Source organism: Pluralibacter gergoviae ATCC 33028 = NBRC 105706, from assembly GCF_001598855.1.
GTDB lineage: Bacteria > Pseudomonadota > Gammaproteobacteria > Enterobacterales > Enterobacteriaceae > Pluralibacter > Pluralibacter gergoviae.
Genome location: NZ_BCZS01000011.1, coordinates 112644 through 158415, shown reverse-complemented (window position 1 = coordinate 158415; position 45772 = coordinate 112644). Strand labels below are relative to the sequence as shown.

The 45772-nt window shown below is 59.0% G+C and carries 40 protein-coding genes and 7 tRNA genes (1 of these 47 running past the window's edge); 35 read left to right on the top strand and 12 right to left on the bottom strand.

The window, feature by feature from the left end:
• Nucleotides 1-92 precede the first annotated feature (92 nt).
• The 12 genes from kdpF (at nt 93) to rarD (ending at nt 13699) form a co-directional block, all read left to right on the top strand.
• Nucleotides 93-182, top strand: a complete 90-nt coding sequence (kdpF, locus tag ENGE1_RS28030) for a K(+)-transporting ATPase subunit F (protein WP_071198741.1) — start codon at nt 93-95, stop codon at nt 180-182.
• Nucleotides 182-1876, top strand: coding sequence for a potassium-transporting ATPase subunit KdpA (kdpA, locus tag ENGE1_RS13260; protein ID WP_048253044.1), 1695 nt, complete (start codon nt 182-184; stop codon nt 1874-1876). The genes kdpF and kdpA overlap by 1 nt, the downstream gene beginning before the upstream one ends.
• Nucleotides 1873-3921 (top strand): potassium-transporting ATPase subunit KdpB, encoded by a 2049-nt coding sequence (kdpB, locus tag ENGE1_RS13255; RefSeq protein WP_048273003.1) that lies wholly within the window; start codon nt 1873-1875, stop codon nt 3919-3921. The genes kdpA and kdpB overlap by 4 nt, the downstream gene beginning before the upstream one ends.
• A gap of 12 nt (nt 3922-3933) precedes the next feature.
• Entirely contained in the window at nt 3934-4509 is a 576-nt protein-coding gene (kdpC, locus tag ENGE1_RS13250; RefSeq protein WP_048253042.1) for a potassium-transporting ATPase subunit KdpC, read from the top strand.
• Between the two features lie 9 nt (nt 4510-4518).
• A complete protein-coding gene (kdpD, locus tag ENGE1_RS13245; RefSeq protein WP_048253041.1) occupies nt 4519-7200 on the top strand; it encodes a two-component system sensor histidine kinase KdpD in 2682 nt (893 codons plus the stop codon).
• Nucleotides 7197-7874 (top strand): two-component system response regulator KdpE, encoded by a 678-nt coding sequence (gene kdpE / locus ENGE1_RS13240; RefSeq protein ID WP_064360632.1) that lies wholly within the window; start codon nt 7197-7199, stop codon nt 7872-7874. Before kdpD ends, kdpE begins: the two co-directional genes overlap by 4 nt.
• 260 nt (nt 7875-8134) lie before the next feature.
• Entirely contained in the window at nt 8135-8239 is a 105-nt protein-coding gene (speFL, locus tag ENGE1_RS28450; RefSeq protein ID WP_106912822.1) for a leader peptide SpeFL, read from the top strand.
• A 252-nt stretch (nt 8240-8491) separates the two neighbouring features.
• Nucleotides 8492-10690 (top strand): ornithine decarboxylase SpeF, encoded by a 2199-nt coding sequence (gene speF, locus ENGE1_RS13235; protein WP_048253040.1) that lies wholly within the window; start codon nt 8492-8494, stop codon nt 10688-10690.
• The gene (gene potE, locus ENGE1_RS13230) at nt 10687-12003 is read left to right on the top strand and encodes a putrescine-ornithine antiporter (protein ID WP_048253039.1); all 1317 of its coding nucleotides are present in this window, start codon (nt 10687-10689) and stop codon (nt 12001-12003) included. Before speF ends, potE begins: the two co-directional genes overlap by 4 nt.
• 83 nt (nt 12004-12086) lie before the next feature.
• Entirely contained in the window at nt 12087-12260 is a 174-nt protein-coding gene (locus ENGE1_RS26955) for a GhoT/OrtT family toxin (RefSeq protein ID WP_071883418.1), read from the top strand.
• 22 nt (nt 12261-12282) lie between these two features.
• Nucleotides 12283-12585: a type V toxin-antitoxin system endoribonuclease antitoxin GhoS gene (ghoS, locus tag ENGE1_RS13225; protein WP_043085200.1), complete on the top strand. Its 303-nt coding sequence runs from the start codon at nt 12283-12285 to the stop codon at nt 12583-12585.
• Between the two features lie 229 nt (nt 12586-12814).
• Nucleotides 12815-13699, top strand: a complete 885-nt coding sequence (gene rarD / locus ENGE1_RS13220) for an EamA family transporter RarD (protein ID WP_043085201.1) — start codon at nt 12815-12817, stop codon at nt 13697-13699.
• Here the strand turns inward: rarD and ENGE1_RS13215 are convergent.
• The 4 genes from ENGE1_RS13215 to ENGE1_RS13200 are packed head-to-tail and all read right to left on the bottom strand — an operon-like array spanning nt 13669 to nt 16357.
• Nucleotides 13669-14574 carry an alpha/beta hydrolase gene (locus tag ENGE1_RS13215; RefSeq protein ID WP_048253038.1) on the bottom strand — a complete coding sequence of 302 codons (906 nt, stop codon included), beginning with the start codon at nt 14572-14574 and terminating at the stop codon, nt 13669-13671. The two genes, rarD and ENGE1_RS13215, sit on opposite strands and share 31 nt — an antisense overlap.
• Before the next feature lie 23 nt (nt 14575-14597).
• Nucleotides 14598-15056, bottom strand: coding sequence for an RES family NAD+ phosphorylase (locus tag ENGE1_RS13210; RefSeq protein ID WP_048253037.1), 459 nt, complete (start codon nt 15054-15056; stop codon nt 14598-14600).
• The gene (gene parS, locus ENGE1_RS13205) at nt 15053-15496 is read right to left on the bottom strand and encodes a type II RES/Xre toxin-antitoxin system antitoxin (protein WP_045288665.1); all 444 of its coding nucleotides are present in this window, start codon (nt 15494-15496) and stop codon (nt 15053-15055) included. Before parS ends, ENGE1_RS13210 begins: the two co-directional genes overlap by 4 nt.
• A gap of 54 nt (nt 15497-15550) precedes the next feature.
• A complete protein-coding gene (locus ENGE1_RS13200; protein WP_048253036.1) occupies nt 15551-16357 on the bottom strand; it encodes a helix-turn-helix transcriptional regulator in 807 nt (268 codons plus the stop codon).
• Nucleotides 16358-16456: 99 nt separating this feature from the next.
• On the opposite strand from ENGE1_RS13200, the gene ENGE1_RS13195 reads away from it, so the two are divergent.
• Complete coding sequence (locus tag ENGE1_RS13195) at nt 16457-17908, top strand: MFS transporter (RefSeq protein WP_048253035.1); 1452 nt, start codon at nt 16457-16459, stop codon at nt 17906-17908.
• Nucleotides 17909-17976: 68 nt separating this feature from the next.
• Here ENGE1_RS13195 and pgm read toward each other — a convergent pair whose 3' ends face one another.
• Both pgm and seqA read right to left on the bottom strand, forming a co-directional pair.
• Nucleotides 17977-19617, bottom strand: a complete 1641-nt coding sequence (gene pgm / locus ENGE1_RS13190) for a phosphoglucomutase (alpha-D-glucose-1,6-bisphosphate-dependent) (protein ID WP_043085209.1) — start codon at nt 19615-19617, stop codon at nt 17977-17979.
• A gap of 28 nt (nt 19618-19645) precedes the next feature.
• Nucleotides 19646-20197, bottom strand: coding sequence for a replication initiation negative regulator SeqA (gene seqA / locus ENGE1_RS13185; RefSeq protein ID WP_043085211.1), 552 nt, complete (start codon nt 20195-20197; stop codon nt 19646-19648).
• A 181-nt stretch (nt 20198-20378) separates the two neighbouring features.
• Between seqA and ybfF the strand changes: the two genes are divergently transcribed.
• From ybfF to tcuC, 8 genes are all read left to right on the top strand, one after another.
• Nucleotides 20379-21143, top strand: a complete 765-nt coding sequence (gene ybfF, locus ENGE1_RS13180) for an esterase (protein ID WP_048253034.1) — start codon at nt 20379-20381, stop codon at nt 21141-21143.
• Between the two features lie 132 nt (nt 21144-21275).
• Complete coding sequence (ybfE, locus tag ENGE1_RS13175; protein WP_048253033.1) at nt 21276-21569, top strand: LexA regulated protein; 294 nt, start codon at nt 21276-21278, stop codon at nt 21567-21569.
• 150 nt (nt 21570-21719) lie between these two features.
• Nucleotides 21720-22250: a flavodoxin FldA gene (gene fldA / locus ENGE1_RS13170; RefSeq protein WP_043085215.1), complete on the top strand. Its 531-nt coding sequence runs from the start codon at nt 21720-21722 to the stop codon at nt 22248-22250.
• Nucleotides 22251-22561: 311 nt separating this feature from the next.
• A complete protein-coding gene (fur, locus tag ENGE1_RS13165) occupies nt 22562-23020 on the top strand; it encodes a ferric iron uptake transcriptional regulator (RefSeq protein WP_043085216.1) in 459 nt (152 codons plus the stop codon).
• 60 nt (nt 23021-23080) lie between these two features.
• On the top strand, nt 23081-24007 hold the full coding sequence (tcuR, locus tag ENGE1_RS13160) for a tricarballylate utilization LysR family transcriptional regulator TcuR (protein ID WP_048253032.1): 927 nt from the start codon (nt 23081-23083) through the stop codon (nt 24005-24007).
• Between the two features lie 96 nt (nt 24008-24103).
• Nucleotides 24104-25507 carry an FAD-dependent tricarballylate dehydrogenase TcuA gene (gene tcuA / locus ENGE1_RS13155; protein WP_048253031.1) on the top strand — a complete coding sequence of 468 codons (1404 nt, stop codon included), beginning with the start codon at nt 24104-24106 and terminating at the stop codon, nt 25505-25507.
• A complete protein-coding gene (gene tcuB / locus ENGE1_RS13150) occupies nt 25494-26633 on the top strand; it encodes a tricarballylate utilization 4Fe-4S protein TcuB (protein WP_048253030.1) in 1140 nt (379 codons plus the stop codon). The genes tcuA and tcuB overlap by 14 nt, the downstream gene beginning before the upstream one ends.
• Nucleotides 26634-26681: 48 nt before the next feature.
• Complete coding sequence (tcuC, locus tag ENGE1_RS13145; protein ID WP_048273001.1) at nt 26682-27977, top strand: MFS transporter; 1296 nt, start codon at nt 26682-26684, stop codon at nt 27975-27977.
• Between the two features lie 40 nt (nt 27978-28017).
• On the opposite strand, the gene chiQ is transcribed toward tcuC, so the two are convergent.
• The 3 genes from chiQ to ENGE1_RS13130 form a co-directional block, all read right to left on the bottom strand.
• Nucleotides 28018-28350: a ChiQ/YbfN family lipoprotein gene (gene chiQ / locus ENGE1_RS13140; protein WP_048253028.1), complete on the bottom strand. Its 333-nt coding sequence runs from the start codon at nt 28348-28350 to the stop codon at nt 28018-28020.
• A gap of 100 nt (nt 28351-28450) precedes the next feature.
• On the bottom strand, nt 28451-29806 hold the full coding sequence (gene chiP / locus ENGE1_RS13135) for a chitoporin ChiP (RefSeq protein ID WP_064360633.1): 1356 nt from the start codon (nt 29804-29806) through the stop codon (nt 28451-28453).
• Nucleotides 29807-30183: 377 nt separating this feature from the next.
• Nucleotides 30184-31527, bottom strand: coding sequence for a carbohydrate porin (locus ENGE1_RS13130; RefSeq protein ID WP_045288677.1), 1344 nt, complete (start codon nt 31525-31527; stop codon nt 30184-30186).
• Nucleotides 31528-31746: 219 nt separating this feature from the next.
• On the opposite strand from ENGE1_RS13130, the gene ENGE1_RS13125 reads away from it, so the two are divergent.
• Nucleotides 31747-32481, top strand: coding sequence for an SDR family NAD(P)-dependent oxidoreductase (locus ENGE1_RS13125; RefSeq protein WP_043085224.1), 735 nt, complete (start codon nt 31747-31749; stop codon nt 32479-32481).
• 51 nt (nt 32482-32532) lie between these two features.
• Here ENGE1_RS13125 and glnS read toward each other — a convergent pair whose 3' ends face one another.
• Both glnS and nagE read right to left on the bottom strand, forming a co-directional pair.
• Entirely contained in the window at nt 32533-34200 is a 1668-nt protein-coding gene (gene glnS, locus ENGE1_RS13120; RefSeq protein WP_045288678.1) for a glutamine--tRNA ligase, read from the bottom strand.
• Nucleotides 34201-34367: 167 nt separating this feature from the next.
• Nucleotides 34368-36395 carry an N-acetylglucosamine-specific PTS transporter subunit IIBC gene (gene nagE, locus ENGE1_RS13115; protein ID WP_073971315.1) on the bottom strand — a complete coding sequence of 676 codons (2028 nt, stop codon included), beginning with the start codon at nt 36393-36395 and terminating at the stop codon, nt 34368-34370.
• Nucleotides 36396-36717: 322 nt separating this feature from the next.
• Between nagE and nagB the strand changes: the two genes are divergently transcribed.
• The 12 genes from nagB to ENGE1_RS13055 all read left to right on the top strand — a co-directional run bounded on the left by nagB (nt 36718) and on the right by ENGE1_RS13055 (nt 43587).
• Nucleotides 36718-37518: a glucosamine-6-phosphate deaminase gene (nagB, locus tag ENGE1_RS13110; RefSeq protein ID WP_048253026.1), complete on the top strand. Its 801-nt coding sequence runs from the start codon at nt 36718-36720 to the stop codon at nt 37516-37518.
• 58 nt (nt 37519-37576) lie between these two features.
• Nucleotides 37577-38731, top strand: a complete 1155-nt coding sequence (nagA, locus tag ENGE1_RS13105) for an N-acetylglucosamine-6-phosphate deacetylase (protein WP_043085231.1) — start codon at nt 37577-37579, stop codon at nt 38729-38731.
• Nucleotides 38732-38735: 4 nt separating this feature from the next.
• Nucleotides 38736-39956: a DNA-binding transcriptional regulator NagC gene (nagC, locus tag ENGE1_RS13100; RefSeq protein WP_064360630.1), complete on the top strand. Its 1221-nt coding sequence runs from the start codon at nt 38736-38738 to the stop codon at nt 39954-39956.
• Nucleotides 39957-40007: 51 nt separating this feature from the next.
• Nucleotides 40008-40760, top strand: coding sequence for an HAD-IIA family hydrolase (locus ENGE1_RS13095; protein WP_043085233.1), 753 nt, complete (start codon nt 40008-40010; stop codon nt 40758-40760).
• A 253-nt stretch (nt 40761-41013) separates the two neighbouring features.
• The gene (asnB, locus tag ENGE1_RS13090) at nt 41014-42678 is read left to right on the top strand and encodes an asparagine synthase B (RefSeq protein ID WP_048253024.1); all 1665 of its coding nucleotides are present in this window, start codon (nt 41014-41016) and stop codon (nt 42676-42678) included.
• 207 nt (nt 42679-42885) lie between these two features.
• A tRNA-Met gene (locus ENGE1_RS13085) sits at nt 42886-42962 on the top strand.
• Nucleotides 42963-42970: 8 nt separating this feature from the next.
• Nucleotides 42971-43055, top strand: a tRNA-Leu gene (locus ENGE1_RS13080).
• A 23-nt stretch (nt 43056-43078) separates the two neighbouring features.
• Nucleotides 43079-43153 (top strand) — tRNA-Gln (locus ENGE1_RS13075).
• A gap of 47 nt (nt 43154-43200) precedes the next feature.
• Nucleotides 43201-43277 (top strand) — tRNA-Met (locus tag ENGE1_RS13070).
• An 18-nt stretch (nt 43278-43295) separates the two neighbouring features.
• Nucleotides 43296-43370 (top strand) — tRNA-Gln (locus tag ENGE1_RS13065).
• A 33-nt stretch (nt 43371-43403) separates the two neighbouring features.
• Nucleotides 43404-43478: transfer RNA gene (locus ENGE1_RS13060), tRNA-Gln, on the top strand.
• 34 nt (nt 43479-43512) lie between these two features.
• Nucleotides 43513-43587, top strand: a tRNA-Gln gene (locus tag ENGE1_RS13055).
• Nucleotides 43588-43741: 154 nt separating this feature from the next.
• On the opposite strand, the gene ubiF is transcribed toward ENGE1_RS13055, so the two are convergent.
• Nucleotides 43742-44917: a 3-demethoxyubiquinol 3-hydroxylase gene (gene ubiF, locus ENGE1_RS13050; RefSeq protein ID WP_045288682.1), complete on the bottom strand. Its 1176-nt coding sequence runs from the start codon at nt 44915-44917 to the stop codon at nt 43742-43744.
• Nucleotides 44918-45055: 138 nt separating this feature from the next.
• On the opposite strand from ubiF, the gene miaB reads away from it, so the two are divergent.
• Nucleotides 45056-45772, top strand: the 5' portion of a protein-coding gene (miaB, locus tag ENGE1_RS13045; RefSeq protein ID WP_048253023.1) for a tRNA (N6-isopentenyl adenosine(37)-C2)-methylthiotransferase MiaB. The gene runs 708 nt beyond the window's last position; 717 of the gene's 1425 nt are visible here — the first part of the coding sequence; it begins with the start codon at nt 45056-45058; its stop codon lies off the right edge, out of view.

Genomic DNA, 45772 nt, shown 5'->3' with positions numbered 1-45772 from the left:
CTTTTTTTACATCCCTGCCCGCCTTTTTTGCGAAATCTTTGCACGGAAAAACCTACCTTTTGCGTATCTCATTACACACCGGGAGGTGGACTGTGACCGCAGGCGTAATAACCGGCATCGCGCTGGTGTTCCTGTTACTGGGCTATCTGGTTTATGCCCTGATCAATGCGGAGGCCTTCTGATGGCGGCCCAGGCATTTTTACTGATCGGCAGCTTTCTGCTGCTGCTGTTTATTGCCGCGCGACCGCTGGGCGGCGTGCTGGCGAAGATGATCGCCAATCAACCGCTGCCCGGCACCGCAGGCATCGAGCGCGGTCTGTGGCGGCTGCTCGGCGTCGGTCAGCAGGAGATGGGCTGGCGGCGCTATCTGCTGGCGATCCTCGCCCTCAACGCGGCGGGGATCGTCCTGCTGTTTGCCCTGCTGATGCTCCAGCACCTGCTGCCGCTCAACCCGCAGCGGCTGCCCGGCCTGTCGTGGGACCTGGCGCTCAATACCGCCATCAGCTTTGTCACCAATACCAACTGGCAGGCCTACGCCGGGGAGAGCACCCTCAGCTGTTTCAGCCAGATGGTCGGCCTGACGGTACAGAACTTTCTCTCTGCCGCCACCGGCATTGCGGTAGCCTTCGCGCTGATCCGCGGCTTCTGCCGCCGCGGCGCTGACACCCTCGGCAACGCGTGGGTGGATCTGGTGCGCGTTACCCTGTGGCTGCTGCTGCCGCTGGCGCTGATTATCGCCCTGGTGATGGTGCAGCAGGGCACCCTGCAGAACCTGCTTCCTTACCAGCACTTTATCTCCCTGGAAGGGGCAAAAGGCGTGCTGCCGATGGGCCCGGTCGCCTCACAGGAGGCTATCAAGATGCTCGGCACCAACGGCGGCGGCTTCTTTAACGCCAACTCCGCGCATCCGTTTGAAAACCCCACCGCGCTGACCAACTTCCTGCAGATGTTGGCCATTTTCCTGATCCCGGCGGCGCTGTGCTTCGCCTTCGGCGAGGCGGTGAAAGAGGCGCGCCAGGGGCGCACCCTGCTGTGGGCAATGTCGGTGATCTTCGTGGTCTGCGCGGCGGCGGTGATGTGGGCGGAGCTGCGCGGCAATCCGCACTTTCTGCAGCTGGGCGCCGACAGCAGCGCCAATATGGAGGGCAAAGAGAGCCGCTTTGGCATCCTCGCCAGCAGTCTGTTTGCGGTAGTGACTACCGCCGCCTCCTGCGGCGCGGTCAACGCCATGCACGACTCCTTCACCGCGCTGGGCGGCATGGTGCCGATGTGGCTGATGCAGATTGGCGAGGTGGTGTTCGGCGGCGTCGGCTCCGGGCTGTACGGCATGCTGCTGTTCGTCCTGCTGGCGGTGTTTATTGCCGGACTGATGGTCGGGCGCACCCCGGAGTATCTCGGTAAAAAGATCGACGTGCGCGAGATGAAAATGACCGCGCTGGCGATCCTCGTCACCCCGGCGCTGGTGCTTCTCGGCACCGCTCTGGCAATGATGACCGATGCCGGGCGCGCGGGGATCTTCAATCCCGGCATCCACGGCTTCAGCGAAGTGCTCTACGCCGTGTCGTCGGCGGCCAATAACAACGGCAGCGCCTTTGCCGGCCTCGGCGCCAGCACGCCGTTCTGGAACTGTCTGCTGGCGGTCTGCATGCTGCTGGGGCGCTTCGCGGTAATTGTCCCGGTGATGGCGATTGCCGGTTCGCTGGTGGTGAAAAAGCGCCAGCCCGCGGGGCCCGGCACCCTGCCGACCAGCGGACCGCTATTCGTCGGCCTGCTTATCGGCACCGTCCTGCTGGTGGGCGCCCTCACCTTTATTCCCGCCCTGGCGCTGGGGCCAGTCGCGGAGCACCTTTCTCTGCTTCAGGAGCAGCATTTATGAGTCGTCATCAATCGGCGCTTTTTGAGCCAGCCCTGGTGCGCCAGGCCCTGCTGGACGCGGTGAAAAAGCTCAGCCCGCAGGTGCAGTGGCGCAACCCGGTGATGTTTATCGTCTGGCTGGGCAGCGTGCTGACCACCTTGCTGGCCGCGGCGATGGCCGCCGGCCAGCTTTCCGGCAGCGCCGGCTTTACGGCGGCCATCAGCCTGTGGCTGTGGTTCACCGTGCTGTTCGCCAATGTCGCCGAAGCGCTGGCGGAGGGCCGCAGCAAGGCCCAGGCCAGCAGCCTGAAGGGCGTTAAAAAAACCGTCTTTGCCCGCAAGCTGCGCGCGCCGCAGCACGACGCCGCCGTCGATCGCGTCCCCAGCGAGGAACTGCGCAAGGACGATATTGTGCTGGTCGAGGCCGGAGACATTATCCCCTGCGACGGCGAAGTGATTGAGGGCGGCGCCTCGGTCGATGAGAGCGCCATTACCGGCGAGTCCGCGCCGGTGATCCGCGAATCGGGCGGCGACTTCGCCTCCGTCACCGGCGGTACCCGCATTCTCTCCGACTGGCTGGTCATTCGCTGCAGCGTCAATCCGGGCGAAACCTTCCTCGACCGGATGATTGCGATGGTGGAAGGCGCGCAGCGCCGCAAAACGCCCAACGAGATCGCGCTGACCATCCTGCTGGTGGCGCTGACCCTCGTCTTCCTGCTGGCCACCGCCACCCTCTGGCCCTTCTCGGCCTACGGCGGTACGCCGGTCAGCGTCACGGTGCTGGTCGCTCTGCTGGTGTGCCTGATCCCGACCACTATCGGCGGCCTGCTCTCCGCCATCGGCGTTGCCGGGATGAGCCGGATGCTGGGGGCCAACGTCATCGCCACCAGCGGACGCGCGGTGGAGGCGGCGGGCGACGTGGACGTGCTGCTGCTGGATAAAACCGGCACCATCACTCTCGGTAACCGCCAGGCGTCGGCCTTCCTGCCCGCCCCCGGCGTCGAGGAGCGGGCGCTGGCCGACGCCGCCCAGCTTGCCTCGCTGGCGGACGAAACGCCGGAGGGCCGCAGCATCGTGGTGCTGGCGAAGCAGCGCTTTAACCTGCGCGAGCGCGATCTGCAGGGGCTGCAGGCCACCTTCGTGCCCTTTACCGCCCAGACCCGCATGAGCGGCATCAACGTCCAGGCGAGGATGATCCGCAAGGGCTCGGCGGATGCCATTCGCCGCCACGTCGACGCCAACGGCGGCCGCTTTCCGCCGCAGGTGGATAAGCTGGTGGAAAGCGTCGCCCGGGAAGGCGGTACGCCGCTGGTGGTGGTTGACGGCAGCGCCGTGCTCGGCGTTATCGCCCTCAAGGATATCGTCAAGGGCGGCATTAAAGAGCGCTTCGCCCAGCTGCGCAAAATGGGCATCAAGACGGTGATGATCACCGGCGATAACCGCCTGACCGCCGCCGCCATTGCCGCCGAAGCGGGCGTGGATGACTTTCTCGCCGAGGCGACGCCGGAGGCCAAGCTGGCGCTGATTCGCCAGTACCAGAATGAGGGCCGGCTGGTAGCGATGACCGGCGACGGCACCAACGACGCCCCGGCGCTGGCGCAGGCGGACGTGGCGGTGGCGATGAACTCCGGCACCCAGGCCGCCAAAGAGGCGGGTAATATGGTGGATCTCGACTCCAACCCCACCAAACTGATTGAGGTGGTGCATATCGGCAAGCAGATGCTGATGACCCGCGGCTCGCTGACCACCTTCAGCATCGCCAACGACGTAGCGAAGTATTTCGCCATTATTCCGGCGGCCTTCGCGGCGACTTATCCGCAGCTCAACGCGCTGAACGTGATGCATCTGCACTCCCCGGCGTCGGCTATTCTCAGCGCGGTTATCTTCAACGCGCTGATCATCATTTTCCTGATCCCGCTGGCGCTGCGCGGCGTGAGCTACAGGCCGCTGTCGGCGGCGGCAATGCTGCGCCGCAATCTGTGGATCTACGGTCTCGGCGGCCTGCTGGTGCCCTTTATCGGCATCAAGCTTATCGACCTGATCCTGACTCTGTTGCGCCTGGTTTAAGAGGATATCCCCATGGCTATACTGCGCCCCGCCCTGTCTGTTTTACTGTTTCTGACCCTGATGACCGGCGGCGTTTACCCGCTGATCACCACCCTGGTTGCCCGCTCGGCGTTTCCGGACCAGGCGAACGGCTCTCTTATCATCAGCAGCGGCGAACTTCGCGGCTCCCGGCTGATCGGCCAGCAGTTTACCGCGGCCGGATATTTTCACGGCCGCCCTTCCGCTACCGCCGATAGCCCCTATAATCCACTGGCGTCAGGCGGCAGTAATCTGGCCGCCAGCAATCCGGCGCTGAATACGCTGCTGGCGGCGCGAATAGCCGACCTGCGAAAAGAGAACCCGCAGGCGCAGGGCGCCGTGCCGGTGGAGCTGATTACCGCCTCCGCCAGCGGGCTGGACTATGGCATTACGCCGCCGGCCGCGCGCTGGCAAATTCCGCGCGTGGCGGCGGCGCGCCATCTCAGCCCGCAGGCCGTGGCGGCGCTGGTGGCTAGCCACACCCAGACGCCGCTGGTCGGATTTATCGGCCAGCCGGTAGTGAATATTGTTGAGCTGAACCAGGCGCTGGACGGCCTGAAGCAACCCTAAGGACCGAGCATGACCGACGATCCCCTTCGTCCCGATCCCGATCGCCTGCTGGCCGACGCCGGACGCCGCCACCGGGGAAAACTGAAAGTCTTTTTCGGCGCCTGCGCGGGCGTCGGTAAGACCTACGCCATGCTCAGCGAGGCGCAGCGCCTGCGGGCGCAGGGGCTCGATATTGTGGTGGGCGTGGTGGAAACCCACGGCCGCCGGGAAACGGCGGCGCTGCTCGACGGCCTGGCGACGCTGCCGCCCCGGCGCCAGCATCACCGCGGGCGAAAGGTGACGGAGTTTGCCCTCGACGCCGCCCTCGCCCGCCGCCCGGCGCTGATCCTGATGGACGAGCTGGCGCACACCAACGCCGCCGGTTCGCGCCATCCCAAACGCTGGCAGGACGTGGAAGAGCTGCTGGAGGCGGGCATCGACGTTTTCACTACGGTTAACGTCCAGCATCTGGAAAGCCTCAACGATGTGGTGAGCGGCGTGACCGGCATTCGGGTGCGCGAAACCGTGCCCGATCCCTTCTTCGATGCCGCCGACGACGTGGTGCTGGTGGACCTGCCGGCGGACGATCTGCGCCAGCGCCTGCGCGAAGGGAAAGTCTATATCGGCGGCCAGGCCGAGCGCGCCATCGAACACTTTTTCCGCAAGGGCAACCTGATCGCCCTGCGCGAGCTGGCCCTGCGCCGCACCGCCGACCGGGTGGACTCGCAGATGCGCGACTGGCGCGACCGGCAGGGCGAAGAGAAGGTCTGGCACACCCGCGACGCCATCCTGCTCTGCGTCGGCCACGGCGGCGGCAGCGAGAAGCTGGTGCGCACCGCCGCCCGGCTGGCGGCAAAGCTCGGCAGCGCCTGGCACGCGGTCTATGTGGAAACGCCCGATCTGCACCGCCTGCCGGAGCACCAGCGGCGCAGCATTCTCGCCGCCCTGCGCCTCGCCCAGGAGCTGGGCGCGGAAACCGCGACCCTCGCCGATCCGCAGGAAGACAGGGCCATTCTGCGCTATGCCCGGGAGCACAACCTCGGCAAAATCATTATTGGCCGCCGCCCGCAGCGCGGGTGGCGGCGGGCCTCTTTTGCCGACCGGCTGGCGCGGCTGGGGCCGGATCTGGATTTGGTGATTGTCGCTCTCGAAGAGCGCCCGCCCTATCCCGGCCGCAGTAGCGATATGCGCCCCTGGCACGACCGCTGGCGCGCCCAGCTGCGCGGCTGCGGCGTCGCCCTCGCCCTGTGCGCCCTGATAACCCTCGTCGCCAGCCAGTTCCTCACCGCCTTCGATGCCGCCAACCTGGTGATGCTCTATCTGCTGGGGGTGGTGATTGTCGCCCTGCGCTACGGCCGCTGGCCGTCGGTGCTGGCGACGGTGGTTAACGTGGTCAGCTTCGATCTGTTCTTTATCGCCCCGCGCGGCACCCTCGCCGTCTCCGACGTGCAGTACGTGCTGACCTTCGGCGTGATGCTGACCGTGGGGCTAACGATCGGCAATCTGACGGCGGGCGTGCGCTACCAGGCGCGGGTGGCGCGCTACCGCGAGCAGCGCACCCGCCACCTGTATGAGATGTCAAAAGCGCTGGCGCGCGGGCGCAGCGCCCGGGATATCGCCGCCACCAGCGAAGCCTTTATCCAGTCGACGTTTCACGCCCGCAGCCTGCTGCTGCTGCCCGACGGCGAGGATCGGCTGGCGCCGCTGACCGAGGGCGCTGCGGTCGCCGGCTGGGATGAGGCGATCGCCCGCTGGAGCTTCGACAAAGGCCAGCCTGCGGGGGCCGGAACCGATACGCTGCCCGGCGTTCCCTGGCTCAGTCTGCCGCTGAAAACGGCGGAAAAAATCCACGGCGTGCTGATCGTCGAACCGGGCAACCGCCGCCAGCTAATGATCCCCGAGCAGCAGCGGCTGCTGGAGACCTGCACCCTGCTGGTGGCCAGCGCCCTGGAGCGCCTGGCGCTGACCAGCAGCGAAGAGCAGGCCCGGCTGGCGAGCGAGCGGGAGAGCGTGCGTAACGCCCTGCTGGCCGCCCTCTCCCACGATCTGCGCACGCCGCTGACCGTGCTGTTCGGCCAGGCCGAGATCCTCACCCTCGATCTGGCGGCGGCGGGTTCGCCGCACGCCGCCCAGGCCAGCGAAATTCGCCAGCACGTGCTCAATACCGCCCGGCTGGTGAATAACCTGCTGGATATGGCGCGGATCCAGTCCGGCGGCTTTAATTTACGCAAGGAGTGGCTGACCCTTGAAGAGGTGGTAGGCAGCGCTATCCGCACCCTCGAGCCGGGGCTCGGCGGGCGGCACATCGCCCTCAGCCTCGGCGATCCGCTGACCCTGATTCACGTTGACGGTCCGCTGTTTGAACGGGTCCTGATCAACCTGCTGGAAAACGCGGTCAAGTACGCCGGGCCCGACGCGCAGCTCGGCATTCGCGCCGCTGGCCAGCCTGAACAGCTGCGTATTGAAGTGTGGGACAGCGGTCCCGGCATTCCGGCTGGTCAGGAGCAGGCGATTTTTGCTAAATTTGCCCGGGGCCATAAAGAGTCCGCTATCCCCGGCGTGGGGCTGGGGCTGGCGATTTGCCAGGCGATTGTTGAGGTCCACGGCGGCACGCTGAGCGCCCATAACCGGCCCGCAGGCGGGGCCAGCTTTGTGGTCACCCTGCCGCCGGAGATCCCGCCGGCGCTGGACGACTTTACCGAGGACGCGTGATAAACGTACTGATAATTGAAGACGAGCAGGCGATTCGCCGCTTCCTGCGCAGCGCGCTGGAGGGGGACGGCCTGCGGGTGTTTGAGGCAGAAACGCTGCAGCGCGGACTGCTGGAGGCGGCCACCCGCAAGCCGGACCTGGTGATCCTCGATCTCGGCCTGCTGGACGGCGACGGCGTTGAGTTCATCCGCGATTTCCGCCAGTGGAGCCAGGTGCCGGTGATCGTGCTCTCCGCACGCGCGGAAGAAGCGGATAAAATTACCGCCCTCGACGCCGGGGCCGACGACTATCTCAGCAAGCCCTTCGGCATCGGCGAGCTGCAGGCCCGCCTGCGGGTCGCCCTGCGCCGCCGGGGCGGCAGTGAACAGAGTCAGCCGCAGTACAGCTTCTCCGGTATTGAGGTTGATATTGCCAGCCGCCGCATTTCGCGCGACGGGGAGGCGATCCACCTGACGCCTATCGAATTTCGCCTGCTGGCGGTGCTGCTTAATAATCATGGCAAGGTGCTCACCCAGCGCCAGCTGCTGAGCCAGGTGTGGGGCCCCAATGCGGTCGAACATAGTCACTATTTGCGCATATATATGGGACATCTTCGGCAGAAGCTGGAAATAGATCCGGCGCGCCCCCGGCATTTATTAACTGAAACCGGTATCGGTTATCGTTTTATGCTATGAATAATTATTCATTATTTATTTTATCGCCCTTTCTCTGCCCCACAATATGTATAAATTATAGCCTCTTGTTGCGCCATTAAATTTCAAAATAACACTCATTTAACATATCAAAAACATTCACTCAAATAATCCATAGCTATTGGAATATTTACATCAATTATTTATATTAGGCGCTACTTATCGGATCTGGATCACGTTTCATGATTTATCGCGCGTTAAAATAGCCTCGCTTTCAAAAATAAGTGATGAAGGTAAATATTATGGAAAATAACAGCCGAAGAATGCCTCATATCAGGCGAACAACGCATCTTATGATGTTCTCTCACCGCAACAGCTTTGATTTTCACTTCTTTAACGCCCGATAGTCTTTCTGACTACGGGTGCCTCAGCGTACAGGTCGTTCCTATACTTCATACAGGTTGTTACCTGTAGACTCGCGCACTCGTCTCTATAAATCCTGTTATTAATCAGTCACCGGGCTGAGCGGATTTATTACACCTGAAAAGTAATATCCTGATTTTATTATCAGCGACTGAGTATTGCTTTTTATCCGGAATAGTCAATTTCCCCTGATGGAAATTGAGGGCCTGCTATTACCTGAATTAAAGAGATGAAAAATGTCAGAATTAAAAATAGCCGTTAGCCGCAATTGTCCAAATTGCTTTATGACTCAGCGAAGCACGGTGCATACCGATGCCACGCAGTTTATTGATATCGCCGCTGCCGTCCTCTCAATTGAAGACGTAGAGTGCGGCAAGCTCGATGAAATAGACGCCACCGGCTACGACCTGCCGGTATTTATCGCCATTAATAAAGATCAGGTGGTGCCTGACCATTATCTGCCGCGCATTCAGGGCGTTTTCGAGCACGACGAAACCCGCAATGACTTTTACGGCCGCCAGCTTGAAGCCGCCGCTCACAAATATGAAACCCAGATGCGGCCGCCGTTTTTCAGCGCGCTGGTAGATTACGTGAATAAAGGCTACAGCGCCTTTGACTGCCCCGGCCACCAGGGCGGTGAATTCTTCCGCCGCCACCCGGCCGGCAACCAGTTTGTCGAATACTTCGGCGAGACGCTGTTCCGCTCCGACCTGTGCAACGCCGACGTGGCGATGGGCGATCTGCTGATCCACGAAGGCGCGCCGTGCAGCGCCCAGCAGCACGCGGCTAAAGTGTTTAACGCCGATAAAACCTACTTCGTGCTCAACGGCACTTCATCGTCAAACAAAGTGGTGCTCAACGCGCTGCTGACGCCGGGCGACCTGGTGCTGTTTGACCGCAATAACCACAAATCTAACCATCACGGCGCGCTGCTGATGGCGGGCGCGACGCCGGTCTATCTTGAAACTGCCCGTAACCCCTACGGCTTTATCGGCGGCATCGACGCCCACTGCTTTGAAGAACCCTACCTGCGTAAGCTCATCGCCGAGGCTGCGCCGCAGCGCGCCAACGAGGCGCGGCCGTTCCGCCTGGCGGTCATCCAGCTCGGCACCTATGACGGCACCATTTACAACGCCCGCCAGGTTGTCGATAAGATAGGCCACCTCTGCGACTACATCCTGTTCGACTCCGCCTGGGTCGGCTACGAGCAGTTTATTCCGATGATGGCCGACTGCTCGCCCCTGCTGCTTGAGCTGAACGAAAACGATCCGGGTATCCTGGTGACCCAGTCGGTGCATAAACAGCAGGCCGGTTTCTCTCAGACCTCGCAGATCCATAAAAAAGACCGTCATATCAAGGGCCAGAGCCGCTACGTGCCGCACAAGCGCCTCAACAACGCCTTTATGATGCACGCCTCCACCAGCCCGTTCTACCCGCTGTTCGCCGCGCTGGACGTCAATGCCAAAATGCACGAGGGCGCGGCGGGCCGCAATATGTGGATGTCCTGCGTCGAGAATACGATCGAGGCAAGAAAAATCATCCTCAACAACTGCCGCCACATTCGCCCGTTCGTGCCCGAGCAGGTTGACGGCAAACCGTGGCAGGCCTGGGAGACAAAAACGATTGCCCGCGACCTGCGCTTCTTCCACTTCGTGCCGGGCGAAAAATGGCACGGCTTCGAGGGCTACGCCGAGCATCAGTACTTCGTCGATCCCTGCAAGCTGCTGCTGACCACGCCGGGGATCAATGCCGCTACCGGCGAGTATGAGAAATTTGGCGTGCCGGCAACGATCCTCGCCAACTTCCTGCGCGAAAACGGCGTGGTGCCGGAAAAATGCGACCTCAACTCGATCCTGTTCCTGATGACCCCGGCGGAAGATATGGCAAAACTGCAGCAGCTGGTGGCCCTGCTGGTGCGTTTCGAAAAACTGCTGGAGGCCGATGCCCCGCTCAGCGACGTGCTGCCGTCGGTCTATCACCAGTATGAAGCGCGCTATGCCGGCTACACCCTGCGCCAGATCTGCCAGGAGATGCACGATATCTACGCCCGCCACAACGTGAAGCAGCTGCAGAAAGAGATGTTCCGCAAGGCGCACTTCCCGCGCGTGGCGATGAATCCGCAGGAGGCCAACTATGCCTATCTGCGCGGCCAGTGTGAACTTGTCGCCCTGCCGCAGGCCGAAGGCCGCATTGCGGCGGAAGGCGCCCTGCCTTACCCGCCGGGCGTGCTGTGCGTTGTCCCGGGTGAGATCTGGGGCGGCTCGGTGCTGCACTACTTCGCCGCACTTGAGGACAGCATCAACCAGCTGCCGGGGTTTGCGCCTGAACTGCAGGGGGTTTACCTCCAGGAGCACGACGGCCGTAAACAGGTCTGGTGCAACGTGATTAAACCGCAGGCCGCCGGACCGGCCTTACGCCATGAGGGAACACTATGAGCAAGTCATCCAACAAAATGGGCGTCGTCCAGCTCACCATTCTGACCATGGTCAATATGATGGGCTCGGGGATCATCATGCTGCCCACCAAACTCGCGGAGGTGGGGACAATCTCCATCATCTCCTGGCTGGTCACCGCCGTCGGTTCGATGGCGCTGGCGTGGGCCTTCGCCAAGTGCGGGATGTTCAGTAAGAAATCCGGCGGTATGGGCGGCTACGCGGAGTATGCCTTCGGCAAGTCCGGCAATTTTATGGCCAACTACACCTACGGCGTTTCGCTGCTGATCGCCAACGTCGCCATTGCCATCTCCGCAGTAGGCTACGGCACCGAACTGTTCGGCGCCGCGCTGAGTCCGGTGCAGATTGGTATCGCCACTATCGGCGTGCTGTGGCTGTGCACCATCGCCAACTTTGGCGGGGCGCGCATTACCGGTCAGATAAGCAGCGTCACCGTGTGGGGCGTGATTATTCCGGTCGTGGGCCTGTGCGTTATTGGCTGGTTCTGGTTCAGCCCGTCAATGTACGCCGCGTCCTGGAACCCGCACCACGTACCGTTCTTCAGCGCGGTGGGCTCCTCTATCGCCATGACGCTGTGGGCCTTCCTCGGTCTGGAGTCCGCCTGCGCCAATACCGACGTGGTGGAAAATCCGGAGCGTAACGTCCCCATCGCGGTGCTGGGCGGGACGCTGGGAGCGGCGGTTATTTACATCGTCTCCACCAACGTCATTGCCGGGATCGTACCGAACATGAATCTGGCGAACTCGACGGCGCCGTTTGGCCTCGCCTTCGCCCAGATGTTCACCCCGGCCGTCGGGAAAGTGATTATGGCCCTGATGGTGATGTCCTGCTGCGGCTCCCTGCTCGGCTGGCAGTTCACTATCGCCCAGGTGTTCAAGTCGTCGTCCGACGAGGGCTACTTCCCGAAAGTGTTCTCCCGGGTAAGCGGCTCCGGCGCGCCGATTCAGGGGATGCTGGTGATTGTGATTATCCAGACCGGATTGTCGCTGATGACCATTAGCCCGTCGCTGAACAGTCAGTTTAACGTACTGGTTAACCTGGCCGTGGTGACTAACATCATTCCGTACATTCTTTCGATGGCGGCGCTGGCGATTATCCAGCGTATGGCAAACGTGCCGCAGGGTAAAGCCCGCTCGGCAAACGTCGTGGCCTTTATCGGCGCGATGTACAGCTTCTACGCACTCTACTCCTCCGGGGAAGAGGCGATGCTCTACGGGGCTATCGTCACCTTCCTGGGCTGGACGCTGTACGGACTTATCTCCCCGCGTTTCGAATTGAAGAATAAACACAGTTAAGCACTGGCCCGGCGGCAGGCATACGCTGCCGGGCACTTTTACCGCAATGATTACACACTATTTTACCGACGGGTATGACACCGATGACGAGCTGGCATATCATCGTTAATATCTATCTGGCGCTGGCACTTATATGCGGCCTGATCACCTGGTTTCTCACCCGCGATAAAAAAAGCGTGCGTCTGCTGGCGAGCATATTTATCGGCCTGACCTGGCCGCTGAGCTTTCCTGTTGTGTTATTGTTCGCCATTTTTTAATAAAACGTTTCTGAGGAATATTATGCGGCATAAACATCTTGGCGTATTTATCATCACCTTCGCCTATTCCGAGGCCTTAAATGAGGTTCATGACAAGCTAACTCCTCTGCTGCTGCAGTATCATTTTGCTACCGTCGTTGCCGACGGGCACGGCGTCGCCAGGCCCCTGCCAAAGGATACCTGGGCTATCGCCAGCTTTATGTCACTCAGCGAACTCACGGTTTTTATTAAAAAAATAATCACTATCATCCCAAACTTTCAGCCCGAGATCCGGGTAATGACGCGCGATGACTATTTTTCCCAGGCTTTCTCCTCGCAGGCATAAATAATGTGCGGAAATAATCACACAGAGTGTATAAATTGAACGATAGCGATGTTGGTATAATCGCTTCTGACAGCTACTTTAAGAACAGGAAGGTTCGTAAAAGTAAGCAGTAAGTACTCGTCAAGCAACACAATGTCTTATTTTTCACCCTGCTGAACCTTTCATCGTCGCCACAATAATTTCTTAACGATGTGTGTTCGGATAATATGTATACCTGGATGTGAATTATATGTTAACCAACATGCGCAGTGGGCCAGCCACAATTGTGCTGGCCTTTGTTTTATGGGGTATTACCCCGCTGTTTTATCAGTACCTCTCCGGCGGCGATTTAGCGCAAATTCTGATCTACCGGGTAGTCTGGTCGCTCCCGCTGCTGCTGCTGGCGCGTCTGCTGCTGCGTCACAGAACGCCGATTCGCGATCTGTGGCGGGACCGGCGCTCGTTCTTCTGCTGCATGCTGGCCGGCCTGCTGATGATAATCTCCTGGTCGTCATTTATTTATGCCCTGACCCGCCACCAGGTGCTGGACGCCAGCCTCGGCTACTTCATTAACCCGCTGTTTGTTATTACGCTCGGCTGTCTTTTCCTGCGGGAAAGGCTGTCGGCCTTTCAGAAGGCGGCGGTCTTTTTAGGCGCCTGCGGGTTGGCCTTTCAGATCCTCTCTCTTGGCCACCTGCCGCTGCTGCCGCTGATGATGGGCTTCTCCTTCGCCCTGTACGGGCTGGTGCGCAAGTTTATCCGCTACGACGTACTGACCTCCATCACCCTGGAAACCCTGTGGGCCCTGCCGGTGGTGGCGATTATCTTTTGCGTCAGCGGCGCCGGGAGCAGCTTTTCGCCCGATGCGCCGCATCTGCTGTATATCCTGACGGCGCCGGTCACGGTCATTCCGCTGATCCTGTTTGCTATCGCCCTCAACAAAACGTCGCTGGTGGTCACCGGGCTGGCGCAGTATATCGAGCCGACCCTGCAGTTCGTGATTGCGATAGTGATTTTCGGCGAGCAGATTAACTACCCGGAACTTATCTGCTTCGGCGCGGTGTGGCTGGGGCTGATGCTCTGCGTGTCGGAGTCTTTCGTCGCTCACCGCCGCCTGCACAGCCACGCTTCGTAGGCTGCGGGCCACGCCGCTGTCGGCGTGCCCGGTCGGCCCATGCCGAAGCCGTGGCCGCCTGTGCGGTAGCGGTGCATTCCAACCGGGACGCCTTCGCGCCGGCAGGCGGCGGCGAGGATCAGCGTGTTTTGCGGATTTGAAACGGGGTCATCCTCCGCCTGCGCCAGAAACAGCGGCGGCGACTGCGGCGTCACGTAAGTCTGCAGCGACCAGCGCGCCTCCTCGCCCGCCGCGGGATGATTACCCACCAGCAGTTTGTGGGTGGACGTATGGTTATACGGCGCTTCCAGCGTCACCACCGGATAGATAAGCGCGGCGCCGTCCGCCGAGGCGGGCCTGCGGTCAAGCGCATCACGCGGCGGATAGCTGGCAAAATCGGGGCGCAGCGCCGCCATCCCCAGCAGATGTCCTCCTGCCGAAAAACCGAGAACGCTGACCTCCCCGTGGCGCTGGCGTACGACGCGCAGCGCGCGCTGGGCGTCCTGCAGGGCGACCAGATTGCCATCATGCCATCCTTCTCCCGGCAGGCGATAGCACAACACGTAAGGCGCATAGCCGCGCTGCGCCAGCCACTGCGCGGCGGGCCACGCCTCTTTCGCCATCGCTATGCGCTTATAGCCGCCCCCTGCGGCAATCAGCACCGCGCGGCCATTAGGCTTTACCGGCCGCAGCGCGCTCAGGGTCGGGACGGCTACGTGACTCACCGCGCCGCGCGCTGAGATGCTGCGTTCGCCCTTTGGGCCGCCGCCGCCGGGCGGCGTCCCTTCCCACAGCGGAATAATGGAGGTCGCGCTCCCGGCTGCCAGAGACTCAGAGAGGGCCGCTCTCAGACATAGCGCGGCGGCAAACGTCGTCAGAAACTGGCGACGATCCATGATTACCTCATTATTTAACGGTGTTATTTAAGGCGCGTATCAAACCGGAAAGGAATTCTCTTCACGCCGGCCATCATGTCGAAGAGTGCAGGATGCTGAGGATTGAGTAAACAGTTGTCTTCTACCGGTGAGAGCGCGCTGGGCACCCGCAGCGCCAGCGATACGCCGCTGGCTATCCACGCATCGCCGATCAGGGCCAGCTGGGCTGGCGCCTCTTCGCCGGACCAGGTTTCGGGCAGCCGCTGCCTGTCGAGGGTCTGGATCTGTTCGTCCGGGATCTCAATGCTGAGCAGCGTGAAGGCGTCCAGCAGCTGCGGGGCCTGGAGGTGCACCAGCGTCTCCAGCATCGTCAGCGACGCCATCTGCGACAGGTAGACCATCGCCGTGCCGACGCTGTTCCAGCGCCCTCCGGCTTCGCGGGCGCCCTGCCCCGACCAGGCGCTCATCAGATAGCGCGTCTTGGTCAGCCGGTAGAAGATCACGAGTAGACTCCGTGCTCCAGCCGGGTTATCAGGCGCATCACCTCCAGCGCGCCGGTTTCAGAGAAGACGACCTCTGCGGGCGCTTTCCAGCCCAGCGCGCGGTTTGGCTCGCTCATCCACTTCTGCGCGGCGCGCTTATCGCCTTCAAACAGATCTACCGCGCGCTCCAGCACGCGCACAATGCGCACCAGCCGCTCGCTCTGTTCGGCGGTAAAGCGGGCCTTAATGCTGCGGTTGAAAGTGGTATTGGGAATGCCGGACATCCTGCGCAGCTCCGCCGGGGTGATATCTGCCCACTCGGAGATGCGCCGTGCGACATCGCCCTCCAGGCCGAGGCTTATCTGCCCCATTAATTCAATACCGTCGCCGGTACCGAGGCCTACGGCGCGCCACGGGTCGTGAGATTTGTCGGCGGTAACGGTGGGTGAGTAGAGTTTCATGATATGCCCTCCCATTTGGTTTTTTTATTTTACCATATGGGATGAAATGAGCAATTATTCACCGGTCGGATCGCACATATTGTGCTGGCGAGCGTAGACAACTAATCTTAAATGCCTGTCCTCATCGATGGTAAGCGAGGTTTGTTCAAAAGGCACGGATACGCCGTCAATGACGAGCTTACGCACTCCGCTCTGTTCTCTTTCAATGTTGTACTGCCGCCACCACGTTTTAAATTCAGGCGAAATTTTTTCCAGTTCATTAACGAGTTCAACGATATCAGCTTCTTGTACGGCGCGAGCAAAATCGCGACGAAAGCTCGACAACATCAAAGGAGCCTGCTCGTTCCAGCTATCCAGGCGCTGATAGAGTGTCGGATCAGTAAACAGCATTCTCAACAAGTTTCGCCGCCCGGGGCTCTGAGAGCTAAAACCAAAAAGCGCATCCGCAGAGGCATTAAACCCCAATATGTCCCAGCGTAAGTTAAGGACAAAAGCAGGATGCGGGAGATCGTGCATCAGACGTCTGATAATCGGCGGGAGGACGCACCAGGTTTTACCCGGCTCTGCCGGTGGTCGCTCATGTGCCAGTAGAAAAAGGTGCCTTCTTTCAGCGGCATCAAGTTTTAACACGCGTGCCAGATTGTCGAGAAAGTCTGCCGAAACGCCAATATCGCGCCCCTGCTCCAGCCAGGTATACCAGGTCAACCCCACGCCAGCGAGGGCCGCGATCTCTTCTCTTCTGAGTCCCGGAGTGCGCCGCCGACGCCCTGACGGCAGACCCACGTCGGCAGGCGAGAGCTGCTCGCGGTGCTGCCTTAAGAAATCAGCCAGATCGGTACGGGTTCTTTTCAAAGTGCGCATTCACTACCTCATTACTTCTGGTAATAGAATAAATGGTTAAATTGTAACCCTTTAATAAAAATTTGAGAATGATTCTCTCTTTTACAATGGGCAAGCAAAATGAATGCAAAAGTAAGTTCCACCTCACAGCTGAACGACGCGATAAGCCCTCCTCCATGGATCGGATTAGGCGTTCTGCTACTGGCCGGTTTCGTAACTATTTTCGATCTCTTTGTTGTAAATATTGCCATCCCTTCGATACAGAGAGATCTGCACGTAAATATGGCTCAAATAGGTTTTATCATCGCTGGCTATGAACTCGCCTTCGGCACGTTTTTAATTACCGGTGGTCGGCTTGGCGATATATTTGGTCGCCGCAGGCTCTTCATCGTAGGCATGGCAGGGTTTACCCTTGCATCGGTGCTTTGTGGTCAGGCGCAAGGTGCCGCTTTTATTATCGGTGCGCGGGTACTGCAGGGTATGGCAGCGGCCCTGCTTTTCCCACAGGTTTACGCGTCAATTCGCGCTACCTTCAGCGCCGTGCGCGCCCGCCGCGCCTTTGCTCTGCTAGGGATGACGCTCGGACTGGCGGCTATAGCAGGTCAGGTGCTGGGCGGTTGGCTGGTCTCAGCCGATCTGTTTAGCCTTGGCTGGAGAAATATCTTTTTCGTCAATATTCCTGTTGGAATATTTGCCATCTTTACTGCACGCTATATTCCCGAATCCCGCATGCCTGAACATACCGAACTGGACTGGGCTGGAGTGATGCTGATCAGCACCGGATTAGCTCTACTGCTTGTTTCGATTATTGAAGGCCCTTTAAGAGGCTGGCCCGCATGGTGCTGGTGGTCACTAGGTAGCGCAGCTCTGCTGCTCACGCTGTTTTATCGACAACAAGAATATCGTCGCAAAGCTGGCGGAATACCAATGGTAGATATGCAGTTATTGACGCAGCGGCGCTTTACCCTGAGCGCAATATTAGTGCTGCTCATTTACTCAACATCCAGTTCGTTCTTTCTCTGTTTCGCCCTGCTGGCGCAAAACGGATTGGATTTGGATCCTTTTACTGCCGGTAGTATTTTTGCCCCTTGCAGCATCGGTTTTATTCTGGCATCGCTCGCGTCACCTCGAATGACGGCCCGCTGGGGCACGATGGCTATCGCGTTTGGTGCGCATATATACGCTCTTTCTACGGCTTTGCTGATTGCTCAGGTCTGGCTTACGGGTTCCACGCTGCTACCTGTTCACCTTATCCCGATACTGATTGCAGTTGGCGCGGGCCAGGGACTTATTATGACCCCGCTACTGAACGTTGTTCTTGGATTTGTTGAAAGGGAACAGGCAGGTATGGCGTCTGGCGTGATCTCGACGCTTCAACAGATCGGTGCCGCACTCGGCGTGGCAATTGTAGGCGGGTTGTTCGGTTCAGTTTTAAGAGAAGGAAAGACGCTTACGCTTGCCGAACAGTACAGCTCGGCTTTCGTTACGGGAATGCTCTATAACCTCTTATCATGCATAGTTATTTGTGGGCTATTATTTGTTCTTGCTAAACATTATGGCGATCATAATTAGTTTTTAGCTATAACAACATCGTGCTGACGGTGAGAATAATTAAGGCGCCTTTCGGCGCCTCTTGTGCATCATGCGTTCTTCAGCACTTCGCTGACGATGTCCACCGCCTCTTTCTCAATCTGCTTGCGGTGCGCTTCGCCGAGGAAGCTTTCGCAGTAGATCTTATAGGCGTCTTCGGTGCCGGACGGACGGGCGGCGAACCAGCCGTTGTCGGTCATCACCTTCAGGCCGCCGATAGCGGCGCCGTTGCCCGGCGCTGCGGTCAGGCGGGCGGTGATCGGGTCACCGGCCAGGGTGCTGGCGCTGACCATTTCCGGCGACAGCTTAGAGAGCGCCGCTTTCTGCGCGGAAGTGGCGGATGCCTGGATACGGTTGTAGCTCGGCGCGCCGAAGCGTTCAGCCAGTTCGTCGTAGTGCTGCTGCGGGTTCTTGCCGGTCACGGCGGTAATTTCAGCCGCCAGCAGGCACATGATGATGCCGTCTTTGTCGGTAGACCACGGCGTGCCGTCGAAGCGCAGGAAGGAGGCGCCCGCGCTCTCTTCGCCGCCGAAGCCGAAGCTGCCGTCGAACAGACCGTCAACGAACCACTTGAAGCCGACCGGGACTTCCACCAGCTTGCGGCCCAGATCATTCACCACGCGGTCAATCATCGCCGAGGAGACCAGGGTCTTGCCGACGGCCACGTCTTTGCCCCACTGCGGGCGGTGCTGGAACAGATAGTTGATAGCCACGGCCAGATAGTGGTTCGGGTTCATCAGCCCTGCCGGGGTCACGATACCGTGACGGTCATAGTCCGGGTCGTTGGCGAAGGCCAGGTCGAACTTGTCGCGCAGCGCCAGCAGACCCGCCATCGCGCACTCGGAGGAGCAGTCCATGCGGATCGCGCCATCTTTGTCGAGGTGCATAAAGCGGAAGGTCTGATCGACGTGGTCGTTAACGATAGTCAGGTCGAGCTTGTAGAACTCAGCGATACGCTTCCAGTATTCGATGCCGGAGCCGCCGAGCGGATCGACGCCGAGCTTGAGGCCCGCTTTCTGAATCGCTTTGATATCGACGATATCCGCCAGCCCTTCGATAAACGGCTGGATCAGATCCTGCTCTTTAATGTGCCCGGAAGCCCAGGCCTCATCGAGGGTCATGCGCTTGACGCCCTTCAGGCCGTCGGCCAGCAGCGCGTTGGCGCGATCTTCCACCACTTTGGTGACGTTGGTGTCCGCCGGGCCGCCGTTAGGCGGATTGTATTTGATACCGCCGTCGTCCGGCGGGTTATGGGACGGCGTAATAACGATACCGTCGGCCTGCGCCCCGCCCTGCTTATTGTGGACCAGGATAGCGTTGGAAATGGCCGGCGTCGGCGTGTAGCCGTTGTTTTCCTGCACGATCACGTCAACGCCGTTGGCCGCCAGCACTTCCAGCACCGAAATAATTGCCGGTTCGGACAGCGCGTGGGTATCTTTACCCACATAGCAGGGACCGGTAACGCCGTTTTTCGCACGCTCTTCGGCGATGGCCTGGGCAATCGCCAGAATGTGCGGCTCGTTAAAGCTGTGGCGCGCCGCGCTGCCGCGGTGCCCGGAGGTGCCGAACTTAACGGCATGTTCGGCATTACCGACTTCCGGTTTGAGGACGTAGTACTGCGACGTCAGCTGGGCGACGTTAATCAAATCACTCTGCTGCGCGGGCTGACCCGCACGTGGATGAGTTGCCATTGCCTGGTCCTTCTTATGCAAGGGTTAATTAAAGAGTGCCGCAAACCTTCTCAATCAGTTCCGCCGGGAACTGCATCGACTGCATGATGTGCTCGATCATGCTGCATTTACGGCCGGTATTGGTGTTGGTGATGACCCAGTAAGGCGTCTCTGGCACCTGCTTCGGCTTGGTCTGGTTGCCGTTTTTCAACAGCGTCGCTTCGCTGGAGGCGAAGTAAACGCGGGTGCGGCCGTGCAGCGACTCGGTGGCCTCGGCAAATGCCTTATTGTCCAGGGCGTAAAGTGTCGTCAGGATCAGCAGGAAGCGGTTAACGGCTTTTTTCTGTTCGGCGTACTCATCGGAGAGCAGCAGCTCGCGCATGGCGCGGACGTTGTCTTTTGGCGAAGCCGCTTTTTTAACCGGCAGCGCGGCCGCGGCCGGAACCTGGGCGGGCGCCTCTTTGGCGACGGGCGCTGCGGCCTGGGAGGCGGCGGAAAACTTCAGCATGCGCCGCAAAATATCGGATGCACTCTCACCAATGCGCTGGGTGTGGCTGGCAATATAGCGATAGAGTTCGTCATCAACTTCGATCGTTTTCATCTTAATCCGGTGCGATTTTTTTCTGAATATAAGTCGTTGGGATTATAGGTTCAAAACCCAACAGCGGATAGCGTCAAACCTGAGTGGCCGCAATTTCAGGACAATTTCCCATAGTTGCAACCGGGCGGCAGAATGGTCAACATGATACCCTAACACGACGACGCTAAATAAGAACTTTGCCATGAAATTAAACAGCCGAGCGCAATCTGCACAGAACCTGCACAATAATTCCCCCATCCTCCTCGTTCACGGCCTTTTTGGCAGTCTCGACAACCTCGGGATCCTGGCCAGAGACTTGGTTCAGGACCACGATATTCTGCAAGTCGATATGCGTAACCACGGCCTGTCGCCGCGCGCGCCGGAGATGAACTATCCGGCCATGGCGCAGGATCTGCTGGATACCCTCGACGCCAGCGGCATCGATAAAATCATTCTCATCGGGCATTCGATGGGCGGCAAAGCGGTGATGGCCTTTACCGCCCTCGCCCCCGAGCGCGTTGAGAAGCTGGTCGCCATTGACATTGCGCCGGTGGATTATCCGGTGCGCCGCCACGATGAGATCTTTGCCGCCGTCAACGCCGTGACTAAGGCGGGCTGCGCCAGCCGTCACCAGGCCGCCGAGGTGATGCGCCAGCATCTCAAAGAAGAGAGCGTGATCCAGTTCCTGCTCAAATCCTTTGTCGACGGCGAATGGCGCTTCAACGTCCCGGTGCTGTGGGATCAGTATCCGCATATCGTCGGCTGGGAAACGATCCCGGCGTGGGACCATCCGGCGCTGTTTATTCCCGGCGGCAACTCACCGTACGTTAAGGAATCCTACCGCGACGATCTGCTGGCCCAGTTCCCCCAGGCGCGCGCCCACGTTATCGCCGGCGCCGGGCACTGGGTTCACGCCGAAAAACCCGATGCCGTGCTGCGCGCCATCCGCCGCTATCTGCAGGAGTGATTAAAATCCGAGCGACCGCACGCCATCAGGCTTCGCAGCGTTGGCCCCTGCCCGCTCCCTGATGTATGATGGCGCGCTATCGCCGCCGGACCGGTTGTCCGGCGCTTTGTTTCCCCGAAGTCACTCTTAATCATGGCAAAAGAACAAACGGACCGAACAACGCTGGATTTGTTCGCAAACGAGCGTCGTCCGGGAAGACCGAAAACCAATCCGCTTTCGCGTGACGAACAGCTGCGCATCAACAAGCGCAACCAGCTGAAGCGCGACAAAGTGAAGGGCTTCAAGCGCGTGGAGCTGAAGCTCAACGCCGATGCGGTCGATGCGCTTAACGAACTCGCGCAAGCGCGGGACATCAGCCGCAGCGAGCTCATCGAAGAGATTTTGATGAGCCAGCTTGCCGCGCTGCGCAGCCAGCAAATCGGCTGAAAATCCGCCAAAAAAACCCTTTTCATGTAGCAGAGAGTGCAGTCCTGGCCGATAGCGGTTCCCGCCCCCGGCAGCTCCTGCTATTATTGAGCCTATCTATGGGCGCTATTCCGCCGTCATTTCATTTCGTATCAAGAGGTTATTTTACTCATGGCAATCACAGGCATTTTTTTCGGCAGCGATACCGGCAACACCGAAAATATCGCAAAGATGATTCAGAAGCAGCTTGGTAAAGACGTCGCCGAAGTGCATGACATTGCCAAAAGCAGCAAAGAAGATCTGGAAGCCTTCGATATTCTGCTGCTCGGTATCCCGACCTGGTACTACGGTGAAGCGCAGTGTGACTGGGACGACTTCTTCCCGACGCTGGAAGAGGTAGACTTCAACGGCAAGCTGGTGGCCCTGTTTGGCTGCGGCGACCAGGAAGACTATGCCGAATACTTCTGCGATGCGCTGGGCACCATCCGCGACATCATTGAACCGCGTGGAGCAACCATTGTCGGCCACTGGCCGACCGCCGGTTATCACTTCGAGGCGTCTAAAGGTCTGGCAGACGACGATCACTTCGTGGGTCTGGCCATCGATGAAGACCGCCAGCCGGAGCTGACCGCCGAGCGCGTAGAGAAGTGGGTAAAACAGATCTCTGAAGAGCTGCACCTGGAAGAGATCATCAACGCCTGATAACCGACTGGCGCAGCCGCCGCTGCGCCATCCAGGCGATGAATGGCGAAAAGATTGATAGATAAAAGCAATCAAAATAATCGCTACAAATTTTTAACTTTTGGACACATGCCTGTACAATGTCCACTGATTTAGCGGGGTTCGCTGCACATCCGGCACGTGAGCTCCGTTTTGAAACACATACTTTGCTCAGGGGATACTGTTTTCATTTAGCACCACCAGTTCTATAATGAGACGCATTATCCTTAATTTATTCTTAGTCATACTTCCCACTTCGGAAGTGTACCGCTTAGTAACAGGACTGATTCCGCATGACTGACAACAATACCGCATTAAAGAAGGCAGGCCTGAAAGTGACGCTTCCGCGTTTAAAAATACTGGAAGTGCTTCAGGAGCCGGATAACCACCACGTCAGTGCGGAAGATCTCTACAAACGCCTTATCGATATGGGTGAAGAGATTGGCCTGGCTACCGTGTATCGCGTGCTGAACCAGTTTGACGATGCCGGGATTGTCACCCGCCACAACTTTGAAGGCGGCAAATCGGTATTTGAACTGACCCAGCAGCATCACCACGATCACCTGATCTGCCTCGACTGCGGCAAAGTGATTGAGTTCAGCGACGACTCTATCGAAGCGCGCCAGCGCGAAATCGCCGCCGAGCACGGTATTCGCCTGACCAACCACAGCCTCTATCTCTACGGCCACTGCACCGAAGGCGACTGCCGCGAAGACGAGCACGCCCACGACAGCAAAAAGTCAGAGAAATAAGCGCAATTCTGTAAACAGAAACCAACCCGGCGGTTGGTTTTTTTATATCCCGGTGCCGGTATGGAATTACGTCAGCTTCGCTACTTCGCGCGCATTGTCGAGACCGGAAGCATGGGCCATGCCGCCGCCGATTTAGATATCGGCGTCTCGGCGCTCAGCCAGCAGATGACCCGGCTTGAAAACGAGCTGTCCATTCGCCTTCTGCAAAGAACCTCGCGTGGCGTCGTGCCCACCAGCGCCGGGCTGGCATTCTACTCTCAGGCGCAGCTTGCCATCCGCCACGCCGATGATGCCATCCTTGCGGCCCGCGAAGCGCGCCTCAGCGGGCACGTCAGCGTCGGCATGCCGCCGAGTACCGCGTCCGTACTCGGGATCCCCTTTATCTCGGCGATGCAGCAAAATTATGCCGACGTGCGGCTGCATCTTGTGGAGAGCCTCTCCGGCAACCTGGCGCGGATGATCGCGACGCGTCAGCTGGATCTGGCCGTGGTTTTTCAGCAGGAGAAAAAGCCGCGCTGGAGCGCAAGCCCCATCCTGGAAGAACGCCTGTTCATCATAGGCACTCCGGCACTGCTGGCGAATGTCGCCGAAGAGACTATCGCCCCTGCGCAGCTGGCCGATATTCCGCTCATCATGCCCAGCGCCGGTCACGGCCTGAGGAGCAGGCTGGAGGCTATCTGTCAGGAGCACAGCATGGCGGTGAATATCGTGGCGGAAATCGATGGCCTGACGCTGCTAATGAACGCCGTCCGGGCCGGACTCGGCGCAACGCTGCAGCCCGGTGCCGCGATTTCCCACCTAAGCGATACTCCCCTGAGAGTGATCGGCGTCCACAATCCGATACTCAGCCGCCCCAATTTTTTAGTCAGCCTTAATGATAGCGAACTCACCCCCGCAGCCCTTGCCGCGCGCGTCCTCCTGAGTAAAACCATGCGTCAGCTGGTTCACGCAGGCGCCTGGCCAGGCGCCACGCTTTACGGAAACTAAAGCCCCCTTTAGCGATGGGTCATCGCATCCACACAAACAATACGCATACATTTACATTACAAATTTAACAAAAGTTAAAGCGTAATGGAGTAGGCGATGTTCGATGTTCTGGTGATTGGCGGCGGAAACGCCGCGCTGTGCGCGGCAATAACCGCCCGGGAAAGCGGTGCCTCAGTCCTGCTGCTTGAGGCAGCGCCCCGGGCGTGGCGGGGCGGAAATTCGCAGCACACCCGCAATTTGCGCTGTATGCACGACGGGCCGCAGGATGTGCTGGTGGACAGCTATCCGGAAGAGGAGTTCTGGCAGGATCTGCAGCGGGTAACGGAGGGCAACACCGATGAACACCTGGCCCGGCTGGTGATCCGCACCTCCTCCCGCTGCCGGACGTGGATGCGCCAGCACGGCGTTAACTTTCAGCCGCCGCTCTCGGGCGCGCTCCACGTCGCGCGCACCAACGCGTTTTTCATGGGCGGCGGGAAGGCCCTCGTGAACGCCTACTACCGCAGCGCCGAGCGGCTCGGCGTCCGGATACGCTACGACACCCCGGTCGAGGCGCTGGAGTTGAAAGACGGGCAGTTTGTCGCGGCATTGACCGGCCGGGAGCGCATTGAGGCCAGAGCCTGCGTACTGGCCGCCGGAGGATTCGAGTCAAACCGGGCGTGGCTGCGCGACGCGTGGGGACAGAACGCGCGCGGCGAATGGCCCGCCGATAATTTTCTTATCCGCGGCACCCGCTTTAACCAGGGCGTGCTGCTCAAATTTATGATCGATGCCGGCGCCGATATCATCGGCGATCCCTCCCAGTCGCACTGCGTGGCGATTGATGCCAGGGCGCCGCTGTACGACGGCGGCATCTGCACCCGGGTTGACTGCGTGTCGCTGGGGATCGTGGTCAACCGCGACGCCGAGCGCTTCTACGACGAGGGTGAGGATTTCTGGCCTAAACGCTACGCTATCTGGGGCCGTCTGGTCGCCCACCAGCCCGATCAGATAGGCTATTCCATCATCGACAGCAAAGCGATAGGCCACTTTATGCCGCCGGTCTTTCCCGGCGCCCGGGCCAATACCCTGCCGGAACTGGCGACGCTCCTCGGTCTGGATCCTGAAAAATTTAGCGCTACGATTGCCGCCTATAATCGCACCTGTCGCCCGGGCCACTTCGACCACACCACGCTCGACGACTGTGCGACCGAAAATCTCAGCCCGCCAAAAACGCACTGGGCGCGGCCGCTGAATACCCCGCCCTACTATGGCTACGCCCTGCGCCCGGGGATCACCTTCACCTACCTCGGCCTGAAGGTCAACGACCGCGCCGCCGTCCACTTCGGCGGTATTCCCAGCCGTAACCTGTTTGTCGCCGGAGAGATGATGGCCGGAAACGTTCTCGGTAAGGGCTATACCGCCGGCGTCGGCATGTCGATTGGCACGACATTTGGCCGTATTGCCGGCGAACAGGCAGCACAGGCAGCAACCAAGGAGAGCCGCCGTGAAACAGCTTGAAAACTTGATCATTGAAGCAAAAATACTCACCGAACCAGAAATGGAAGTTGAGCGCGTGATGCAGGTATGCAACGCCTGCCGCTACTGCGAGGGTTTTTGCGCCGTTTTTCCCGCCATGACCCAGCGCCTGGAGTTCGGCAAAGCCGATATCAATTACCTGGCAAACCTCTGCCACAACTGCGGAGCCTGCCTCTACGCCTGCCAGTACGCCCCGCCCCACGAATTTGCTATAAATGTGCCGAAGGCGATGGCCGAAGTCCGGCTGGAGACGTATCAGCACTATGCCCGCCCGGCGGCGTTTGGCGCGCTCTATCACCGGGCGGGGATCGCCGTGACGCTGGCGCTGACCTGCAGCCTGATCCTGTTTCTGCTGCTGACTATAGCGCTTAAGGGCTCCCTTCTGCATGAGCCTCTCGCCGGCGATTTTTATCAAATTTATCCCCACAGCCTCCTCGCCTGGATGTTTGGCTCCGTGTTTGTCATCGCGCTGGGGCTGCTGATGGCGGGCGTCATTCGCTTCTGGCGGGAAATCTCTCCCGGCGCGCCTGAATCCATCGATGTAGCCCGGGCATCGCACGATGCACTGACGCTAAAATACCTTGACGGCGGCCACGGCAAGGGCTGTAACGAGGCCGATGACGCCTTCACGCTCATGCGCCGCCGCTTCCACCACTTTACCTTCTACGGCTTCATGCTCTGCTTTGCGGCCACGGTGGTGGCAACCGGTTATCACTACGTTGCCGGATGGGAGGCACCCTACCCCTTCTTTAGTCTGCCGGTGGTCCTCGGCACGCTGGGCGGAGTCGGCCTGATTATCGGCCCGGCCGGCCTGCTGTGGCTCAATATGCGGCGCTCGCCGCTGCAAGGCGATCCTCGCCAGAAGCCGATGGATCGCGGTTTTATCCTGCTGCTGCTGCTGATAAGCATTACCGGTCTGGCGCTGCTGGCGGGAAGAGACACCGGGTGGATGGGCGTACTGCTGTCCGTTCATCTTGGCGCGGTGATGGCGCTTTTTCTGACCCTGCCCTACGGCAAGTTTGCCCACGGATTTTACCGCTGCGCCGCCTTACTCAAGTGGGCAATTGAGAAGCGGCGCGGGAAGCAGCCTGGCATCGCAGGCGACTAGTGAGTCTTAACCTCTGTCATAACAACAACATGAGAATGGAGCGCACCTATGAAGCAGGAACAATCCCGCGCGGGAACCTTTGGCGCCATACTGCGCGTAACGAGCGGTAACTTTCTGGAGCAGTTCGATTTTTTCCTATTCGGGTTTTATGCCACCTATATCGCTAAAACCTTTTTTCCCGGTGAGAGCGAATTTGCTTCATTGATGCTGACCTTCGCCGTTTTTGGCTCCGGCTTTATGATGCGTCCGATAGGCGCGGTTGTCCTCGGCGCGTATATCGACAGAATTGGCCGCCGTAAGGGGCTGATGGTGACGCTGGCCATTATGGGCTGCGGAACGCTGTTAATTGCCCTGGTGCCGGGCTATCAGACCATCGGCCTGCTGGCGCCCGCGCTGGTGCTGCTGGGGCGCCTGCTGCAGGGGTTTTCCGCCGGCGTGGAGCTGGGCGGTGTTTCGGTCTATCTTGCTGAGATCGCCACCCCCGGTAATAAAGGGTTCTATACCAGCTGGCAGTCCGCCAGCCAGCAAATTGCCATTGTCTGCGCGGCGCTCATCGGCTACGGCCTGAATCTGACGCTGGGGCACGATCAGATAGCCGAATGGGGCTGGCGGATCCCCTTCTTTATCGGCTGCATGATTATTCCGCTGATTTTTGTGCTGCGCCGCTCGTTGCAGGAAACAGAAGCATTTTTACAGCGGCACCACCGGCCGGATACCCGGGAGATTTTCGCCACCATGGTGAAAAACTGGCGCATCATCATCGCCGGCACGCTGCTGGTGGCGATGACGACAACCACCTTCTATTTTATCACCGTCTACACCCCCACTTACGGCAGAAGCGTGCTGCACCTCAGCGCCAGGGAGAGTCTGCTCGTCACCATGCTGGTGGGGATCTCAAATTTCATCTGGCTGCCGATTGGCGGCGCTATCTCCGATCGCATCGGGCGCAGGCCGGTGCTGATGGGCATTACGCTGCTGGCGCTGATCACCACCTGGCCCGCGATGCACTGGCTGACGGCGGCGCCCGACTTCACCCGCATGACGCTCGTGCTGCTCTGGTTCTCTTTTTTCTTCGGGATGTACAACGGCGCGATGGTGGCTGCGCTGACCGAGATCATGCCGGTTTACGTGCGCACCGTCGGTTTCTCTCTGGCCTTCAGCCTGGCAACGGCCATTTTTGGGGGGCTGACGCCGGTGATTTCAACCGCGCTGGTGCAGCTGACCGGCGATAAAAGCTCGCCGGGATGGTGGTTAATGTGCGCGGCGCTGTGCGGACTGTCGGCCACGGCGATGCTATTTATGCGCCTGAGTAAAGGGTATCAGGCCGTGGAACAAAAGGGCTAAGCGATCGGGCGGAGAAAATCTCCGCCCGTGCTGTTAGCGGCTATTGATTATTATTACTGCGGATCTCCTGCCACACCTTATCGCAATTCTTTTTTACCTCCTGGTCATTGGCCCGCTGGGTGGCCTCGAGGCACTGGTGGTAATCAAGGACGTTAACGCTCTCTTTACTGGCGAACTGTTTTTGCTGTTCATCTTTTTTCAGCACCTCCAGCACGCTCTGGCAGGCCTCAACTTTATCCGGGTTGCCTTTCGCCGAATTTATGCACGCGCTGTAGGCCTCTCTGAGTCGGCTTTCATCTTTCTTTGGCGCCTGGCTCTGGTTACAGGCGACCAGCCCGGAGGCCATCAGGACAACAAGGAGCAGTTTTTTCATAGTATGATTTCCTTATGAGCGGCAGGCCTCATGCCTGCCGCAGCGGGGATCAGAAAACGGTGAACGGTGCGATAACGATAAACTTCACGTCGCGCTCATCCTAGAACATGTTGCCGTAGCCGCCGCCCCAGCTCGGGATGTTGGAGTGGTTGTTGTACTGGGTAAAGTGCAGCTTGAACAGCGTCCCCTTCGCCCGCCCTTCCTGAACGGTGTACATGGCATCGAGGCTGTAGGAGGACTCCTCAATCTTCTGATTTTTGTCGTAGTACGCATCCGGGCTGAGCTGCCAGGTCGACGGCTTGGCGTCCCAGGCGTAGACGTAGGAGGCGCCCACCGCCCAGCCCGGCATGTTCCAGTTTTTCAGATCGTACATCGCGCCGAAGAAGACCGATTTCTCGCCGTTGGCGTTAAAGTCCGAGCGGTTATCCCACCAGATATCGAGGCGGCCGTTGGACGAGGCGTAGGTGGGCGTCATGCGCTGCAGGAAGAAGCCCTGCTGGCCGTCGGCCTTGACCCAGGTGCCCTCCAGGCGCAGATCCAGCACTTCCGCCAGCTTGTAGCCGAAGGTCAGTCCCTGCAGCCAGGCGGTGCCGTCGTAGATGTTGTTTACGTTGCGGCCGCGCTCTTTATCGCGCGCGCCGTAGAACTGGTAGCTGGTGGTCAACGGACCGCCGGGAATATCGAACTTATAGCTGGCCTTGGCAAAATACTGATCGACATAACCTTCGGACTGGCCAAATGCCGCCTCCAGCACCAGGTCATTTTTAAAATCATACTTCGCCCCGAGAGAGTGAAGATATTTCACCTTGGTGTGCTTATCCGCCTGATAAAAGCGGTCAACGTCGGTGTGCCAGGGGGCCTTATACTGATTGGCCCACATATAGGAGAAGCTCAGCGCCCCGGCGTCGGCGTAGTCAAAATTGGCCCCCGCTTCGGCGCCCTGGTAGGTGCCGGGCATAAAGCTCCAGTGTGGAGCCAGCAGCGTTTGTCCGGTCGGCTGAATATAGCCGGCGCGCGCCCATACAGGGCCGTATTTAAATTTCGCCGCGGCCTTGTAGAGGCTGATCCCGCTTTTATCGCCGGAGTAATCCTCTTTGTAACCTTTATTCTTTTTCGAGAAGGCGATTTCATTCGGATGCCCGCTGTCGCCATTCTCCGCCATTTCAATGGCGGTAAAGGCCGCAATGTCGAAACCGAACATGTCGGCGGCATAGCCGGACTGGAAATCGAGGTTGGCGTTCCAGGTGGAGTGATTGAGGTTGGTTTTATATTTGTCGTTATCGGTGACGTCTTTACGGTCGCGCTCGCGCTGCCAGTAGTAGATGCCGCCGGTTAATACGGAGTCGTCAACAAAGCCTGCTGCACGGGCCTGGGGGGCCGCTATCCAGCCGGTGACTGCGGTGGCGCAGGCGACAGCCAGCGCCAGCGTACTACGTTTGCCACTGAACGTACGCATGGGTTTATCCTCTTTGACTTTAAAAACGCAGCCGCCAGCGCGGACAGCGATAAAATAAAAAAATGCAAAAACAGTCGGCAAAGCCGGTCTGCTGTGCTGAACAGACTATTTTTCGCGATGCGAATTATCAATTGTTTTTCAGCACGAAAACGCAAGATTATGACCGGGTGCACATATTTGCTTTCTTTTTGTTACAAACGCATTATGCCTCTGCAAGTGGGCAAAAGGCGTAAAAAAGAGGAGAAATACGACGAGCGGCGCGTACGGTCAGGCACGGACAATTAATTCGCAGTGAAAAATAAATAATTCCTGAATGCCGGACGCAGGACATTAAAAATCCCGGACGCGATGCCGGGATTTTTTAGGCGGGAAAACTATCAGAAGTTAATGTTTGCCGTCAGGCCGCCGACGAAGGCGTCATCCACCTTGCTGACCGCTCCCGGCGAAGAGACGTACTGCAGGTTGGGACGCAGCGACATCCAGTTAGTGACGTGCACATCGTAATAGACTTCATAGTTCATCTCCGAGCCGGACTGGATCGGCAGATAGGCCGGATTATCGTAGTCGTGAATACCGTGCTCGTTGTTCTCGGTGCGCAGCATGTGGCTGTAGTCAGAGTTGATGTGAATACGCGCCGCGCCGATGCCAATCTCATCCTGCGGGCGGGCGTCGAACGGCCCTTTCCAGGTTAAAGCAATCGCCTGATAGTTGTCGGTCTTTGAGGTCTTGTGGTCGTTCATCACCGCCTGAACGGTCACGCCCAGGCCGCGGCTCACGTCGCCGTTCATGCTGGTCAGCTGCTGCTGGGCAAGGATATAGCCGCCGTAGGAGTGCTTGTCATCCTGGCCGAAGCTGCCGTTACGGTAAGTGGCGTACTCCGGATCTTTAGTCGAAGAGTAGTAAGCGCCGAGGCGATAGTTACCCGGCAGCCCTTCCGGACCCAGCTTCGGTTTCCAGCCCAGTTCGACCGGCACGAGGTTGCCCTCGGTCGGGCTGAATTCGAAGCGGAAGCCGTCGCCGCGGGCGTAGTTGTACTGGTTCTGGTTGTAGAAGCCGACCTGGAAGAACCACTCCGGCGTAAAGTTGAGGCGTACCCTCGCGCCCCACTGGGAGACAGGCCAGTTGTACCAGTGGTCGCCGCGCCAGTTACCCGCCTGGCCGCTGCCGAAGGCCAGGTTCTGGAACTTGCTGTCAAAGTTATCAAAGTCCTCGCCGACGGTCAGGCGACCGGCTTTGATATCAAGGCCGTCATTGAAAAAGCCTTTGCGCAGCCACAGCTGGGTCAGACGCCAGGTCTGACCGCGACCGTACACTTCCTGCACCGAGGAGACGCTACCGGTACGCGGGTCTGCAACGTGGTCAGAGAGGTTCTGCCCGTCGCGGTTAGTGATGGTGAACTGGAATTCGGTATCGTTCCAGTCGAGCAGCTTTTGCAGATCGAGATTTACGCCAAACGCCTGCTGGTCGCTGTAGCGCGCGGTGGTAGACGTATCGTAGCCGCCCGCCAGGTTGGAGGCCGCTTCCATGGTATAGCCGACGGAGAATTTAACCCCTTCCTTTTCAAGATCGGTGCGCAGACCGCCCCAGTCGCCGAGCATGTAGGGCGAGTCGTAGCTGAAGGCGTCGGCGGCGAAAGCGTGGGTTGAGCCCAGCGCAAGCGCCAGTGCACTGAGAGTGATAAAGCGTCCTGGTTTCGTTGCCACTGATGTAAGTATTTTCATTGTTAATTATTCTTTATGAGTGAGTAGGGAACGTCATATTAAGAAACATCTCACAGTTATCAATGGGAATAAGTGCATTAAAATGTTAATTTTTATACGAGAATATTTCTTATTACGTTGAGATATTTTTTATGACACAGGTCACCTTTCGTATCCGCCATGATCATGGATACTAGTAAATTATACTTATGAGTTAATAACGCACCGGGAGTTATAGTTGTGAGTGATAAAAAAGTATTATTACTGACCGGTGCCAGCCGGGGAATTGGTCACGCTACCGTCAAACACTTCCATGCGGCGGGCTGGGAAATATTTACCGCCTCGCGCCAGAGCTGGGTCACGGAGTGCCCCTGGGCCGAAGGGCTGCTAAACCATATTCATCTCGATCTGGAGGATATTAACCAGCTCGGCGAACAGCTGCCGGAAATAAAGGCCCGGCTCGGCGGCCGGCTGGATGCGCTGGTGAATAATGCCGGCATCTCGCCGAAGGGCAGCGGCGGCGAGCGGCTGGGGGTTCTCGACAGCGATTACGCCACCTGGATCAAGGTGTTCAACGTCAATCTGTTCTCTACCGCGCTGCTGGCGCGCGGGCTGTTTGACGAACTGAAGGCGGCGCAGGGCAGCGTCATCAACGTCACCTCCATTGCCGGTAGCAAAGTCCATCCCTTCGCCGGGGCCGCCTATGCCGCCTCAAAAGCCGCCCTCTCCGCCCTGACCCGCGAAATGGCCCATGAGTTTGGCCGCCAGGGCGTGCGGGTCAACGCTATCGCGCCGGGCGAAATCGATACCGCCATCCTCTCGCCGGGCACCGCGCAAATCGTTGAGCAGAGCGTCCCCCTGCAGCGGCTCGGCAAGCCGGAAGAAGTAGCCACGCTCATCTATTTCCTCTGCACCCAGGGCGCGGCCTACGTTAACGGCGCCGAGATCCACGTCAACGGCGGTCAGCACGTATAAAAAAACGGCCTTCCCTGCGGAAGGCCGTTTTTCGTTGGCAGAACAGCGAACTTAGCCGCCGATTTTCGCCCAGGTATCGCGCAGGCCGACGGTGCGGTTAAACACCAGCCTGTCGGCGGTTGCCAGGCGGCTGTCGAGGCAGAAGTAGCCTTCACGCTCGAACTGATACGCTTTGCCCGCTTCCGCTGCTTTCAGTGAAGGCTCTGCGTAGCCCTGGCGGATCACCAGCGATTCCGGGTTAATGACCGACAGGAAATCCTCTTCCGCGCCCGGGTTCGGCACGCTGAACAGGCGGTCGTAGAGGCGGATCTCAACCGGCAGCGCGTGCACCGCGCTCACCCAGTGGATAACGCCCTTCACCTTGCGACCGTCCGCCGGATCCTTGCTCAGGGTATCGGCATCGTAGGAGCAGAAGATGGTGGTGATGTTGCCTTCGGCGTCTTTCTCAACGCGCTCGGCCTTGATCACGTAGGCATTGCGCAGGCGCACCTCTTTGCCGAGCACCAGCCGCTTGTACTGCTTGTTGGCCTCTTCGCGGAAGTCCGCGCGATCGATCCAGATCTCGCCGCTGAACGGGACGTCGCGGCTGCCCATCTCCGGCTTGTTCGGATGGTTCGGCATGCTGACCACTTCGCTTTCGCCCTGCGGGTAGTTTTCAATAATCAGCTTAACCGGATCAATAACCGCCATCGCGCGCGGGGCATTCTCGTTGAGATCTTCACGAATGCAGGACTCCAGCGACGCCATCTCGATGGTGTTGTCCTGCTTGGTGACGCCGATACGCTTGCAGAACTCGCGGATCGATGCGGCAGTGTAGCCGCGGCGGCGCAGGCCGGAAATGGTCGGCATACGCGGATCGTCCCAGCCCTCAACGTGCTTGTCGGTGACCAGCAGGTTGAGCTTGCGCTTGGACATCACGGTATATTCCAGGTTCAGGCGCGAGAATTCGTACTGCCGCGGATGCTGCGGGATGGTGATATTGTCCAGCACCCAGTCGTACAGGCGGCGGTTGTCCTGGAACTCCAGGGTGCACAGGGAGTGGGTGATCCCTTCCAGCGCATCGCTGATGCAGTGGGTGAAGTCGTACATCGGATAGATGCACCACTTGCTGCCGGTCTGGTGGTGATCGGCAAACTTAATGCGGTACAGCACCGGATCGCGCATGACGATAAACGGCGACGCCATATCGATCTTCGCGCGCAGGCACGCTTTGCCCTCTTCGAAGCCGCCGCTGCGCATTTTCTCAAACAGCGCCAGGTTCTCTTCGACGCTGCGATCGCGGTAGGGGCTGTTTTTGCCCGGCTCTTTCAGCGTACCGCGATATTCGCGGATCTGCTCCGGAGAGAGTTCGTCAACGTAGGCCAGGCCTTTGTTGATAAGTTCCACCGCGTAGGCGTGCAGCTGGTCGAAATAGTCGGAGGAGTAGCGAACGTTACCCGCCCAGTGGAAGCCGAGCCACTCGACGTCGTGCTTGATGGAATCAACGTACTCGATATCCTCTTTCACCGGGTTGGTGTCATCGAAGCGCAGATTGCACTCGCCCCGGTAATCCTGCGCGATGCCGAAGTTCAGGCAGATTGATTTCGCATGGCCAATGTGCAGATAACCGTTCGGCTCGGGCGGAAAACGGGTATGGACCGTCGTGTTTTTACCGGTGGCCAGATCCTCATCAATGATCTGACGAATAAAGTTAGTCGGGCGGGCTTCAGCCTCACTCATCGTGAATTCCTCAAAGCGGTCATAACATATAACGGCGTATGATCTAATAAGCCGGGCGAAGAGACAACCTTTATATAAAGTAAAACGCGCTGCCGCTTATTTGCTGCATAAAAAAGCGGCGGAGGATCGCTCCCCCGCCGCTTAAGGCATACGCTACTCAGAAACGCTTACTTGCCTTTAATCTCATACAGCGGCGTTTCGCCGGCAACTACCTGACCCTGGGCCTTAACAATCAGGCCGCCGAAGTCGTCGATGTTGCTGCACACCACCGGACTTATCATTGAACGGGCGTTGGCGTTGAGGAAGTCCAAATCCAGTTCGAGCACAGGCTGGCCCGCCGTCACTTCGGCGCCCTCTTCCACCAGGCGAGTAAAGCCTTTGCCGTCCAGCGCCACGGTGTCGATACCCATATGGACAACGATCTCCGCGCCTTTAGCCGTTTCCAGGCAGAACGCGTGGTTGGTGTTGAAGATTTTCACGATGGTGCCCGCAGCCGGGGAAACGACGGTTTTCGCCGTTGGTTTCACCGCTACGCCGTCGCCGACCGCTTTGCTGGCGAAGGCTTCGTCAGGCACCTGATCGAACGCAACGATATCACCGGTAATCGGCGAAACCAGAGCCTCAACCACGACGCTGTTGTTCGGCACCGCCTGCGGTTTTGCCGCCGACTGGGCCGGTGCCGCCGCCGCCGGTGCTGCTGCAGAAGCGGCAACCGGACCGGTGGTCTTCATGGCATTGGCAATTTTCTCCGCCACGAAGCCGACGATGATCTGCACGCTGGTTTTGTTCAGGCGGATAACGCCGGAAGCGCCCAGACGCTTAGCCAGCGCCTCGTTAACCAGCGAGGAGTCCTTAACGTTCAGACGCAGGCGGGTGATGCAGGCGTCGATACCGGTCAGGTTATCGGAACCGCCCACTGCCGCGATGTACTGACGGGCCAGGCCGGAAACGTCCTGCTCGCCATTGCTGCTGACGTTAACGTCTTCTCCATCCAGCTCGCTGCCGGTCACCGCCAGTTCACGGCCCGGGGTCATCATATTGAATTTGGTGATCGCGAAGCGGAACACGACATAGTAGATCACGAAGAATACCAGGCCCTGCGGGATCAGCATGTACCAGTGGGTGGCCAGCGGGTTACGCGAGGAGAGCACCATGTCCACCAGGCCTGCGCTGAAGCCGAAGCCGGCGATCCAGTGCATGCTGGCGGCGATAAAGACGGAGATCCCGGTCAGCACGGCGTGGATGAAGTAGAGCACCGGCGCGACGAACATGAAGGAGAACTCCAGCGGCTCGGTAATACCGGTAAAGAAGGCCGCAAAGGCGCCCGCCATCATAATACCCAGCACTTTCGCTTTGTTCTCCGGACGCGCGCAGTGGTAAATCGCCAGCGCCGCACCCGGCAGGCCGAACATCATGATCGGGAAGAAGCCCGCCTGATAGCGACCGGTAATACCGACAACCGCTTTACCGGCTTCGATAGACTGAGCGCCGCCGAGGAAGTTCGGAATATCGTTAATGCCGGCGACGTCAAACCAGAACACAGAGTTCAGCGCGTGGTGCAGACCCACCGGGATCAGCAGGCGGTTAAAGAACGCGTACACGCCGGCGCCGATGGAACCCATCTTCTGGATATGCTCGCCGAAGCTGACCAGCCCGTCGAAAATCACCGGCCAGATATACATCAGCACAAACGCCACGACGATCATCAGGAACGACGTCAGGATAGGCACCAGCCGGCGTCCGCTAAAGAAGGAGAGCGCCTTCGGAAGCTCTACGCTGCTAAAGCGATTGTAGAGCTCCGCCGAGATGATCCCCACCAGAATACCGACGAACTGGTTGTTGATCTTACCGAACGCCGCAGGAACCTGGTCCGCAGGGATCTTCTGGATCATCGCCACCGCAGCCGGCGAGCAGAGGGTCGTCAATACGAGGAAACCGACAAAGCCGGTCAGCGCCGCCGCACCGTCTTTATCTTTGGACATACCGTAGGCTACGCCGATGGCGAACAGTACCGACATATTATCGATGATCGCCGAGCCCGATTTAATGAAAAAGGCGGCCAGGGCACTGGTGTTTCCCCAACCGTTAGGATCGATCCAGTAGCCGACACCCATCAGGATGGCTGCGGCCGGTAGCGTGGCCACCGGCACCATAAGCGCGCGGCCAACTTTTTGTAAATAACCTAGAACACTCACTTTATTCCCCCTATGAGACCCCGATCTGACTCAGTCAAAGCCCTATTTTTATAGTGTGCTAACCTTGTAGTCCCGGCGATTTCTCACCAGCCTGCAAAGTGTCCGAGAAATTAATTCGCCTCGCAAATTAAATGCATCCTTTTTGTGATTTTTATCACCAAAAATCGTATTGCCTGGCCTACCTCGCTGGCTAACTGCGAAAACTTATTTTATTATACGAAAAATCGATACGGATTGCCCCTTAAGCAGCTCAAACCAGGTTACGCTTAACTGAGTTCAGGCGCCAATCCGCCAACGCTTATACTAACTATTGAGGTGAACAATGAGACTGATCCCCCTGGCAACCGCTGAACAGGTCGGCAAATGGGCTGCACGTCATATCGTCAACCGTATTAATGCGTTTAAACCGACCGCCGATCGCCCTTTCGTGCTGGGACTGCCGACCGGCGGTACGCCGCTCACCGCCTATAAGGCGCTGGTAGAAATGCACAAAGCGGGCCAGGTCAGCTTTCAGCACGTCGTGACTTTCAATATGGATGAGTACGTTGGCCTGCCAGCGGACCATCCGGAAAGCTACCACAGCTTTATGCACCGCAACTTTTTCGACCACGTGGATATTCCGGCGGAGAACATTAACCTGCTGAATGGCAATGCGCCAGACATTGACGCAGAATGCCGTCGTTATGAAGAAAAAATCCGCGCTTACGGTAAAATCCACCTGTTTATGGGCGGTGTAGGTAACGACGGCCATATTGCGTTTAACGAACCGGCTTCGTCGCTGGCCTCGCGCACCCGCATCAAGACCCTGACCCACGATACCCGCGTGGCCAATTCCCGTTTCTTTGACGGCGACGTCGATCAGGTTCCAAAATATGCGCTGACCGTAGGCGTTGGCACGCTGCTGGATGCCGAAGAGGTGATGATCCTGGTACTGGGCCATCAGAAAGCCCAGGCGCTGCAGGTGGCCGTAGAAGGCAACGTTAACCACATGTGGACCATCAGCTGCCTGCAGCTGCATCCGAAGGCCGTCATGGTCTGCGACGAGCCGTCCACCATGGAGCTGAAAGTGAAGACCCTGAAGTACTTCAACGAATTAGAAGCTGAAAACATCAAAGGTCTGTAATTAACACCGCCGCCTCTGCTTCAGGGGCGGTTGCATTTTTATCACCGGGAGTCGATACATGTATGCACTAACCGAGGGCCGGATCTACACCGGTCGTGACATTCTGGATGACCACGCGGTCGTTGTTGCTGATGGCCTGATCGCACGGATCTGCCCGCAGAGCGACCTGCCGCCCGGGATTGAACAGCGCTCGCTTAACGGCGCCATTCTTGCTCCCGGTTTTATCGACGTCCAGCTCAACGGTTGCGGCGGCGTGCAGTTCAACGACAGCCCCGACGCGGTGACCGTTGAAACGCTGGAAATCATGCAGAAGACCAACGAAAAAGCGGGCTGCACCAGCTATCTGCCGACGCTTATCACCACCAGCGACGAATTAATGAAGCAAGGCATTCGCGTGATGCGCGAGTATCTGGCGAAGCACCCTAATCAGGCGCTGGGCCTGCATCTGGAAGGTCCGTGGCTTAACCTGGTCAAGAAAGGCACCCACAATCCGGACTTCGTGCGTAAACCGGATCCGGCGCTGGTGGATGTACTGTGCGAGAATGCTGACGTCATCACCAAAGTGACCCTGGCGCCGGAAATGGTGCCGGCTGAAGTGATTGAGAAGCTGACCGCCGCCGGCATCGTAGTCTCCGCAGGGCACTCGAATGCAACGCTTGCTGAAGCCAAAGCCGGTTTCCGCGCCGGTATTCGTTTCGCCACTCATCTCTATAATGCGATGCCCTATATCTCCGGGCGCGAGCCGGGCCTGGCGGGCGCCATTTTTGACGAGCCTGACCTCCACTGCGGCATCATTGTTGACGGCCTGCACGTCGATTTCGCCAACGTGCGCAATGCCAAGCGCCTGAAGGGCGATAAGCTCTGCCTGGTCACCGATGCCACTGCCGCCGCGGGAGCCGACATTGAGGAGTTCATTTTTGCTGGTAAAACAATATACTACCGGAATGGACTGTGCGTGGATGAAAACGGTACCCTCAGCGGTTCGTCGCTCACCATGATTGAGGGCGTGCGCAACCTGGTTGAGCACTGCGGCGTGGCGCTGGATGAAGCCCTGCGCATGGCGACGCTCTACCCGGCCCGCGCTATCGGCGTCGATAAGACGCTGGGTCGCATTGCCCCGGGCATGGTGGCGAACCTGACCGCCTTCACGCGCGATTATAAAATCACCAGGACCATCGTTAATGGTAACGAGGTCGTTAACTTGAGTAACTGACAGTATGACATCAGGCGGACAAGCTCAGATTGGTAATGTTGACCTCGTTAAACAGCTTAACAGCGCGGCCGTTTACCGCCTGATTGACCAGCATGGCCCTATCTCGCGCATACAGATTGCCGAGCAGAGCCAGCTGGCACCCGCCAGCGTGACCAAAATCACGCGTCAGCTCATTGAGCGCGGGCTGATTAAAGAAGTCGATCAGCAGGCCTCCACCGGGGGCCGCCGCGCTATCTCTATCGTGACGGAAACCCGCAACTTTCACGCCATCGGCGTGCGGCTGGGGCGGCACGACACCACCCTGACGCTCTACGATCTGAGCAGCAAGGTGCTGGCAGAGGAGCACTATCCGCTGCCCGAGCGTACCCAGGAGACCCTGGAGCACGCCCTGCTCAACACCATCGCCACCTTTATTGAGCACACCCAGCGTAAGATTCGCGAACTGATTGCGATTTCGGTGATCCTCCCGGGGCTGGTCGATCCGGAAAGCGGCGTGATCCGCTACATGCCGCACATTCAGGTCGAGAACTGGGGCCTGGTCTTTGCTCTCGAAAAGCGCTTTAAAGTCACCTGCTTCGTCGGCCACGATATCCGCAGCCTGGCGCTGGCCGAGCACTATTTTGGCGCAAGCCAGGACAGCGAAGACTCCATTCTGGTGCGCGTGCATCGCGGTACCGGAGCGGGAATAATCTCCGGCGGACGCATCTTTATTGGCCGCAACGGCAACGTCGGCGAGATTGGCCACATCCAGGTCGATCCGCTCGGCGAGCGCTGCCACTGCGGTAACTTTGGCTGCCTGGAAACCGTTGCCGCCAATGCGGCGATTGAGCAGCGGGTGCGCCACCTGCTGGAGCAGGGCTACCAGAGTAAAGTGACCCTCGACGACTGCACCATCAAAACTATCTGCCGGGCCGCCAACAAGGGCGATCCGCTGTCGGGAGAAGTGATTGAGCAGGTGGGCCGCTATCTGGGTAAAACCATCGCCATCGCCATCAACCTGTTTAATCCGCAGAAAGTGGTGATCGCCGGTGAAATAAAGGAAGCCGAAAAAGTGCTGTTCCCGGCCATTGAAAGCTGCATCAATACCCAGGTGCTGAAGGCGTTCCGCCAGAATCTGCCGGTGGTGCGCTCCGAACTGGATCACCGCTCGGCCATTGGCGCCTTCGCGCTGGTGAAGCGCTCAATGCTCAATGGCCTGCTGCTGCAGCATTTGCTGGAAAGTTAAGCGCCGCGGGCGTGTATACTGTGCCCTTTGAGAAAAAAATCCGGACCCTAAATGACCCTAAAGAACATCATCTGCGATATTGACGGCGTGCTGATGCACGATAACGTGGCCGTGCCCGGCGCACCGGAATTCGTTGCCCGCGTACTGGAAAAAGGCATGCCGCTGGTATGTCTGACCAACTACCCTTCCCAGACCGGGCAGGACCTGGCGAACCGCTTTGCCACCGCCGGCATCGACGTGCCCGACAGCGTGTTTTACACCTCGGCGATGGCCACCGCCGATTTCCTGCGCCGCCAGGAGGGGAAAAAAGCCTACGTGGTCGGCGAAGGCGCGCTGATCCACGAACTCTATAAAGCCGGTTTCACCATCACCGACGTGAATCCGGATTTCGTGATCGTCGGCGAGACCCGCTCCTTTAACTGGGAGATGATGCACAAAGCGGCCTTCTTCGTCGCCAACGGCGCGCGCTTTATCGCCACCAATCCCGACACCCACGCCCGCGGCTTCTACCCCGCCTGCGGCGCCCTGTGCGCCGGCATCGAAAAAATCTCCGGCCGTCGGCCCTTCGTGGTGGGCAAGCCGAGCCCGTGGATCATTCGCGCCGCGCTGAACAAGCTGCAGGCCCACTCGGAAGAGACGGTGATCGTCGGCGATAACCTGCGCACCGATATTCTTGCCGGCTTTCAGGCCGGGCTGGAGACCATCCTCGTGCTCTCCGGGGTCTCAACCGTCGACGACGTCGATGACATGCCGTTCCGACCATCGTGGATCTACCCGTCGGTCGCCGAGATCGATATTTTCTGAACCCAACCGCGCCCCGGCGCGGTTTTTCATTTCCTGCCGGCAAAAATAAGATATCGTCTAAAAAAAACCGTCTTATTTTAGAAAATCATCAACAGATGAAGCTCAGACGTACGTTTTTTTCATCATTCGCTAACCCTCATTGCACTTTTTCTTTTTCTGCCGCCTTTTCCCTTGCCTGCGGCGGCACTTTACGGCATTTTCATAAGCATGCAACAGCACAACAACACGCAACGGATTTAACGGAGAAGTTTCTATGTGTTCTATTTTTGGTGTCCTGGATATTAAGACTGACGCGACTGAGCTGCGTAAAAAAGCGCTGGAGCTTTCCCGCCTGATGCGCCACCGCGGCCCGGACTGGTCCGGCATCTACGCCAGCGACAAAGCCATCCTCGCCCACGAGCGCCTGTCGATTGTTGACGTCAACGCCGGTGCCCAGCCGCTGTATAACGAAAAAAAAACCCACGCGCTGGCCGTTAACGGTGAGATCTACAACCACCAGGCGCTGCGCGCCGAATACGGCGACCGCTACCACTTCCAGACCGGCTCCGACTGCGAGGTGATCCTTGCCCTCTATCAGGAGAAGGGCCCGGAGTTTCTTGACGAACTGCAGGGCATGTTCGCCTTCGCGCTGTACGACAGCGAGAAGGACGCCTACCTGATTGGCCGCGACCATATCGGTATCATCCCGCTGTATATGGGCCACGACGAACACGGCAACCTGTATGTCGCCTCGGAAATGAAGGCGCTGGTGCCGGTGTGCCGGACCATTAAAGAGTTCCCGGCGGGCAGCTACCTGTGGAGCCAGGACGGCGAGATCCGCTCGTACTATCAGCGCGACTGGTTCAGCTACGACGCGGTAAAAGACAACGTGACCGATAAGAACGCCCTGCGCGAAGCGCTGGAGGAGTCGGTGAAGAGCCATCTGATGTCCGACGTGCCGTACGGCGTGCTGCTCTCCGGCGGCCTGGATTCATCGGTTATCTCGGCGATCACCAAGAAATACGCCGCCCGCCGCGTTGAAGATCAGGAGCGCTCCGAAGCCTGGTGGCCGCAGCTGCACTCCTTCGCGGTGGGCCTTGAAGGCTCGCCGGACCTGAAGGCGGCGCAGGAAGTGGCCAACCACCTCGGCACCGTGCACCACGAAATTCACTTTACGGTGCAGGAAGGCCTCGACGCCATCCGCGACGTGATTTACCACATCGAAACCTACGATGTCACTACCATCCGCGCCTCGACGCCGATGTACCTGATGTCGCGCAAGATCAAAGCCATGGGCATCAAGATGGTGCTCTCCGGCGAAGGTTCCGACGAAGTGTTCGGCGGCTACCTCTACTTCCACAAGGCGCCGGATGCCAAAGAGCTGCACGAAGAGACCGTGCGCAAGCTGCAGGCGCTGCATATGTTCGACTGCGCCCGCGCTAACAAAGCGATGTCCGCCTGGGGCGTTGAGGCCCGCGTGCCGTTCCTCGATAAGAAGTTCCTCGACGTCGCCATGCGCATCAACCCGCAGGATAAGATGTGCGGCAACGGCAAAATGGAGAAGCACATCCTGCGCGAGTGCTTTGAATCCTACCTGCCGGCAAGCGTGGCGTGGCGCCAGAAAGAGCAGTTCTCCGACGGCGTGGGCTACAGCTGGATTGACACCCTGAAAGAGGTGGCGGCGAAACAGATTTCCGATCAGCAGCTGGAAACCGCGGCCTTCCGCTTCCCGTACAACACGCCGACCTCCAAAGAAGGCTACCTATACCGGGAGATTTTTGAAGAGCTGTTCCCGCTGCCGAGCGCCGCAGAGTGCGTACCGGGCGGCCCGTCCGTGGCCTGTTCTTCGGCGAAAGCCATCGAGTGGGACGAAGCCTTCAAAACCATGAACGATCCGTCGGGTCGTGCGGTCGGCGTCCACCAGGACGCCTACAAATAACAGCGGCGGGCCCTTCGGGGCCCGCTTGTTTTTTAGTGCCGAAATTATAAGAAATAATCAATAATTGCCGATTAATCGGCCTCGCTGTTCGCAACCTAACCAAACAGCCCTCTTCCGGCCTTTTTCGTTGAAAAAGGTGTTGACGCTACAGGGCTCAATACGCATAATGCGCCCCGCAACGCCGATAAGGTAACGCGGAAAAAAGATGGCTACGTAGCTCAGCTGGTTAGAGCACATCACTCATAATGATGGGGTCACAGGTTCGAATCCCGTCGTAGCCACCATCTTTTTTGCGGGAGTGGCGAAATTGGTAGACGCACCAGATTTAGGTTCTGGCGCCGCAAGGTGTGCGAGTTCAAGTCTCGCCTCCCGCACCATTCCCAGGTAAGCGTTGCACGGATGGGGTATCGCCAAGCGGTAAGGCACCGGTTTTTGATACCGGCATTCCCTGGTTCGAATCCAGGTACCCCAGCCATCTTATTCTTTGATTTTGCGCATGCGCAGGGTCTGAAAACGTATTCTGGCTACGTAGCTCAGCTGGTTAGAGCACATCACTCATAATGATGGGGTCACAGGTTCGAATCCCGTCGTAGCCACCAGTATTCAGCAGTACCTGTTGGGGTATCGCCAAGCGGTAAGGCACCGGATTCTGATTCCGGCATTCCGAGGTTCGAATCCTCGTACCCCAGCCAATTTTCTGCAGTATCGATGTAAAAGTTATCTGATGGGGTATCGCCAAGCGGTAAGGCACCGGATTCTGATTCCGGCATTCCGAGGTTCGAATCCTCGTACCCCAGCCACTTTTCTTCTCGATGCTGCACACTGTATCTCTGTTGGGGTATCGCCAAGCGGTAAGGCACCGGATTCTGATTCCGGCATTCCGAGGTTCGAATCCTCGTACCCCAGCCACTTTCTAAAGCTCGCTTCGGCGAGCTTTTTTTGTTTTCCGGAATACCGTACCAGTTTATCCGCCGGACTCGCCCTTTTGCCGGGCGGCGCTTCGCTTGCCCGGCCTACGGTCCCCAGTCACTGTTTTATGCACATCCAGGTTTGAACTTAAGCCCTACAGTCCTAACGCATACTTCAGCGCCCGGCGCTTGAGCACGCCCGCCCGCGCGGCCGCCATCAGGCCGACGTTGCGCAGCACCCGCACCGGTGCCAGATCGTTGCTGAAGCCGACGCAGAACAGATCCATCCCCGACTGCATCAGATAGTTATCGGCCATCCGCCGGGCCTGATAGCGCCTGAGCACCGGCAGGCTCTCCCAGGCTTCGCCGTAGCTGCGGGCGTTGCCCAGCACGTCCAGCAGCGCCTCCACGTCGCGGTAGCCGAGGTTGACGCCCTGCCCCGCCAGCGGATGAATGGTGTGCGCCGCGTCGCCCACCAGCGCCACGCCCGGACGGACGTAGCGCAGGGCGTGGCGGCGGGTTAACGGAAAGGCGCCCGCCGCGATTGGCGTCACCTTGCCGACCCGCTGCGGAAAGCTGCGGGCAATCTCCTCGCCGAGCCGGGCCATCGGCAGCGACTGCAGCTGGCGGATGCGCGCCGGGGCGTCATACCACACCAGCGACGCCCAGCGGTCAAACAGCGGCAGAAACGCCCGCGGCCCGGCGGGCGTGAACTGCTGCCAGGTGCTGTCGCCGGGTTCGTCTTCGCAGGCGACGGTGATCAGCATGCAGGACTGCGGGTACTGCCAGGCGTGGGTGCCGATACCGGCCATCTGCCGCACCTGCGAGCTGGCGCCGTCGGCGCCGATGACCAGTTTTGCCCGCAGCGCGCTGCCGTCGGTAAAGGTCAGCAGACTCTCGCCCTCGGCGGCGCGCATCGTTTCAAGGGCCGCCGGTACGCGCAGGGTGACGTTTTCATGGGCCGCCAGCGCCTGCCACAGCGCCTGCTGCAGGACGTTATTTTCCACCATATAGCCCAGCTCCGGCAGCTTCAGCTCGTCGGCGCTGAAGCTGACGTGGGCGCTCTCCCACTCCCAGGTCTCCAGCCTGCGGTAGCGGTGCGCGCGCATGGCCCGCACCGCGTCCCAGACGCCGAGCCCGCGCAGCAGACCGACGGAGGCGGCGCTAATCGCGGAAATGCGGACATCCGGCGGCGTGGCGGGATCGAACGCGACGGGCGCGCTCTGCTCAATCGCCGTGACGGCAAATCCCTGCTGCGCCAGCCCCAGCGCCAGAGCGGCGCCCACCATCCCGGCGCCGACGACGGCAATATCAGTTTGTTCTATGCTCATAGCCAATTATCCTTAACGCTGAATCCCTTAAGTTTACCGGAAATTTTCCCATACTGCGGCGGACATCGCCCGCGCTGGTCACATTCGCCGCAAAGCATTACAATATGCGCCCTGCATTCCCTGAGCAAAGCTAAGTCGATGACAAAAAAACTCCATATTAAAACCTGGGGCTGTCAGATGAACGAATACGATTCATCGAAGATGGCCGATCTGCTGGACGCCACCCACGGGTATCAACTGACCGAGGTGGCGGAAGAGGCGGATGTGCTGCTGCTTAACACCTGCTCAATCCGCGAGAAAGCCCAGGAGAAGGTGTTCCACCAGCTCGGCCGCTGGCGGCTGCTGAAAGAGAAAAATCCCGAGCTGATTATCGGCGTCGGCGGCTGCGTTGCCTCGCAGGAGGGCGACCACATTCGCCAACGCGCCCACTATGTGGACATTATTTTCGGGCCGCAGACCCTGCACCGCCTGCCGGAGATGATCAATTCCGTGCGCGGCGATCGCAGCCCGGTGGTGGACATCAGCTTCCCGGAAATCGAGAAGTTTGACCGCCTGCCGGAGCCGAAAGCCGAAGGCCCGACCGCCTTTGTATCCATTATGGAAGGCTGCAACAAATACTGCACCTACTGCGTGGTACCCTATACCCGCGGCGAGGAAGTGAGCCGCCCCTGCGACGATATCCTGTTTGAAATCGCCCAGCTGGCGGCCCAGGGCGTACGCGAGGTGAATCTCCTCGGCCAGAACGTCAACGCCTGGCGCGGCGAAAACTACGACGGCAGCACCGGCTCTTTTGCCGAACTGCTGCGCCTGGTGGCGGCCATTGACGGTATTGACCGCATCCGCTTCACCACCAGC

What these genes read in the sequence shown, in the direction of transcription:
- kdpA (WP_048253044.1), top strand. Translation starts at nt 182, where the DNA reads ATGGCGGCCCAGGCATTTTTACTGATCGGCAGCTTTCTGCTGCTGCTG.
- kdpB (WP_048273003.1), top strand. Translation starts at nt 1,873, where the DNA reads ATGAGTCGTCATCAATCGGCGCTTTTTGAGCCAGCCCTGGTGCGCCAG.
- kdpC (WP_048253042.1), top strand. Translation starts at nt 3,934, where the DNA reads ATGGCTATACTGCGCCCCGCCCTGTCTGTTTTACTGTTTCTGACCCTG.
- kdpD (WP_048253041.1), top strand. Translation starts at nt 4,519, where the DNA reads ATGACCGACGATCCCCTTCGTCCCGATCCCGATCGCCTGCTGGCCGAC.
- speFL (WP_106912822.1), top strand. Translation starts at nt 8,135, where the DNA reads ATGGAAAATAACAGCCGAAGAATGCCTCATATCAGGCGAACAACGCAT.
- speF (WP_048253040.1), top strand. Translation starts at nt 8,492, where the DNA reads ATGTCAGAATTAAAAATAGCCGTTAGCCGCAATTGTCCAAATTGCTTT.
- potE (WP_048253039.1), top strand. Translation starts at nt 10,687, where the DNA reads ATGAGCAAGTCATCCAACAAAATGGGCGTCGTCCAGCTCACCATTCTG.
- ENGE1_RS26955 (WP_071883418.1), top strand. Translation starts at nt 12,087, where the DNA reads ATGACGAGCTGGCATATCATCGTTAATATCTATCTGGCGCTGGCACTT.
- ghoS (WP_043085200.1), top strand. Translation starts at nt 12,283, where the DNA reads ATGCGGCATAAACATCTTGGCGTATTTATCATCACCTTCGCCTATTCC.
- rarD (WP_043085201.1), top strand. Translation starts at nt 12,815, where the DNA reads ATGTTAACCAACATGCGCAGTGGGCCAGCCACAATTGTGCTGGCCTTT.
- ENGE1_RS13215 (WP_048253038.1), bottom strand. Translation starts at nt 14,574, where the DNA reads ATGGATCGTCGCCAGTTTCTGACGACGTTTGCCGCCGCGCTATGTCTG.
- parS (WP_045288665.1), bottom strand. Translation starts at nt 15,496, where the DNA reads ATGAAACTCTACTCACCCACCGTTACCGCCGACAAATCTCACGACCCG.
- ENGE1_RS13200 (WP_048253036.1), bottom strand. Translation starts at nt 16,357, where the DNA reads ATGCGCACTTTGAAAAGAACCCGTACCGATCTGGCTGATTTCTTAAGG.
- ENGE1_RS13195 (WP_048253035.1), top strand. Translation starts at nt 16,457, where the DNA reads ATGAATGCAAAAGTAAGTTCCACCTCACAGCTGAACGACGCGATAAGC.
- pgm (WP_043085209.1), bottom strand. Translation starts at nt 19,617, where the DNA reads ATGGCAACTCATCCACGTGCGGGTCAGCCCGCGCAGCAGAGTGATTTG.
- seqA (WP_043085211.1), bottom strand. Translation starts at nt 20,197, where the DNA reads ATGAAAACGATCGAAGTTGATGACGAACTCTATCGCTATATTGCCAGC.
- ybfF (WP_048253034.1), top strand. Translation starts at nt 20,379, where the DNA reads ATGAAATTAAACAGCCGAGCGCAATCTGCACAGAACCTGCACAATAAT.
- ybfE (WP_048253033.1), top strand. Translation starts at nt 21,276, where the DNA reads ATGGCAAAAGAACAAACGGACCGAACAACGCTGGATTTGTTCGCAAAC.
- fldA (WP_043085215.1), top strand. Translation starts at nt 21,720, where the DNA reads ATGGCAATCACAGGCATTTTTTTCGGCAGCGATACCGGCAACACCGAA.
- fur (WP_043085216.1), top strand. Translation starts at nt 22,562, where the DNA reads ATGACTGACAACAATACCGCATTAAAGAAGGCAGGCCTGAAAGTGACG.
- tcuR (WP_048253032.1), top strand. Translation starts at nt 23,081, where the DNA reads ATGGAATTACGTCAGCTTCGCTACTTCGCGCGCATTGTCGAGACCGGA.
- tcuA (WP_048253031.1), top strand. Translation starts at nt 24,104, where the DNA reads ATGTTCGATGTTCTGGTGATTGGCGGCGGAAACGCCGCGCTGTGCGCG.
- tcuC (WP_048273001.1), top strand. Translation starts at nt 26,682, where the DNA reads ATGAAGCAGGAACAATCCCGCGCGGGAACCTTTGGCGCCATACTGCGC.
- chiQ (WP_048253028.1), bottom strand. Translation starts at nt 28,350, where the DNA reads ATGAAAAAACTGCTCCTTGTTGTCCTGATGGCCTCCGGGCTGGTCGCC.
- chiP (WP_064360633.1), bottom strand. Translation starts at nt 29,806, where the DNA reads ATGCGTACGTTCAGTGGCAAACGTAGTACGCTGGCGCTGGCTGTCGCC.
- ENGE1_RS13130 (WP_045288677.1), bottom strand. Translation starts at nt 31,527, where the DNA reads ATGAAAATACTTACATCAGTGGCAACGAAACCAGGACGCTTTATCACT.
- glnS (WP_045288678.1), bottom strand. Translation starts at nt 34,200, where the DNA reads ATGAGTGAGGCTGAAGCCCGCCCGACTAACTTTATTCGTCAGATCATT.
- nagB (WP_048253026.1), top strand. Translation starts at nt 36,718, where the DNA reads ATGAGACTGATCCCCCTGGCAACCGCTGAACAGGTCGGCAAATGGGCT.
- nagA (WP_043085231.1), top strand. Translation starts at nt 37,577, where the DNA reads ATGTATGCACTAACCGAGGGCCGGATCTACACCGGTCGTGACATTCTG.
- nagC (WP_064360630.1), top strand. Translation starts at nt 38,736, where the DNA reads ATGACATCAGGCGGACAAGCTCAGATTGGTAATGTTGACCTCGTTAAA.
- ENGE1_RS13095 (WP_043085233.1), top strand. Translation starts at nt 40,008, where the DNA reads ATGACCCTAAAGAACATCATCTGCGATATTGACGGCGTGCTGATGCAC.
- asnB (WP_048253024.1), top strand. Translation starts at nt 41,014, where the DNA reads ATGTGTTCTATTTTTGGTGTCCTGGATATTAAGACTGACGCGACTGAG.
- ubiF (WP_045288682.1), bottom strand. Translation starts at nt 44,917, where the DNA reads ATGAGCATAGAACAAACTGATATTGCCGTCGTCGGCGCCGGGATGGTG.